Consider the following 56426-nt stretch of genomic DNA (forward strand, 5'->3'; position numbering starts at 1 on the left):
ACCGGCTCGCCGCCGGTCGCGAGGACCTGGGCGCCGTGTACCAGGCCGCGGCCGCGGAACGGACCATCGGCCGGCGCCGTCGTACCGGACGCCTGCTCGGCGCGCTGGGCGTCGACGTCCTGGACAAGGGCGCCGACGACCTTCCGGTCGCGCTGGCCGACCATTACCTCGAGCTGAAGGCGCGCGGCGTCCTGTGACCGAGGCCCTGCGCAGGTCGCCGCGTCTCGACAGGCTCGACGACCGACGATCAAGCCCCCTGACGCGCCCCTGATCAGCCCGCGGTGGCGACCCGGTCCTCCAGCAGGTGCTCGGGCACGTCGCCGGTGTAGCCGGCGCGGTAGGCCCGGCGACCGAGGACGAAGACGTAGGCGAAGAAGGCCACCTCGGCGACGACGCCGATCGCGATCCGGGCCCAGGTGGGCAGCCCGGACGGCGTCACGAAGCCCTCGATGATGCCGCTGATGAGCAGGACCACCGCGAGGCCGAGCACGACGCCGGCCGCCGACCGGCCCTCGGCGGCCAGCGACTGGGCGCGGGTCCGCGGGCCGGGGACCACCCAGGCCCACATCAGCCGCAGGCCGGTGCCGGCGGCGACGAAGACCGCCGTCAGCTCCAGCAGGCCGTGCGGTGTGATCAGGCCGAAGAAGAGGGACGCGCGGTCGTGCCGGATCATCAGCGAGGCGACCACGGCCAGGTTGAGCAGGTTCTGCCAGAGGATGTACAGGACCGGCAGGCCGAAGACCCCGAACGCGATGCAGAGCGCCGCCACCCAGGCGTTGTTCGTCCACACCTGCGCCGCGAAGTGCGAGGCCGCCGACTCGGAGTAGTAGTTCTCGAAGTCGCTCCCGACGAGCTGCTTCACCTGCTCGGGGTCCATCATCGAGGACTCCACCTGCGGGTGCTCGAGCAGCCAGACCGTGATCACGGCCGCGAGCGCGTAGCTGATCACCATCGTCCCGATCCACCACCGCCGGGTCCGGTAGAGCGCCGCCGGGAAGCGTCGTACGACGGCGTCGGCGAGCGCGGCGCGGGTCAGCACGCGGGCGCTCCCGGACCGGGTGCGCGCCTTCGCGAGGAGCGCGCTGAGGTAACCGATCACCCCGGCGTCCGGGGCACCGGAGCGGATCACGCTCAGGTGCGTGGCGACCTGCTGGTAGAGCTCGGTGAGCTCGTCGCTCTCGGCGCCGGAGAGCCGGTGCCGGCCGGCGAGGTCCTCGAGACGGGCCCACGTCGGCTGGTGCGCGACGACGAAGGCATCCAGGTCCACGGGGCCAGGGTAATCACCTACGCTGACCGCGTGGCCGATCTGTACGCCGAAGGCATCGACGAGCTCGTCACCGGCGAGGCCGTCACGCTCGACCTGCCGCCGGCGTCGCTGCCGCTGCACGTCGCCTCCGGGATGATCGACGTCGTCGTCGGCGCGCTGGTGATGATCGGCGGTTTCGTCGCCACCGCGGCGCTCGCGCCCGACGAGGCGCTCTTCTCGGTGGGCGCGATCCTCACCCTGGTCACCGGGATGCTCGTCGTCCCGACCGTGGTCGAGACAGCGAGCCGCGGCCGCTCGCTCGGGAAGCTCGTCACCGGCCTGCGCACGGTCCGCGACGACGCCGGCCCGATCTCTTTCCACCACTCCTTCATCCGGTCGCTGATCGGCGTCGTCGAGATCTGGATGCTCACCGGCGTGCCCGCGTTCTTCTCCGCGCTGATCAGCTCCAAGGGCAAGCGCATCGGCGACTACGCCGCCGGCACGTACGTCGTACGGAGCCGGGTCACGCTGAGCCTGGCGCCCCCGCCGCCGATGCCTCCGCAGCTCGCCGGGTGGGCGGCCGCGGCGGACATCGCGCCGCTCCCGGAGCGGCTGCTCCTGGCGGTCCGGCAGGTGCTCGGGCGTGCCGACGGCCTGGCCCCGGCGACCCGGGCGTCGCTGCTCCAGCGGCTCGCCGACCAGGTGTCGGTGTACGTCGCCCCGCCGCCGCCGCACGGCACCCCGGCAGACGCCTACCTGGCGGCGGTGATCGCCGAGCACCGCGAACGGGACCTCGCCCGGATGCGCCGCGAGGCGGTCATGATCGACCGGCTCACCGCGGCGGGACGCACCCAGCGACCGTTCTAGTCCCGGGTCCGGTAGCGGAGGTCGACGATCTCCCGGTCGACGGCGACGCCCTTGCGCTCGAACTTGGTGACCGGACGCGCCGCCCAGCGCTCGACCGGCCCACCCTCCAGCCCGGGCTCGGCGTCGAGCACCTCCTGCATCTGCTCGGCGTACTCGGCCCAGTCGGTCGCCAGCCGCCAGGTGCCGCCGGGACGGAGGCGCGAGACGACGAGCGCGGCGAAGGACGGGGTGATCAGGCGCCGCTTGTGGTGCTTCTTCTTCGGCCACGGATCGGGGAAGAACGTCCAGAGCTCCTCGAGGCCGCCCGGCTCGACCAGGTGCTCCATCGTCCAGACCGCGTCCACGCCGAGGAAGCGCACGTTCGTCGCGCCCGCGGCGGCGACCAGGCCGAGCCCGGTCGCGATCCCCGGCCGCCAGACCTCGAGCGCGAGCACGTTCACCTCGGGGCGGGCCGCCGCCAGCACGGCGGTCGCCTCGCCGATCCCGGGGCCGATCTCGACGACGAGCGGGGCCTCGCGCCCGAACCAGTCGCTGATCCGCGCCCCGGGCACGTCGGCCGCCTCGTCGGGGACGACCCACGCCTCGTGGTGGTCGTCCCAGGCCTGCTGCTGCTGCGGCGTGAAGCGGCTTCCGCGGCGCGCGTAGGTGAGCACCTCGCGCATCCGCCGCCCGTCCTCGGTGAACTTGTGGTGCGGACGCGCGGGCGGAAGCTTCTCGGACACCCCCGAAGGCTATGTCCGGCCGGCAGGGGACGATCAGCCGGGATCGCCGAATCGGCTGCGCGGACGGTGTCGGTGGGCGCACCATGCTGCCGTGGACCGAGGGGGCGGGCTCCGGATCTGGGTCGCGGTGTTCGCCGCGACCTGCGCCGCCGTGGCGCTCGGCGGGACGGTCCTCGGCAGCGCCGTGGCCGGCGACGCCGACCACGAGCGCTGCTCGCGGTTCCGGGAGCAGTCCGAGCACCGCGAACGGATCCGCACCGGCCACGGGGAGCGGATCGCCGTGCTCGGCGACTCCTGGTCCGCCGGTCTCGGCCTGGCCCGGCCCGAGAGCTCCTGGCCCGCCCGGCTGCCGGGACGCACGACCGTCTTCGGGTTCTCCGGCTCGGGCTTCGCCGCGCACGCCTCCCCCTGCGCGGGGGCAGCGTTCGGAACCCGGGTGGCCAGGACCGCGCGGGCTGCGGACGTGGTCGTGGTCGAGGGTGGCCTGAACGACGTCGACCAGCCGGACGCCGCGATCCGCGCCGGCGTACGCCGCGTCCTGCGCGTGCTGCACGGCCACCGCGTCGTGGTCGTCGGCCCCGCGGCCGCACCGGCGCGTGCGGACCGGGTCCCCCGGGTGGACGCGCTGCTCGCCGCGGAGTGCGCCCGGGCGGAGGTCACCTACGTGTCCACGAGCGGTCTGCGGCTGCCGTACCTGCCCGACGGCCTGCACCTCACCCCCGCCGGCCACCGGGCGTTCGGCGACTTCGTGGCGCGGGAGATGCAGAAAGGCCCCGGGCCGAAGCCCGGGGCCTTTCAGTGAAGCGTTAGATCACTTGTTGATCTTGGTGACGCGACCAGCACCCACGGTCCGGCCACCCTCACGGATGGCGAACTTGAGGCCGTCCTCCATGGCGATCGGCTGGATCAGCACGACCGACATGTCGGTGTTGTCGCCCGGCATGACCATGTCGCGACCCTCGGGGAGGGTGACGACGCCGGTCACGTCGGTCGTCCGGAAGTAGAACTGCGGACGGTAGTTGTTGAAGAACGGCGTGTGACGGCCACCCTCCTCCTTGGAGAGGATGTAGACCGACGCGTCGAACTCGGTGTGCGGGGTGGTGGTGCCCGGCTTGATCACGACCATGCCGCGCTCGACGTCCTCGCGCTTGGTGCCGCGGAGGAGCAGACCGACGTTCTCGCCCGCCTGGCCCTCGTCGAGCAGCTTGCGGAACATCTCGACGCCGGTGACCGTGGTCTTCTGCGAGGTCTCGCGGATGCCGATGATCTCGACCTCCTCGTTGACCTTGACCACGCCGCGCTCGATACGACCGGTGATGACGGTGCCACGACCGGTGATCGTGAAGACGTCCTCGACGGGCATCAGGAACGGCTTGTCGGTGTCGCGCTCCGGCTGCGGGATGTACTCGTCGACCGCGTTCATGAGCTCAAGGATCGACTCGCCCCACTTGGCGTCACCCTGCAGCGCCGGGAAGGCCGCCACGCGCACGACCGGAACGTCGTCGCCCGGGAACTCGTACTCGGAGAGGAGCTCGCGCACCTCCATCTCGACGAGCTCGATGAGCTCCTCGTCGTCGACCATGTCGCACTTGTTGAGCGCCACGACCAGGGCCGGCACGCCGACCTGGCGGGCGAGCAGCACGTGCTCGCGGGTCTGCGGCATCGGGCCGTCGGTGGCGGCAACCACGAGGATCGCGCCGTCCATCTGCGCGGCACCGGTGATCATGTTCTTGATGTAGTCCGCGTGACCCGGGCAGTCGACGTGCGCGTAGTGGCGCGCCTCGGTCTGGTACTCGACGTGCGCGATCGAGATGGTGATACCGCGCTGCCGCTCCTCCGGGGCCTTGTCGATCTGGTCGAAGGCCGAGGCCTCGTTCAGGTCGGGGTACTTGTCGTGCAGGACCTTGGTGATCGCCGCGGTCAGCGTCGTCTTGCCGTGGTCGATGTGACCGATGGTCCCGATGTTGACGTGCGGCTTGGTCCGCTCGAACTTCGCCTTAGCCACTTGTGGCTCCTCCTGGTTTGATTGCTTACTTGACTCGTGGGTACTGCTGTGGGTTGTGCTGCCGAGGGAACGCGGACTTACTCGCCACGGACCTTCTTGATGATCTCGTCGGCGACGTTCGTCGGAACCTCGGCGTACGAGTCAAACTCCATCGAGTACGAGGCCTGACCCGAGGTCTTCGACCGCAGGTCCCCAACGTACCCGAACATCTCCGACAGCGGCACCAGCGCCGAGACGACCATGTCGCCGTGACGCTCCTCCTGCGCGGAGATCTGACCGCGTCGGGAGTTGATGTCGCCGATGACCGTACCGAGGAAGCTCTCGGGGGTCACGACCTCGACCGCGAACATCGGCTCGAGGAGAACCGGCTTCGCCATCCGGGCGGCCTCCTTGAAGGCCTGCAGACCGGCGATCTTGAACGCGAGCTCGGAGGAGTCGACGTCGTGGTACGCGCCGTCCTCGAGCGTCACCTTCACGTCCACCATCGGGTAGCCGGCGAGGACGCCGAACTCCATGGCCTCCTGCGCGCCCTGGTCGACCGAGGGGATGTACTCGCGCGGAACGCGACCGCCGGAGACGGCGTTCACGAACTCGTAGCCCGCACCGGTGCCGGTCTCCGGGTCGATGTTCGGCTCGATGCTGATGAGCACCTTCGCGAACTGACCCGAACCACCGGTCTGCTTCTTGTGGGTGTACGAGTGCTTCTCGACCTTCTTGCGCAGCGTCTCGCGGTAGGCGACCTGCGGCTTGCCGACGGTGGCCTCGACGCGGAACTCGCGCTTCATCCGGTCGACGAGGATCTCCAGGTGGAGCTCGCCCATGCCGGCGATGATCGTCTGGCCGGTCTCTTCGTCCGCCTTGACGGTGAAGGTCGGGTCCTCGTCGGAGAGGCGCTGGATCGCGGTGCCCAGCTTCTCCTGGTCGCCCTTGGTCTTCGGCTCGATCGCGACCTCGATCACGGGGGCCGGGAATGTCATCGACTCCAGCACGACCTGGTTGCTCGGGTCGCACAGCGTGTGACCGGTCTTGGTGTCCTTGAGGCCCATGACCGCGACGATCTGACCGGCGCCGACCGACGCGATCTCCTCACGCTTGTTGGCGTGCATCTGGTAGACCTTGCCGATCCGCTCCTTGCGGCCGTTCACCGAGTTGACCACGGTGCTGCCGGCCTCGAGCTTGCCCGAGTACACCCGGACGTAGATCAGCTTGCCGAGGTGCGGGTCGGTGGCGATCTTGTACGCCAGGCCCGAGAACGGCTCCGAGTCGGAAGGCTGGCGGACGATCTCCTCGTCCTCCTTGCCCGGCGCGTGACCGACGATGCCGTCGATGTCCAGCGGCGAGGGCAGGAACTTCACGACGGCGTCGAGCAGGGGCTGGACGCCCTTGTTCTTGAACGCGGTGCCGCAGAGGACCGGGTTGAGCTTGTCGGCCAGGGTGGCGCGACGGATCGCGGCCTCGAGGGTGTCGACGTCGAAGACGTCGCCTTCCTCCAGGTAGACCTCCATGATCGCGTCGTCGGCCTCGGCCAGGGTCTCGACCAGCTTCTCGCGGTACTCCGCGGCCTGCTCGGCGAGGTCGGCCGGGATCTCCTCGACGGTGTAGTCCTCACCCATCGTGGTCTCGCCACGCCAGGTCAGGGCACGCATGCCGATGAGGTCGACGACACCGAGGAAGTCGGACTCGGCACCGATCGGGAGCTGCAGGACCAGCGGGGTGGAGTTGAGGCGCTCGACCATCATGTCGACGCAGCGCCAGAAGTCGGCACCGGTGCGGTCCAGCTTGTTGACGAAGCACATCCGGGGCACGGAGTACTTGTTCGCCTGGCGCCACACGGTCATCGTCTGCGGCTCGACACCGGCGACACCGTCGAAGACCGCGACGGCACCGTCGAGGACGCGGAGCGAACGCTCCACCTCGGCGGTGAAGTCGACGTGACCCGGGGTGTCGATGATGTTGATCTGGTGGTTCTTCCACCAGCAGGTCGTCGCGGCCGACGTGATCGTGATGCCGCGCTCCTGCTCCTGCTCCATCCAGTCCATCGTGGCCGCGCCCTCGTGGACCTCACCGATCTTGTAGGTGATGCCCGTGTAGAACAGGATGCGCTCGGTGGTGGTGGTCTTGCCGGCGTCGATGTGCGCCATGATGCCGATGTTGCGGACCTTGTTGAGATCCGTCGTGATGTCGACTGCCACTGAAAGTCAGTTCCTCAGAAGTTGGGGGATGCGGTGGGTGCGGAGGACGCCCTGTGGGGAGTCCCCCGCAACGATCACCAGCGGTAGTGGGCGAAGGCCTTGTTCGACTCGGCCATCTTGTGGGTGTCCTCGCGCTTCTTCACAGCGGCGCCGAGGCCGTTGCTCGCGTCGAGGATCTCGTTCATCAGGCGCTCGGCCATGGTCTTCTCGCGACGCTCCGCGGCGTAGCCGACGAGCCAGCGCAGCGCGAGCGTGGTGCCGCGGGTGCCCTTGACCTCGATCGGGACCTGGTAGGTCGCACCGCCGACGCGACGGCTCTTGACCTCGATGGCCGGCTTGACGTTGTCCAGCGCACGCTTGAGCGTGACCACCGGGTCGGTGCCGGTCTTCTCGCGGGTGCCCTCGAGAGCCGAGTACACGATGCGCTGCGCGACCTGCTTCTTGCCGTCCTGGAGGACCTTGGAGACGAGCTGGGTGACGACCGGCGAGCCGTAGACCGGGTCGACGACGATCGGGCGCTTGGGCGCGGGACCCTTACGAGGCATTAGCTCTTCTCCTTCTTCGCGCCGTAGCGGCTGCGCGCCTGCTTGCGGTTCTTCACGCCCTGGGTGTCGAGCGTGCCGCGGATGATCTTGTAGCGGACACCGGGAAGGTCCTTCACACGGCCGCCGCGGACGAGCACGATCGAGTGCTCCTGGAGGTTGTGGCCCACACCCGGGATGTAAGCGGTGACCTCGACGCCGCTGGACAGGCGCACACGGGCGACCTTGCGCAGAGCGGAGTTCGGCTTCTTCGGGGTGGTGGTGTAGACGCGGGTGCAGACGCCGCGTCGCTGGGGCGAACCCTTCAGGGCAGGCGTCTTGCTCTTGGACACCTTGTCCTGGCGGCCCTTGCGGACCAGCTGGTTAATGGTGGGCACCGGGTGGTTCCCTTTCGGTCGGCTATCAGTACCTGGCGCTCTGCCGGGTACGGAGGTGTTGCGATCTGTGGTGCATCGTGCCAACGAGGGCACACAGACAGTCTGGGACGGCCCAGACACAAGGATTGAGATTACCCGTCGCGCGGGGGCGGGTCAAAACGGCGCCGGCCGCGCACCGGGCCCGACGGCCGCCGTTCACCCGCCGTTGGCGCGCCCGTCCCCCGCAGCCGGGACCCTGGCGCCCGTGACGCACCGGTTCGTGGCCCTCGGCGACTCCTTCACCGAGGGTGTCGGCGACTGGGACGAGCGCTACCCCAACGGCGTCCGCGGCTGGGCCGACCGGGTCGCGCGCCAGCTCGCCAAGGACGACCCCGCCACCGAGTACGCCAACCTCGCGCTGCGCAGCCGGGTCCTCGACGACGTGGTCGAGCACCAGGTGGAGCGGGCGGTGGCGCTGGAGCCGACCCTGGTGTCGTTCTTCGCCGGGGGCAACGACATCCTCCAGGTCCGGACCTCGATGGAGGACCTGCTCGGCCGCTACGAGGCCGCCGTGGCCCGGCTCGCCGCGACCGGCGCCCGGGTGCTCCTTTTCACCAGCTACGACCTCCGGCTCTCCCCGCTGCTCGAACCGCTGCGGCTGCGGAACAACCAGTTCAACCGCCGGGTCCGGGAGGTCGCGCTCGCCCAGGGCGCGCTCCTCGTCGACCACGGGGCGATGCGCGCCTACCGGCACCCGCGGATGTGGGAGCCGGACCGGCTGCACATGTCGCGGCACGGGCACCGCTACCTGGCGGCCGCCGTGCTGCGCACCCTGGAGGTGGACCACACGATCACGCTGCGCGACCTGGGCGACGTGCCGGCCCGGTCCCGGTGGGAGGCGGTCGGCGACGAGTGGGACTGGTGGAACGGCTGGGTCGGGCCGATGCTGCTGCGCCGCTGGCGCCGTACGCCGCTCGGCCGGGACCTCACCCCCCGGTGGCCGGAGCCGATCCGGCCGGCCGACGGGATGAAGCGGCTGGCCCGCGAGCGGTCCCGGGAACGGCCACACGAAGGGTGACCGGGCCGGTCGCCGTGGGTGCACGGCGGCCGACCCGGTCCCGGATCTCAGTGCTGCTGCCTCACGAGGCGCACGGGTTCCCGGTGTAGCCGGCCCGGGCCTCCGCGACGACGACGTCGACCGCGGCGAGCAGACCGGCTCCGCTGACCTGGATGGCCCGCTGGGTGACTCCGTTGCCGGAGACGATGGTCCGGTTGAGCCAGACCTTCACCCCGACGAGCGTGCCGACGTTCAGGCTGATCTCGGCGGCACCGTTGACCAGGACGACCGGCGCGCCGTCGATCCGGGCGTTGACCAGGACCGTCGAGGCCGACAGCTTGGGCGTGCCGCCGAGCGGTGCCTGGCAGGAGGCCTCCGCGTGCGACCGCACGGCGTCCGCCGTGATGGTGTGGCCGCCGACGACGATCTTGACGAACGTCACCTCGCTGTCACCCTTGCCCTGGTCGCCGAGCGCCGGCTTGGTCGTCACCGCGTTGTCCGGCGTCGCGTCGGTCGCCGCGGTGATGACCTTGGCGTCGACGGTCACCAGCGTGCTGAGCCCCAGTGCGAGCAGGCTGCCCGTGGAGTCCATGCACGGCGAGTAGGCACCGTTGGCCAGGAACGTGCTCAGGCCGAGCAGCCGGAGACCGGTCGCCTGGCAGGAGAACGAGCCGTTGCGGTCGTCGTCGATGATCGTGACCACGGACTTGGTGCCCGGCGGGACGGTCGCGGGACCGGTCGGCGTACCGAGCGTGACCTCGAAGGTCTCGTTCGGCTCGTCGACGAGGTCGCCCTTGACGCAGACCGTGATCGTCTTGGACGTCTCCCCCGGCGCGAAGATGACCGTGCCACTGGCGGTGGTGTAGTCGGTCCCGGCCGTGGCGGTGCCGCCGCCGGTGGACCACGGCACCGTGATCGCCGCGGACGCCGGGTTGCTGAGCTTGATCGTCAGCGTCACGTTGGTGCAGCCGGCGTCGCCTTCCTTGACCGAGGTGTTCGGGCTGTCCGGGTTGCCGGGCGTCCCGACGATGGTCACCGTCGGCTTCTGGTCGTCGTCGACGATGGTCGCGACCCCGTGACCGTCGTCGATGATCAGGTTGCTGCTCGGCGAGGACAGGTTGAGGGCGAACTGCTCCGGACCCTCGAAGATGTTGTCCTGCAGCGTCTGGATCGACACCGTGGTCGAGCTCGAGCCCGGCGCGAACGTGGCCGTCCCCGACTTCGAGGTGTAGTCGTCACCGGCGGTCGCCGAGGACCCGGCGGTCGCGTAGCCGACGGTCGCACCCGAGGTGGTCGGGCCGGTCAGCGACAGCGTGAAGGTGGCGACGCCGCCCTCGTTCACCGAGATGTCGTTGACCGAGACCTTCCGGACCGGGTCGGGAACGACCACGTTGATGCAGTCGGTGGTCGATCCGTTGCCGCCGACGTCGAAGCCGTACGCGGTGGTGCAGAGCCGGTGCGTGCCCGGCGAGAGCGCCGCGACGTTCCACGAGTACGTCACCGAGGTCTGGTCCGGCGGCGTCGGCGGGTCGGTCATCAGGGTGACCGGCGCGCCGCCGTCGATCGTGCCCTTGACCGAGCTGATCTTCGGGGCCGCGATCGCGGCAACGATCGAGGGCAGCTGGCTCAGGTCGTTCACCGGGGTGCAGTTGCCCCGCCCGGCGGCGGCGATCTGGGCCAGGCTGCCGAGGCCGTTCGGGTTGCCGGTGCAGCTGGAGCCGGTGCCGACGGCGAACGTCTTGATCGTGACGGTCGACGGGCAGCTGCTCGCCGCGGCCACCGCGTTGCCGCCCTGGTTGGCCAGGCCGTCGGACATGAAGACGACGGTGGTGTTCGGGTTGCTCCCGGCCAGCGTGCAGGCCTTCTTGACGCCGTCCTCGAAGTTGGTGGCGTTGCCGTAGCGCAGCGCCTTGAGGTTGGTGGCGATGGACGGCGTGTTCGGCACGACCAGCGTCTGGATGACGGACGCGTTGGTGTCGAACTGGACCGCGCCGACCTTCGCGACGGAGCCGGAGGTGATCGCCTGCTGGTTCAGCGCCAGGGCGGCCGCGATCTCGCAGTCGAGGATGCGGTTGAGGTCGCCGTCGCCGTTCTGGTCACCGCCGCAGGTGCCGGCGGACTCGATGGTGCTGCCGGAGTTGTCGACGACGTAGATCAGGGTGGCGATCGGGTTGGCGGGAGTCGCGCCCACGTTGGCGTGGCCGGTGAGCGTGAAGGCGCCGGGCTGGGACGAGTTGTCCGCCGGCGTGTCGATGACGTTGGTCAGCGGGGTGTTCCCCGGCAGGTTGTTCGTGGCGGCCTGTGCTGTCGGTGGCAGCAGGCTCACCCCGGTCACCACGATCGCGAAGCTCGCGACCGCGGCGAGGAGATTCCGAGTTCGACGACTCATCGTCGGCCTCCAGTCTGGGAGAGGACGGCGACGCCTGCTGGCACCGCCGGATCCGGGTGCCGAGATGCACGAACGCAACAGGTCCGGTCACCCCCGAGACCGACATCCTCCCGGGAACGTAGCCACCGCCCGGAGAACGGCTCCATGACTCGAACGGGCTAGGGACACGCGGACGGACGGGCTAGCGGTCTGGGTCATCCCGGATCCGGTCTAGCGCATCGCCGCCCGACCTGTCCCCTTAGGCCTGAAACGAGTTCGTGACGACCCGGAGATAGCGGACGGATCCGGCACTGCGGCCGAAGTCACCCGGCCCGCCGCCCCGGGCCCGGGAGGACCGGGGAAGTTCCGAATCACGTCCTCCGGAGCCGCACTGGTGCAGACCGGTCAGCGCGGCGCAGCACCGCGCGCGAGCAGCTCCGCCAGGTGCAGCGCCCGTACGTCGGCCAGGTCGGCCAGCTGGGTGCGGCAGGAGAACCCGTCGGCGAGCACCGTCGCGTCCGGGCCGGCGGCGCGGATCGCCGGGAGCAGCGCGTTCTCGGCGACGGCGACCGAGACCTCGTAGTGACCCTTCTCCATCCCGAAGTTGCCGGCCATGCCGCAGCATCCGCCGAGCCGGGTGACGGTCGCGCCGGTCGCGCGCAGCAGCCGCTCGTCGGGGCCCCAGCCGAGCACCGCGTTGTGGTGGCAGTGCGGCTGCACGACCACCTCGGTGCCGGACAGGTCCGGCGGGGTGTAGCCGATCGCGTCCAGGTGCTCGGCGAACGTGCGCACCTGCGCGGTCCGGTCGACCAGCCAGTGCGCGTCGTCGCGCAGGACCGCCAGGCAGGACGGCTCCAGGAGCACGACCGGGACGTCGCGTCCGGTGATGCCGTCGATGTCGGCGAGCGCGGCGGTGAGCATCTTCCGGGCGTGGTCGAGCTGCCCGGTCGAGACCGAGGTGAGCCCGCAGCACTCGGACCCGGTCCGGACGGCGACCCGCTGCCCGGCCGACTCGAGCACGGCCACGGCGGCGTCGACCACGTCCGGGGAGAAGAAGTCGCTGAACGTGTCGGCCCAGATCACCACGTCCGGTGTCTCCGGGGCGGTCCGGTAGCGCTTCCGCGCCGGCACCCGGTCCAGGCGCGGCAACGAGCGGCGCTTGTCGACACCGGCGGCGGCCTTGGCGAGCGGACCGAGCGCGAGCCCGGCGTTGGCGAGCCGGGCGGGCACCTTGCGGACCAGCTCGGGGAGCCGGCCGAGTGCGTAGTGGCTGGCGGGGCGCCGCTTGCCGGCGTACCGGGCGTCGAGGACCTGGGCCTTGTAGGCCGCCATGTCCACGCCGGTCGGGCAGTCGCGGGCGCAGCCCTTGCAGGACAGGCAGAGGTCGAGCGCGTCGCCGACGGCCGGGTCGGTGACCGGGAGCAGGCCGGCGGTGACGTCCTGGAGCACCCGGGCGCGGCCGCGGGTGGAGTCCTTCTCCTCCCCCGTCGCCAGGTACGACGGGCACATCACGCCGCCCGACGCCGTGTTGTCCGCGGTGCACTTGCCGACGCCGGTGCAGCGGTGCACGTCGGCGCGGAGGGCGGCGAGCGGACCCGCCGCCGGGGCCGCGAGCCGGATCGCCGCGTCGGCCGGGTCGGGATCGACGAGCACGCCGGGGTTCATCAGGTTCCCGGGGTCGAGCGCGTGCTTGACCCGGCCCATCAGCGCGAGCGCCTCGGGCGAGTACATCCGGGACAGCAGCTCCGAGCGGGCGCGGCCGTCGCCGTGCTCGCCGCTCATCGACCCGCCGTAGGTGGCGACCAGGTCGGCACCCGCCTCGAGGAACCCGCGGAACCGGGCCCGGCCCGGGGCGTCGTCGAGCTCGAAGTCGATGCGGACGTGCACGCAGCCGTCGCCGAAGTGGCCGTAGGGCACGCCGTCGAGCCCGCTGTCGGTGAGCAGCGCGTCGAAGTCGCGCAGGTAGGCGCCGAGCTTGTCCGGCGGGACGGCGGCGTCCTCCCAGCCCGAGTGGGCCGGCCGGGAGAGCGAGCGCGCGGCCAGGCCGGCGCCGTCCTCGCGGATCCGCCAGAGCGCGGCCTGCTCGGCCGGGTCGGTGACCACCCGGGACGGCACGCCGGCGGTGGCGACGACCGCCTCGGCCGCCGCGCGGGCCTCCTCGGCGGACGCTCCGGTGACCTCGCAGAACAGCCAGCCGTCGCCGGCGGGCAGCTCGGGCGCCCCGACGACGAGCGAGGTGATCCGCCGGTCCAGGCCCTCGCAGGCGGTGAGCGGATGGGCGAGCAGGCCGGGTACCGCGTCGGCGGCATCGGCCATCGACCCGTAGCCGAGCAGGGCGAGCGCGCGGTACGGCGCGTCCTCGACGAGCCGGACCTGGGCCTCCAGCACGATCCCGAGGGTGCCCTCGGCACCGACGAGCAGCCGGTCGAAGCGCCGCCCGTTCTCCGCCAGCAGCGCTTCCAGCCCGTAGCCGGAGCCCTGGCGGGAGAAGGTGCCGAACTCGGTCCGGATCAGGGCGAGCTCGGCGTCGACGAGGGCCTGGACGGCCGCCGGGGTCGCGGCGCCGTGGTCGAGCACGGTGCCGTCGGCCAGGGCGATCCGCAGCGACTCGACGTTGTCCGAGGTGCGGCCGTAGGCCAGCGCCCGGGACCCGCAGGCGTTGTTGCCGATCATCCCGCCGATCGTGCAGCGGGTGTGCGTCGACGGGTCCGGGCCGAACCGGACGCCGTGCGGGGCGGCGCCGCGCTGCAGGGCGGCGTGCACGATCCCGGGCCGCACCCGGGCGCTGCGGCCCTCGACGGAGATGAGGTCGTTGAAGTACCGGCGCAGGTCGAGCACGATCCCGGGCCCGATCGCGTTGCCCGCGATCGAGGTGCCGGAGCCGCGCGCGGTCAGCGGGATCCCCGTCTCGCGCGCGACGGCGAGCGCGGCGAGCACCTCCTCCTCGGTGCGCGGGAAGGCGACCACCTGCGGCTCGATCCGGTACAGCGAGGCGTCGGAGGCGTACAGCGAGCGGGCGAGCGCGCTCGCGTCGGTCTCGAGCCCCGCGGAGCGCAGGGCGGCAGCGAGGTCGGTCACCAGAGCTCCAGCGATCGGGTCAGGATTCCGGCGGCGTCCTCCGCGGTGACCGGCCGCGGCGCGGTCGCGAGCAGGCGCTGCTGCTGCATCGTGCCGGTGACGAGGTCGTCGACGTCGGCCTCGCCGTACCCGATCTCGCCCAGGCCGTTCGGGATCGCGATGTCGCGCATCAGGTCGGCGAGGACCGACGGCAGCGCGTCCGGGCCGTCGTAGCGGTGATCCGGGTCGAGCAGGGACGCGGCCTTGAGGTGGCGCTCCGGGCTGGACGCGAAGGTCCACCGGAACGCCTCGGGCGCGGTCAGGGAGACCGCCATCCCGTGCGGGACCATCGCCTCGTCGCCCGGGTAGCCGGCCGGCCGGAAGTCGGGGCAGCGGTCGTGGACCCGGCCCGCGATCGGGTAGGCGTTGGCGTGCGGGATGTGCACGCCGGCGTTGCCGAAGCCCAGCCCGGCCATCGTCGCTGCGAGCGCCATCTGCTCGCGCGCCTCCGGGTCCTCTCCGTGGTGGACCGCCCGCCGGAACGACGTGGCGAGCAGCGACATCGCGTTCTCGGACCAGAGGTCGGAGATCGGGTTCGACCCGCAGTAGGGCACCCGCTGCTCGGGGGTCTTGCGGTCGTAGGAGGTGAACGAGCGCGCGGTGTAGGACTCCAGCGCGTGGCAGAGGATGTCCATCCCGGCGGCCGCGGTCACCCCGGCCGGCTGGCTCAGCGTCAGGGCCGGGTCGACGACCGCGAGGGTCGGGCGCAGCCGGGCGTGGCTGATCCCCGTCTTCACCTGGAGCGCCAGCACGTCCAGGACGCAGATCGTGGTCGACTCGGCGCCGGTGCCGGTGGTGGTCGGCACCGCGACGAGCGGCTTCAACGGGTTGCGCGGCGCCCGCGCCTTCCCCACCGGCGCGTTGATGTAGTCCAGGAGCTCGCCGTCGTTGGTGGTGAGCAGGTTGACCGCCTTCGCGGTGTCGATGCTCGAGCCGCCGCCGACCGCGACGAACGCGTCCCACGGGCCGGTCTCGCGGGCGTGCGCGATCGCGGCCGCCATGCTCGCGTCGGTCGGCTCGACGTGGACGCCGTCGTAGACCGCGGCCTCGATGCCGAACCGGTCCATCTGCTCGGCGACCCGCTGCGGGTGGCCGGTCGCGGCGACACCGGGGTCGGTGATGACCAGGACCCGCTTGACGGCGTACTGGCTGAGGTCGTAGCCGATCTCGTCGGAGGCACCGGTTCCGAACTTGAGGCCGGGCGCACCGTAGGTGAAGACCGTCTCGCTGCCCGTACCTCCACTGCCGTGCGTCATGGCGCAGACGCTAACGCGAATCGGACGACCGAGGTGACCTCGACGGATCCGTTCTCGATGGCGGACAGGTCCACCCAGGCGACGGCGTCGGTGGTACCGCCTTCCTCGGTGACCTCGGGCTGGACGTCGAGCGGTACGTCGACCGCGAAGACGAGGTTGACCGCGTGGAAGTCCTCGTGCCGGCCGTTCGGGGCGGTCCCGGTGAAGTGCACGTCGTGGACGCCGATCAGGGCGCCCACCTCGGCGGTCAGCCCGGTCTCCTCGAGCATCTCCCGGGCGAGCGCGCGCGCCGGCCGCTCGCCGTGGTCGACGCCTCCGCCGGGGAGCGTCCAGCGGCCGGGCCCGACGGCGGTCGGGCTGAGCCGGGCGAGCAGGACCTCCGACCCGCGACGGGCCAGCCCCTTCGCGGCGAGCCGCTGCACCTGCGAGACCGCGTGCTCGGTCAGCACGTCACGCACCCAGCCGACGACCGGCCAGCTGCCGTCGAGGACCGCGGCCAGCGGCACCCACCGGGCGTCGACGGTGGACCCGCCCACCTCGACCACGCGCGGCTCCGGGGCGTCGACGGGCGGCCACCCCTCGAAGACCATCCGCACCGCGTGCAGGTCGATCCCGGTCGCCACGCCGTCGGCCGGTGCCGCCGTCCGGTGCGCGGAGTCGATCCAGGCCCGGTCGCCGACCTGGACGTGCAGACCGGTCTCCTCGTGGACCTCCCGCACGACGGCGTCGCGGGGGTCCTCGCCGAAGTCGATCCCGCCGCCGGGCAGGGTCCAGCGCTCCTCGTCGACGAGGTACGGCGCCAGCCGGGAGAGCAGGATCTTCTCGTCGCGCAGCACGACCGCGTACGCCGCGACCCGTTGCCTGCGAGGCTCGTCACGGTTCACGGACGGATGAGTCACGGACTCATCGGGTACGTCGGACACATGGCGACTCTACGCAGCGCGAGCCTGCCCGGACGCACGACCCCGCACGCCTCGGGGCGGCCGGCCGCCTCGCCGGAGCGGCCGCGCCGGGATCCGTGGCTCGACAACGCCAAGATGACCCTGGTGACGCTCGTGGTCGTCGGGCACGCCTGGACGCTGCTGCCGCACTCCACCGGGACCGACTGGGCCTACGACTTCCTCTACGCCTGGCACATCCCGGCGTTCGTGCTGATCACCGGCTACCTGTCCCGCGGGTTCACCTGGACCGGCCCGCGGCTGCTCGCGCTGGTCCGTACCGTCGCGGTCCCCTACGTGCTCTTCGAGACCGCGCTCGCCGTCTTCCGCTACCAGGTCGGCGGGGTGCGGCTGCACGACCTGTTCCTCGATCCGCACTGGCCGATGTGGTACTTGGCCGCGCTGTTCTTCTGGCGGCTGCTGACGCCGGTCTTCACCGCGCTCCCCCGCGGGACCGCGCTCGGCCTCGCGGTACTGGTCAGCCTGGTCGCCGGGCTGCGCGCCGGCGACACCTTCGACATGGCGCGCATCCTCGGCCTGCTGCCGTTCTTCGTGCTCGGCCTGCACCTGCGCACCCCCGACTGGGACCGGCTGCGTCCGGCGCGCACGGCCTGGTTCGGGCTGCTCGGCCTCGCGACCGTGGCGGTCGTGACCCGGTTCACCGACGACTGGATCGCCACCGAGTGGTACTACTACCGCTCCCGCTACGACGCGTTGGAGCCCGACGACCTGCACGCGATGGCGATCCGGCTGGTCCTGCTCGGCATCGGCCTGCTCGGCGCGGTCTCCTTCCTCGCGCTCGTCCCCCGGGTCCGTGGCTGGTTCACCGCGCTCGGCGCCGCCACCCTGGTCGTCTACCTCTTCCACGGGTTCGTCGTGCTCTCCGCCCAGTACGCCGGCTACCCGGGCTGGACGGCGGCGCACCCGGTGCCGGCCTTCGTCCTCACCACGGTGGCGGCGGTGGCGGTGGCGCTCGTGCTCGCCGCTCCCCCGGTCGCGCACCGGCTCAACGTGGTGGTGGACCCGCTGGGCCGCTGGCACAGGTGGCACCAGCCCGCTGACCGGGCCCCCAGGTCGGACTGACGGCGTTCTTCGGCAGCACGTCGTGGCGCGCCGCGAGGTCGGTCGTCGGCGCGTGCCCGCCGAGATGGGCCGGGTACCAGGCGGCGTACTCACCGGGCCGCGGCCGGTGCTCGGGCATCCGCTGCAGCTCCTCGACCATCGCGGTCAGCCGGTGCCCGAGCTCGGTGGTGACCGCGGTCAGGTCCTCGTCGGGCCCGACCCGGAACGGCGTGCCGAACCGGACGTCGACCCGGCGGCCGCGGGTCAGCTCCGGCGACGGCTCCGGTACGCCGACCGACCAGATCCGCTGGGAGCCCCAGATCGCGACCGGGACCACCGGTGCACCGGTCTCGCGGGCCAGCGCGGCCACGCCGGGCATCAGTGCCCGGACCGTGAAGGAGTAGCTGATCCCGGCCTCCGGGAAGATGCCGACCGCCTCCCCCTCGCCGAGCAGCCGGCGGGCGGTCAGGTAGGCGGCGGCGGGGGCCTGCCGGTCCACGGGCACGTGCCGCATCCGGGTGAGGAACCAGGCCGGCGGGCCCGGCACCCAGGCGTCGTACCGGGTGAGGAAGCGGACGTAGCGTCCGCGCCGGACGGCGCCCTTCTCGACGAACACGAAGTCCGGGTAGGCGACGTGGTTGGCCGCGAGGATCACCGGGCCCGCGGTCGGGAGGTTCGCCTCGCCGGAGACGTGCACCCGCGCACCGAGCGCGCCCAGCAGCGCCCGGCCCAGGCCGTTGGTGAACCGGTAGGCGAGCTCCACGTCGGCGATCAGGAGAAGGGCGGGCGGTCGTCGATCTTCACCGACTGCCGGCCGGCCCAGCGCCACACCCTGGCCGCGCGGTCGCGGTCGGCCTCGTCGACCAGGTTGCCCATCCAGCGCAGCGCCAGCGTCATCAGCCAGTCCGAGCGCATGCCCGCGGGACCGAGCGCCGGCAGCAGCCGCGGCACGGTCACCAGCCCGGCCAGCCGGCGGGCGATCGAGAACGCCTCGCCGTAGTGCTCGCGCAGCAGCGCCGGCCAGACCTGCTCCAGGTCCGCCCCCGGTGTCGCGGTGAGGACGTCCACGACCAGCCGTCCGGTCTCCAGGCCGTAGTCGATGCCCTCCCCGTTGAGCGGGTTGACGCAGGCGGCCGCGTCGCCGATCAGCGCCCAGTTGGGGCCGGCCACGTTCGAGACCGCACCGCCCATCGGGAGCAGCGCCGAGGTCGGCATCCGCAGGTCGCCGGAGAGCTGGAAGTCCTCGCGGCGCTGCTCGGCGTAGTGCCGCATCAGCGGGCGAAGCGCCACCTCGGCGGGCCGCTTGGCGGTGGCGAGGGTGCCGACACCGAGGTTCACCGAGCCGTCGCCGAGCGGGAAGATCCAGCCGTAGCCGGAGAGGATCTCGCCCTGCTCGCCGCGCAGCTCCAGGTGCGAGCTGATCCACGGGTCGTCGGACATCGCCGAGTCGACGTACGAGCGGCCGGCGACGCCGTACACGGTGTCGCGGTGCCACTCCCGGCCGAGCACCTTGCCGAGGCCGGAGCGGACGCCGTCGGCGACGACGAGCCGGTCGCACTCGATCTCGAAGCGCTCGTGCCCCTGGCTCTCGAAGACGACCGCCGCCACCCGGGCGCCGTCGCGGCGCACGTCGACCGCGCGGATGCCGTCGATGGCCAGTGCCCCGGCCTTGATCGCCGTGGTGCGGAGGTGGTCGTCGAGCTCGGTGCGCGCCACCGCCGACCCGTACGACGGCAGGTTGCCGCCGGGCCACGGGAGCAGCAGCGTCTGGCCGAACCCGTGGGCGCGGAGGCCGTGGTTGACCGTGTGCGCCCTGATCCAGTCGCCGAGGCCGAGCCGCTCGAGCTCGCCGATCGCGCGCGGCGTGAGCCCGTCGCCGCAGGTCTTGTCGCGCGGGAAGACGGCGGCGTCGGCGAGGACGACCTCGCGGCCGGCGCGCGCAGCCCAGGCGGCCGCCGACGAGCCGGCCGGTCCGGCACCGACGACGAGGACATCGGTGCGGAAGGGCCCCGGGAAGGCAGCAGCTGGCGTGGTCACCCGCGCATTCTCCCAGTGCGGGCACCGGCGCGCGAACCGGGACCGGCCGTTCGGTTCAGACCCGGATCGCGGCCGGGATCCCGTCGCCGAAGACCTCGGGCTCGGCCGGCAGCGACTCGCTGCGTCCCTGGCTGTGCCGGACCGCCGACCAGGCGGCGGCGCACGCGTCGAGGAGGTCGTCCTCGGCGAAGCCGGATCCGCGGAACCAGGGCGGGACGACGAGGCCCGCGGTGTCGAGCGCGGCCCGCCGCTCGGCGACCCCGTCCGGGTCCTTCTTGCGGGCGAGCACCGGCGCTCCGGCCATCCGGGCGAAGCTGAGCTCGGGGTGCACCTCGATCACCTCGACCCCGGGGCGGGCCCGCACCCAGGCGTCGACCTCGAGGATCTTGCCGCCGAGCGCGTAGGCCTGGGCGCTCGCACTGGTGCCGCCGGTGGCGGCCACGTTCGCCTCGCGCGCCTCCGCGTAGGTCTCCGCCTGGTAGGCGGCCCGGGTCAGCGTGGTGAACACCGAGGACCCCTTGCCGGGCAGCTCCTTGCGCGCCAGCGCGTCGGCCCGGCGGCTGCCGGTGTCCGGCAGCCCGATCGGGATGTCGACCGCGACCACCTGGACCGGCCCCGTCATCCGGGCCAGATCGACGAGCGCGGCCACGGTGGCGCCGACCAGCACCGCGGGTGGCAGGTCCGGCCGCAGGCAGACGCCGACCCAGCCCGCGGAGCAGGCGTCGACGCCCAGCACGGGGACGGTCACCTCGAAGGCCGCAGCCCGTTCGGGCTCAGGCTCGGTGGCCGCCGGCGCCTTCGGTCCCGCGGTCACGGCGCCGCTCGGCTCCTTCGCGACCCGGGTCGCCTCGGCGGCCAGCGCCGCGGCCACCTTCGCCGCCCGGTGCTCGCGCAGCCCCTGGCTCACCAGGTCCTGGAGCGCGGCGCGCCACTCGCGGTAGTCCATGCGCACATCCTCGTGGTCGCGGGTTCGGGCCCTGCGCGACTCACCGGGTTTCGAGACGGCGAAGGCCCCGCGAGCGAGCTCGCGGGGCCTTCGTCTCCTCAACCTTCACGGCTGGTCCTGAGCCCGCGCAAGCGCGGGCTCAGGGCCGCTCAGTTCTGGTACGAGCCGAAGTCGAAGTCGTCCAGCGCGACCGTCTGCGCTCCGGCGGTGCCGAAGTCGTAGCTGCCGTAGGAGTCGTACCCGGTGACGGAGTACGCCGCGGCGCGGGCCTCCTCGGTCGGCTCCACCCGGATGTTGCGGTACCGCTCGAGGCCGGTACCCGCCGGGATCAGCTTTCCGATGATCACGTTCTCCTTCAGGCCGCGCAGCGAGTCGGACTTGCCGTTGATCGCCGCGTCGGTGAGCACCCGGGTGGTCTCCTGGAAGGAGGCCGCCGAGAGCCACGACTCGGTCGCGAGCGAGGCCTTGGTGATACCCATCAGCTCCGCACGACCCGAGGCCGGCTTGCCGCCCTCGGTGACCACGCGCCGGTTCTCCTCTTCGTAGAGGACCCGGTCGACCAGGTCGGACGGGAGCAGCTTGGTGTCGCCGGACTCGATCACGGTCACCCGGCGCAGCATCTGCCGGACGATGATCTCGATGTGCTTGTCGTGGATCGACACGCCCTGGCTGCGGTACACCTGCTGGACCTCGGCCACCAGGTGCTCCTGGGCCTTGCGGACACCGAGGATGCGCAGCACCTCCTTCGGGTCCGGCGTGCCCTGCACGAGCTGCTGACCGACCTCGACGTGGTCACCGTCCGCGACCAGCAGGCGCGCACGCTTGCTGACCGGGTACTCGACCGGGTCGCTGCCGTCGTCCGGGGTGACGATCAGCTTGCGGGCCTTGTCGGTGTCCTCGATCTCCATCCGGCCGGAGGCCTCGGAGATCGGGGCACGACCCTTGGGCTGGCGCGCCTCGAACAGCTCGACGACGCGGGGCAGACCCTGCGTGATGTCGTCGGCCGACGCCACACCACCGGTGTGGAAGGTACGCATCGTCAGCTGCGTGCCGGGCTCACCGATGGACTGCGCGGCGATGATGCCGACCGCCTCACCGATGTCGACCAGCTTGCCGGTGGCCAGCGAGCGGCCGTAGCACTTGGCGCAGGTACCGGTGCGGGCGTCGCAGGTCAGGACCGAGCGGACCTTGACCTGCTCGACACCGGACTCGACGAGGGCGTCGATCTGGACGTCGCCCAGGTCGTCACCGGCACCGACGAGGACCTCGCCGCTGGTCGGGTGCAGGATGTCGACGGCCGCGTTGCGGGCGTACGCCGAGGTCTCGGCGTTCGCGTCCTTGCGGACCACGCCGTCCTCGCCCCGCACGCCGATCACCTTCGGCATGCCGCGCTCGGTGCCGCAGTCGTCCTCGCGGATGATGACGTCCTGCGAGACGTCCACCAGACGACGGGTCAGGTAACCCGAGTCGGCGGTACGCAGCGCGGTGTCGGCCAGACCCTTGCGAGCACCGTGGGTGGAGATGAAGTACTCCAGGACCGAGAGGCCCTCACGGAAGTTCGACTTGATCGGACGCGGGATGATGTCGCCCTTCGGGTTGGCCACGAGGCCACGCATCGCCGCGATCTGACGGACCTGCATCCAGTTACCACGGGCGCCCGAGTTCACCATCATGAAGATCGGGTTGTCGCGGTCGAAGTTGACCTCCATGGCCTTGGCGACCTCGTTCGACGCCTGGGTCCAGATCTCGATGAGCTCCTGACGGCGCTCGTCGTCGGTGATCAGACCGCGCTCGAACTGCTTCTGCACCTTGGCGGCCTGGTCGTCGTACTTCTCCAGGATGGTGGCCTTGGACTGCGGCGAGACGACGTCCTCGATGGAGACCGTCACACCGGAGCGGGTCGCCCAGGTGAAGCCGGTGTCCTTGAGGGCGTCCAGCGAGTTCGCGACCTGGACCTTGGTGTAGCGCTCGGCCAGGTCGTTGACGATCTTGCCGAGCTCGCTCTTGCCGACCTGGTAGTCGACGTACTCGTAGTCGGCCGGCAGCGCCTCGTTGAACAGCGCCAGACCCAGGGTGGTGTCGAGGATGACGGTGTCACCCTCCTCCCAGCCCTCCGGGCGGAGCCGCTCGGGCAGGTTGACCCCGCTCAGGCGGAGCTTCACCTTCGACTGCAGCGAGATCTCGCCACGGTCGAACGCCATGATCGCCTCGCCGGTGGACGAGAAGGCACGGCCCTCGCCGGGCTCGCCGTCGCGGTCCAGGGTGAGGAAGTAGATGCCGATGATCATGTCCTGGGTCGGCATGGTCACGGGGCGACCGTCCGACGGCTTCAGGATGTTGTTCGTCGACAGCATCAGGATCCGGGCCTCGGCCTGCGCCTCCGCGGAGAGCGGCAGGTGGACGGCCATCTGGTCACCGTCGAAGTCGGCGTTGAAGGCCGAGCAGACGAGCGGGTGGATCTGGATGGCCTTGCCCTCGATCAGCTGCGGCTCGAAGGCCTGGATGCCGAGGCGGTGCAGCGTGGGCGCACGGTTCAGCAGGACCGGGTGCTCCGCGATGACCTCCTCCAGCACGTCCCAGACCTCGGGGCGCACGGCGCGCTCGACCATCCGCTTGGCGGACTTGATGTTCTGCGCGTGCGACAGGTCGACGAGGCGCTTCATCACGAACGGCTTGAACAGCTCGATCGCCATGTACTTCGGCAGACCGCACTGGTGCAGCTTGAGCTGCGGGCCGACGACGATGACCGAACGGCCCGAGTAGTCGACGCGCTTGCCGAGCAGGTTCTGCCGGAAGCGACCCTGCTTGCCCTTGAGCATGTCGGACAGCGACTTCAGCGGCCGGTTGCCCGGGCCGGTGACCGGACGACCACGACGGCCGTTGTCGAACAGCGAGTCGACGGCCTCCTGGAGCATCCGCTTCTCGTTGTTGACGATGATCTCCGGGGCGCCCAGGTCGAGCAGGCGCTTGAGCCGGTTGTTCCGGTTGATGACGCGGCGGTAGAGGTCGTTCAGGTCGGAGGTSGCRAAGCGGCCACCGTCGAGCTGGACCATCGGGCGCAGGTCCGGCGGGATGACCGGGACGGCGTCCAGGACCATGCCCATCGGGCTGTTGCCGGTCTTGCGGAACGCGTCGACGACCTTGAGCCGCTTCAGGGCCCGGACCTTGCGCTGGCCCTTGCCGGTCGCGATGGTCTCGCGCAGGTTCTCGACCTCGCCCTCGATCGAGAACGTCTCCAGGCGCTTCTGGATCGCCGTGGCGCCCATGTAGCCCTCGAAGTACTTCCCGAACCAGTTCTTCATCTCCCGGTAGAGGAGCTCGTCGCCCATGAGGTCCTGGACCTTCAGCGTCTTGAAGGTGTTCCAGACCTCGTCGAGCCGGTCCAGCTCGCGCTGGGCCCGGTCGCGGACCTGCTTCATCTCGCGCTCGGCACCGTCCTTGACCTTGCGGCGCGCGTCGGCCTTGGCACCCTCGGCCTCGAGGGTGGCCAGGTCGGCCTCGAGCTTCTTCGCGCGGTCGTCGAGGGACACGTCGCGACGGTTCTCGATGCTCTTGCGCTGCAGGCCGATCTTGCCCTCGAGCTCGGCGAGGTCGCGGTGACGCGCGTCCTCGTCCACCGAGGTGATCATGTACGCCGCGAAGTAGATGACCTTCTCCAGGTCCTTCGGGGCGAGGTCGAGCAGGTAGCCGAGCCGGCTCGGCACACCCTTGAAGTACCAGATGTGCGTGACCGGGGCGGCCAGCTCGATGTGGCCCATCCGCTCGCGGCGGACCTTGGAGCGGGTCACCTCGACGCCGCAGCGCTCGCAGATGATGCCCTTGAAGCGCACGCGCTTGTACTTGCCGCAGTAGCACTCCCAGTCCCGGGTGGGACCGAAGATCTTCTCGCAGAAGAGGCCGTCACGCTCCGGCTTGAGCGTGCGGTAGTTGATGGTTTCCGGCTTCTTGACCTCGCCGTGGCTCCAGGTGCGGATGTCGTCCGCGGTAGCCAGGCCGATCTGAAGCTGGTCGAAGAAATTCACGTCGAGCACGGTGGCTGTCGTCCTTCGTTAGTTCTGGAAAATCTGGAGGGGGCGGAGGCGGCGCCCGGTCAGCCGTTCAGCGGACCGGGCACCGCGTCTCACACCTCTTCGACCGAGCTGGGCTCGCGGCGGGACAGGTCGATGCCGAGCTCCTCGGCGGCGCGGAAGACGTCTTCCTCCGCGTCGCGCATCTCGATCGTGGAGCCGTCCTGGGACAGCACCTCGACGTTGAGGCAGAGCGACTGCATCTCCTTGATGAGAACCTTGAACGACTCCGGGATGCCCGAGTCGGGGATGTTCTCACCCTTCACGATCGCCTCGTAGACCTTGACGCGACCGGGCACGTCGTCGGACTTGATCGTGAGCAGCTCCTGGAGCGCGTAGGCAGCGCCGTACGCCTCCATCGCCCAGACCTCCATCTCACCGAAGCGCTGGCCACCGAACTGGGCCTTACCGCCGAGCGGCTGCTGGGTGATCATCGAGTACGGGCCGGTCGAGCGCGCGTGGATCTTGTCGTCGACCAGGTGGTGGAGCTTGAGGATGTACATGTAGCCCACGGAGACCGGGTCCGGGAACGGCTCGCCGGAGCGACCGTCGAAGAGCCGGGCCTTGCCGTTGCCACCGATCAGGCGGACACCGTCGCGGGTCGGGAGCGTCGAGCCCAGCAGGCCGACGATCTCGTCCTCGCGGGCACCGTCGAAGACCGGGGTCGCGACGTTGGTCCGCGGCTCGGCCTTGTCGGCACCGATCTTGCGCAGCCGCTCGGCCCACTCCTCCTTGACGGAGTCCTCGACGTGCCAGCCGTTGGCGGCGAGCCAGCCGAGGTGGATCTCCAGGATCTGACCGATGTTCATGCGGCCCGGCACACCCAGCGGGTTGAGGACCACGTCGACCGGCGTGCCGTCCTCGAGGAACGGCATGTCCTCGACCGGCAGGATCTTGGAGATGACGCCCTTGTTGCCGTGACGGCCGGCGAGCTTGTCACCCACGGAGATCTTGCGCTTCTGGGCCACGTAGACGCGGACCAGCTGGTTGACGCCCGGGGGCAGCTCGTCGCCGTCCTCGCGGTTGAACTCGCGGACGCCGATGACCGTGCCGGACTCGCCGTGCGGGACCTTCATCGAGGTGTCGCGCACCTCGCGCGCCTTCTCACCGAAGATCGCGCGGAGCAGGCGCTCCTCGGGGGTCAGCTCGGTCTCGCCCTTCGGGGTCACCTTGCCGACGAGGATGTCACCGGGGGTGACCTCCGCGCCGACCCGGATGATGCCGCGCTCGTCGAGGTCGGCGAGCAGCTCGTCGCCGACGTTCGGGATGTCCCGGGTGATCTCCTCGGGACCGAGCTTGGTGTCACGGGCGTCGACCTCGTGCTCCTCGATGTGGATCGAGGTGAGGACGTCCTCCTGCACGAGGCGCTGCGACAGGATGATCGCGTCCTCGTAGTTGTGACCCTGCCACGGCATGAACGCGACCAGCAGGTTCGTGCCGAGGGCCATCTCGCCCTCGTCGGTGCACGGACCGTCGGCGATCGGCGAGCCGATCTCGACCCGGTCTCCCTCGGAGACCAGCGGGCGCTGGTTGATGCAGGTGCCCTGGTTGGACCGGGTGAACTTGGCGAGCCGGACGGACTTGTTGCCGCCCTCGTCGTCCATGATCACGATCTCGTCGGCCGAGACCTCCTTGACGACACCGGCCACGTCGGAGGTGACCACGTCGCCGGCGTCGACCGCGGCACGGAACTCCATGCCGGTGCCGACCAGCGGCGCGTCGCTCTTGATGAGCGGCACGGCCTGGCGCTGCATGTTGGCGCCCATGAGCGCGCGGTTGGCGTCGTCGTGCTCGAGGAACGGGATCAGCGCGGTCGCGACCGACACCATCTGGCGCGGCGAGACGTCCATGAACTCGACCTCGTCGCGCGGGATGTCGACGGTCTCACCGCCACGGGTGCGGACCAGGACGCGATCGGTGACGAAGTTGCCCTTGTCGTCGAGCTCGGCGTTCGCCTGCGCGATGACCTTCGAGTCCTCCTCGTCGGCGGTCAGGTAGGCGATCTCGTCGGTGACGCGACCCTTCTTGACCACCCGGTACGGCGTCTCGACGAAGCCGAACGGGTTGATCCGACCGAACGACGCGAGCGAGCCGATCAGCCCGATGTTCGGGCCTTCCGGCGTCTCGATCGGGCACATCCGGCCGTAGTGCGAGGAGTGCACGTCGCGGACGTCCATCTGCGCGCGGTCGCGGGAGATACCACCCGGGCCGAGCGCGGACAGGCGGCGCTTGTGGGTCAGACCGGCGATCGGGTTGGTCTGGTCCATGAACTGCGAGAGCTGCGAGGTGCCGAAGAACTCCTTCAGCGCCGCGACCACGGGACGGATGTTGATCAGGGACTGCGGCGTGATCGCCTCGACGTCCTGGGTCGTCATCCGCTCGCGGACCACGCGCTCCATGCGGGCCAGGCCGGTCCGGAGCTGGTTCTGGATCAGCTCGCCGACGGTCCGCATACGGCGGTTGCCGAAGTGGTCGATGTCGTCCGGGCGGACCTCGATCGCCTCCCCGTGCGGGTCCTTGATCTCGTTGTTCGCCGCGTCGACCAGGTTGTCCTTGCCGGCGTGCAGCTGCACGATGAAGCGGATGGTCGCCACGATGTCGTCGACGGTCAGCGTCTGCTGGTCGAAGGCCTCGTGCGTGCCGAGCTTCTTGTTGATCTTGTAGCGGCCGACCTTCGCGAGGTCGTAGCGCTTGGGGTTGAAGTAGTAGTTCTGCAGCAGCGTCTGCGCAGCCTCGCGCGTGGGCGGCTCGCCCGGACGCAGCTTGCGGTAGATGTCGAGCAGCGCCTCGTCCTGGGTGGTGGTGTGGTCCTTCTCCAGGGTGAGCCGGATCGACTCGTACTCGCCGAACTCCTCGAGGATCTGCTCGTTGGTCCAACCGAGGGCCTTGAGCAGCACGGTGACGTTCTGCTTGCGCTTGCGGTCGAGGCGGACGCCGACCATGTCGCGCTTGTCGATCTCGAACTCCAGCCAGGCGCCGCGCGAGGGGATGACCTTCGCGGTGAAGATGTCCTTGTCGGACGTCTTGTCGGCGGTGCGCTCGAAGTACACGCCCGGGGAACGGACGAGCTGGGAGACGACGACACGCTCGGTGCCGTTGATGATGAAGGTGCCCTTGCGGGTCATCATCGGGAAGTCGCCCATGAAGACCGTCTGGCCCTTGATCTCACCGGTCTCGCCGTTGGTGAACTCGGCGGAGACGTAGAGGGGGCGGGAGTAGGTGAAGTCCTTCTCCTTGCACTCCTCCTCGGTGTACTTCGGGTCGAGGAAGACGGGGTTCTCGAACGAGAGCGACATCGTCTCGGAGAAGTCTTCGATCGGGGAGATCTCCTCGAAGATCTCGTGGAGTCCCGACTTCGTCGAGCGCTCCTCGCCGTTCGCGTTCGCCTCTTCGACGCGCGCCTGCCACTTCGGGTCACCGATCAGCCAGTCGAAGCTTTCGGTCTGAAGCGCAAGGAGCTGCGGAACCTCGAGAGGTTCGGAGATCTTGGCGAAGGAGATGCGGCGGGGACTCTGGGTCTTACTGTTCTTGCTGCGCGAGGCGGCCAAGAGTGGTCCTTCCGAGGCACATGTGTGACGTCGTCAGCCCACCACAAACCGGCCACCGGACAGGCGGAATGCATTTGAGGGCAGACGCAAAGAAGGAGCGTACCCGATGGGCGCGCGAAAACACAACAACCAAATTCGGGCGGAACGGCTGCCGACCGGCTGTTGATGGCGAAAGCATGAACGCCGCTCCCCCTCAGGTCAAGCACATTGGCCAAACCTGTGAGGTGTGCCTCGTCCGTGAGCCGGACGTGAGCCAGGCGCGAGCCGGAGCCGGGCTCAGTAGCTCTGGACGCCGTCCAGCAGCCAGCGGTCGCCGTCCTTGACCATCGTCGCGACGACCCGGTTCTGGAAGATCGCCGGGTTCGCGTCCCCCTTCACCGAGGACTGGTTGACGAAGACGACGACCCGGACCTTGTCCTTCTCCGCGTCCACCACGCCCGTGCCGAGCACGTCCGAGGTGACCACGGTCTTCGTCTTCACCGCCGGCCCCGGCTGGCCGTCCGCGCCCTTGGTGAGCAGCCCGAAGGTCTTCAGGTACTCCTTGCGGTAGTCCGGGGTCATGAACTTCGCCGCCCGGTCCCGGTCGGCGTCCATGTGCCGGTAGTCGTAGGCCAGCACCGAGGTGAGGGCCCGGGAGGCGGCCGCGGAGGCCTCCGGCCCGGCGTCGGCGACGTCGGTGCGCGACTTGATGTTCCCGGCCAGCACCAGGACCGCGGCCAGGGACGCGAGCGCGACCACGACCAGCACGGCGAGGACGAGGTTGCTGACCCTGCCCAACCGGCCCACGAGGCCGCTGGACTCCCCGGCGGGCTCCTCGGCGGGGATCTCGTCGGCCGCGACCGCCTCGACAGCCCCGTCAGCCCCGACGGGCTCGTCGGAGTCCTCGTCGTCGGCCGCGGGCGCCGCGGGGGTCTCGGTCTTCGCCAGGTCGACCGCACCGGCCGTCGTGCCGCCGGCCAGCTCCGCGTCGTACCGGTTGCGCTTGACCGGGTCCAGCAGCACGTCGGCGGCCTCGTTGAACAGCCGGAACTGCGAGGTGCCGGAGCCGGGCTCGAACTTGTCGGTGGCGTGCCGCCAGGCGGCCTTGATCTCGTCGGGGGTCGCGTCGGGCGCGACACCGAGGAGGTCGTACCAGGTCGGGCCCGGGTTCGGGGTGGTCGTCATCGTCGTCGCCTCACGTCACCGGGGAGAAGTCGTCCACGAGCCACTTGCCGTCGACCTTCCGCAGCGTCACGGTCCAGCGGTAGTGCCGCTGCGTGGTGCCGTCGGAGGCCTTCACGGTGCTGTCGTGGGCCACGAGCACGGTGGCGCTGTCGTCGTCCATGTCGGCGAGGCCGCTGGCCAGGATCGTGCCCGTGCCCTGCAGCCCCTTCTGCACGCCGAGCTTCTGGAAGTCGGCGAATTCCTGGGTGAACTTGGCCTTCTGCTTCGTGGTGAGCAGCTCGCCGACCTTCTTGACGTAGCCGTCCGGGTCGTCGCCGGAGACACCGTCCATGCGCAGCGAGAACTGCTCGGCGACCGCGACCACCTTGTGGCGTTCGGCGTCGGTCGGGATCGGTCGGCCACCGTTGCTCAGCGAGAACGGCTCGTCGGTCAGGTTGCGCTGGTGGAGGAACAGCAGGCCGGCGGCCAGCAGCGCGAGCACCGTCACGAGGACGAGTGCGAGCGCGACGTAACCCCGGGCTGCCCCGGAACGTGCTCCGCTCAAGCGATCACATCGCAGGCCGGAGGAGCAAGGACTGCCATGCGTTCTCCCCGTACAACCGGGCTGCCCCACCGTCGTACACGACGTTGGCGCGCGACGACTGGTCCGTCCAGGTCGCCTCACCCGTGCCCAGATCGTACGTGGCGACTGGTTGCCCGGTCCCGGTCCGGTACGCCGTCCCGGTGCGCGGGGCATACTTCGAGCCGCGCGGAACGACGTTCTTCGACGGGTCGGTGCACTGGGCGTTCATGTCCATCGCCTTGTCGCCCGTCGCGAGCGGCGTACGCCTCTCGCTGACGTTGTAGCCCTTCGCGCAGGTGGCGGGGCTCTGGGTCAGCACCAGGCCGAAGCGGGCGTTGTAACCGTCCGGGTTCTTCGCCGCGACGGTGTAGCCGCCCGCGACCATGTACGGGTAGAGCACCAGGATCTGGCGGACGCCGGCGAGGTGCTTGACGACGACCTCGCCGGTGGTGACCAGGTTGTTGATCAGGCCGCCGAGGTCGACCTTGTTGCGCTCCAGGAAGGTGCGCAGCTCGGTCGCGGTCGCGGAGCCGTTCTCGATCAGCGAGCGCAGCGAGGTGTCGTTGTCGGCGAGCACCCCGGAGAAGAGCGCCAGGTCCTGGCTGAACGCCCGGATCGCGGAGCCCTTGTCGGCCTGCGTGCGCAGGACCGTGTTGCCGTCCTTGATCAGCGCCGTGGTGACGTCGAAGTTGTCGTTCGCCGCCGCGATGAAGTCGTTGGAGGTGTCGATGATCGTACCCAGGTCGTCACCGGTGTCCTTGAACGCGGCACCGAGCTCGGAGACCGTCGTACGGAGCTGGTCCTGCGGGACCGACTGCACCAGGCCGTCGAGGTTGGTGAGGATCTCGGTGGTGGACACCGGGACGGCGGTGTCGTTCGGCGCGATCACCGAGCCGTCCTTCAGGTACGGCGCCTTGTCGGTCCTCGGCTCCAGGTCGACGTACTGCTCGCCGACGGCCGACTTGTTGCCGACCAGCGCGATGGTGTCCGCGGGGATCTCGTCCTGGCCCTTGTCGATGCTGAGCACGACGTTGACGCCGTCGTCGGTGAGCTCCATGTCCGTGACCTGGCCGACCCCGACACCGCGGTAGGTGACCGCGGCGCCGGTGAAGATGCCGCCGGACTGCTTGAAGTGCGCGTTGACCTGGTACGACGAGTCGTAGACCAGCCGGTCCAGCCGCGCGTAGCGGGCCCCGACGAACGACACCCCGACCAGCGTGATGAACACGAAGACCAGGAGCTGCTTCTTGGTGCGCGACGTGATCATCGCTGAACCACCCCCTGCATCAGGAGCGTGCCGATCCCCGGGTCGTAGCCCGTCCCGGAGAGCAGGTAGGGGTCGCGGGCCTCGGCTCCGTCGTACGCCGCACCGGTGGCGGTCCGGCCCTTGCCGCCGAGCAGCCCGCCGAGCAGCCCGCCGAGCGTGCCCGAGCCGCTGCTGGTGCCGCCGCCGGTGGAGGTGCTGGACTTCGTGCCGCCGGTACCGGTCAGCCCGCCGAGACCACCGAGCGGATTCGGCTGGCCGCCGCCGCCCTGGGCGTTGGTGCCGTTGCAGAGCGCCGCGAGCAGGCCGCAGAGCGACTTCAGCGCGGTCGGCGAGAGCAGGCTCCGGACCGTGTTGCAGACCGCCGCCAACGGCGACTTGCTGCAGGTCTGCAGCACGTCCGCGAGGCTGGTCCCGGGCGCCAGGCCCGGGATGTTCGGCAGGTTGAACAGGTCGAGCGTGAGGTTGATCGACAGGTTCGTGAAGTCACCCATGTGCAGGTTGCGAGCGACCTCGGGGTCGCGACCGACGGCCTCGTCGATGAACGGGTAGGTCAGCGCCACCTGCAGCGACTTCGGCAGGTTCTGGTCGGCCGCGGCGAACGCCTCGAGCACCGGCGCGAGGTTCTTCAGGCTGTCGATCGTCGACTCCTTCGACGCCTGGATCACCCGGACCCCGACCGAGCTCAGGTTCGACAGCGCCTGGAGCATCTTGACGAGGTCCTTGCGCTGGCCGTTGACCGACTGGATCGCCGGCGGCAGCTCGTCGAGCGCGGCCTTGATCGTGCCGTCCTGGCGGCGCAGCTCCAGCGAGAGCCGGTTGACGTTCTCGAGCGCGGTGATGATCGAGGTCTTGTTCGCGTCCAGCTGGCTCATGAAGCTGCTGACCTGCGTGATGATCGAGCGGACCGACTCCTCGCGACCGCCGAACGCGGTGTTCAGCTCCTGGGAGATGGTCTTCAGCTGGGCCACGCCGCCGCCGTTGAGCACCAGGGCGAGCGCACCGAAGACCTCTTCGATCTCCGGGTTGCGGCCGGAGTCGTCGAGCCCGATGGTGTCGCCGTTGCCGAGGTGGCCGGTCGGGTCGGCCGGCTTGCTCAGCGACACGAACTTCTCGCCGAGCAGCGAGGTCTGCCGGATCTCGGCCCGGGCGTTGTCCGGCAGGTCGACGGTCTTCGGCAGCTGCACCGTGACGTCGGCGGTGTAGCCCTCGAGCTTGATCGCGGTGACCTTGCCGATCGTGACGTCGTCGACCTTGACGGTCGACTGCGGCACCAGGTCGAGCACGTCACGGAACTTGATGTGCACCTTGATCGGGTCGCTGCCGGTGTCGGCACCGCCGGGGAGCGGCAGGTCGTACACCGAGCAGCTGCTCAGCACGAGCGCGCCGGCGACACCGGCGACGACCGCCAGGGCGCGGCGGGAGCGGGACACGATCCTCATCGGGCCACCACCAATCCGGCGAGGGTCGGGTCAACGGGTTCCACGACGCGGACCGGTGCCGACGCACCCGGCGCCGGGCGGCCGAGGCCGAGGACCTTGAGCACCGAGGTGAGCGGGCCGCAGGCGTCGGGCAGCAGGCCGCAGAGGACGACGCTCGGCTTCGAGGTCAGCTGGTTGGCGACCTCGCCGATGTTCGCGCGGGTGTCGAGCGTGCCGGCGGTCTCGTTGTAGGCCAGCGCCAGGTTGTTCAGCGCGACCGGCGCGTCCTTGAGCGACTCGTCGAGCGCCGCCCGGTTCTTCACCAGGACCTTCGAGATCTGGTTCAGGCCCTGGATGTTCGTCGACAGGATGTCCTTGTTCTCCACCACGAAGCCGCGCACCTCGGTCAGCGCGACCGACAGGTTCTGCAGCACGGCGGCGAAGTCCGCGCGCTCGTCGGCGAGCAGGTTCGCCCCCTGGGCGAGCGAGTCGTTGAACTGGCGCACGGTGGTGTCGTTCGCGGCCAGGGTCTGGGTGAACTTCTCCACCTCGCTGACCGTGCCGAAGAGGTCGTCCTTGTTGTCGGCGAGGGTCTTGGTCAGCCGGCTCAGGTTGTGCAGGGTCTGGTTGAACTGGACGCCCTGGCCGCCGAAGTTGCGGGCCGTCGAGTCCAGCAGCCGGGTCAGTGCTCCGGTGCCGGAGGCGTCCGGCTTGTTCGCGCCCTCCGGCCCGAGGGCCTTGGTGAGGTCGTTGATCGAGCCGAAGATCTCGTCGAGCTCGAGCGGGGTCGCGGTCCGGTCGAGACCGAGGTGCGCGTCGTCGGCGAGGACCGCGCCCTTCGTGTAGACCGGGGTCAGCTGGATGAACCGGTCCCCCACGATCGACGGCGAGATGACCGCGGCCTTGGCGTCGGCCGGGATCTTGTACTTGCTGTCGTAGTGGAACTTGACGACGACCTTGGTGCCGGCCGGGGTGACCTCGTCGACCTGGCCGACCTGGACGCCGAGGATCCGGACGCTGGAGCCCTTGTAGACCGAGATCGCGCGCGGGAACTCGGCGGTGACGGTCTTGCTGCTGTCGCCGTTGAACGCGAGCACGAGCGCGACCAGGAGGAGCAGGAGGAGGCCGACGACCGCGATCGTCGCCTTCCCCGAACGCAGGTTGTTCACGGTAGCCATCACTGACCCACCCCCAGCGAAGGCGTCGGCGGCAGGTTGGAGATCCAGGTGTCGAACCACGGACCGCTGCCGAGGGTGTTGGTGAACACCCGGTAGAACGGCGCCAGCAGGCGCAGCGAGTTGTCCAGGTTCGACTGGTTCTTGCGCAGGACGTCGACCACCGACTTCAGGTTGGTCAGGGCCGGCTTGAGGTCGGCACGGGTGTCGCGCACCAGGCCGGTCAGCTGGGTGGAGAGCTGGTTGGTCGAGACCAGCAGCGTGTGCACCGCCTCGCGGCGGGCGACGACGGCCCGGAGCAGGGTGTCGCTGTCCTTCATCAGCGCGACGATGTCCTGGTCACGCGCGGAGAGCACCCCGGACACCTTCCGCAGGTTGCCGAGCAGCGCGTTGACCTGCTCGTCGCGGGCCGCCACGTTCGCCGACAGCGCGGACAGGCCCTTGAGGGTGCTCTGCAGCTCCTCGGGGGTGTTCGCCGTCGCGGCCGAGAGCGTGTTCAGCGCCGTGGTGAGCTGCGGCAGGTTGATCTTCTCGGCACGCTCGGCCAGGCCGGAGAACGCGTCGACGACGTCGTACGCCGAGCGCGTGCGCGACAGCGGGATGGTCGCGCCCTTCTCCAGCTGGCCGGAGCCGGCCGGCTCGAGCGAGAGGTACATCGCGCCGAGGAGGGTCTTCACCTTGATCTCGGCGCCGCTGGTGGTGCCGAAGTCGGAGCTGGTGTTGATCTTGAACGTGACCTTCACCTTGTCGCCGTCGAGGTCGACGGTGTTGACCTTCCCGACGCGGACACCGGCGATCCGGACCTCGTCGTTCGGCTTGAGGCCGCTGGCGTCGCTGAAGTCGGCGTAGTAGGTGTCACCGCCACCGATCAGCGGCAGCGAGTCGGCCTTGAAGGCGACCAGGATCATCGCCACGATGACGGCCAGGCTGGCCGCACCGATCTTGACGGGGTCCATCTCCCGGAACGGTCTGCTCATGAGAGGTTGCACCTCCCCTTGCCGGCCACGTCGGTGCGGTAGGGGACGTTGATGCTGCCGGTCGGCAGGACCACCTTCGCCTGGAACTCGCAGAGGTAGAAGTTGAAGAAGGAGCCGTAGATCGCGGTACGTCCGATCTTCTCGAGCTTGATCGGGAGGATCTGCAGCGCGCGGTCGATCTCGCCACGTCCCTTGTTCAGGTTGGTCGCCACCTTGCGGAGGCCCTTGACGCTCTGCTGCAGACCGGGACGGATCCCGGTGGTGAGCTCGGCGGTCTGCTGGGAGAGTGCGGAGACCGAGTCGAGCGCGTTCAGGATCGAGTCCTTGTCCTGGTTCAGGCCGCCGACGAAGGCACGCAGCTGCACGATGAGCGCCGAGAGCTCCTTGTCCCGGTCGCCCACCGTCTCCAGGACGGCGTTCAGGTTGGTGATCACGTCACCGATGAGCTGGTCGCGCTCGGCGAGGGTCGTGGTCACCGACCCGGTGCTGCGCAGCAGGCCCTCGATGTTGCCGCCCTCGCCCTGGAAGACCTGGACGATCTCGTAGCTGAGCTTGTTGACGTCCGCCGGGCTGAGCGCGGCGAACAGCGGCTTGAAACCGTTGAACAGCGTCGTCAGGTCGAGTGCCGGAACGGTGCGGCTCATCGGGATGGTGCTCCCGGCCGCCATCGCGGCCGTGTCGCCGACGCCCTGGGTCACCGAGATGTAGCGCTGGCCGACCAGGTTGCGGTAGCGGATCGTCGCCGTCGAGCTCTGCGTCACCGGGGTGGCCTGGCGGACGGTGAAGGTCACCTGCGCGTGGTCGCGGTCGACGATCTCGACCTTCTTCACGCTGCCGACCTTCACGCCCGCGATACGGATGTCGTCGCCCTTCACCACGCCGGTGGCGTCGGTGAAGATCGCCTTGTACTCGTTCGTCTTCTCGAAGTTGAGGTTGCCGATGAGCACCACCAGCACGCCGGTGGCCAGCGCGGTCACGACCATGAAGACGACCAGCTTGACGAGGTCGCCGCGGGTCCTCCTGTCGAGGATCTTCATCGCACGCTCACCTCCGTCCCGGCAGCGAGCGGTCCGAAGAGCAGCGTGGTCAGGTCGGGGACCTCGTCGGCGGGTACGCCGAGCACCGGCGCGGTCAGCGCACCGAAGAGCGCCTTCTCGGCGGCACCGGCGGCGGCGTTCGAGGAAGACACGTCGATCTTCGGCGCGGTGCGCTGGTTGTCACCGCGCTGGAGGCCGTTGACGCCGTCCACGAAGTTCGGGGCGCCGCTGAACGGGATCTTCGGGCGCGGCAGGCCAAGGCAGGCAGGGCCGTTGTCGGCTCCGAACACCGGTGCGTCCTTCGCGGTGTAGCCGCGCGGCTGGCGCGGCAGGGTGATCAGGTCGATGTGGAACACGAAGCCGCGGAAGGTGCTGGCCAGCAGCGGCGCCTGGTCCACGAGGCCCGAGAGCAGGCAGGGGAACTCGGGCGCGTAGCGCTTGAGCAGCTCGGTCTGCGGCTGGCTCAGCTGGCCCAGTCGGACGATGTTGCTGCCGTTGTCGTCCAGGAACGACTTGGTCGTGTTCGAGAACGAGGTCACCTCGGTCAGGAACGCGTTCAGCTTGGCCTGCCGGGTCAGCAGCGTGTTGCCGGTCTTCGTCGTGTTGCGCAGCGTCGCGGCGATCTGCGGGGCGACGTCGGCGTACGTGCCGGTGACCTTGGAGAGCAGCCGGAGGTCCTCGACCAGCGCCGGCACCTGCGGGTTGATCCGCTTCAGGTACGAGTCGAGGGTCTCGATGTTCTCGCCGATCTCGTCGCCGCGGCCCTCGAGCGCGCCGGCGATCGCGTTCAGCGTGTAGTTCAGCTCGGCCGGCTGCACCGTGCGCAGCAGCGGGTAGATGTCGTTGAGGACCTTCTCGACCTCGATCGGCAGCTGCGTCTGGGTGATGGTGTCGCCCGCGGCCAGCGGGCTCTTCGCCGCCTCCTGGGGGATCACCAGCTCGACGTACTTCTCGCCGAAGAGCGTCTTCGGGAGGATCGAGGCGGTCACGTTCTCCGGGACCTCGTCGATCTTGTCCGGAGAGATGCCCAGGGTCAGCACGGCACCGTCGGGGCCCGTCTGGGCGTCGGTGACCTGGCCGATGATCACGCCACGGATCTTGACGTCGGCGCGCGCCGGCAGCTGCAGACCGATCGTGTCGGTGTTGAGCTTGACCTCGTCGTAGCTCACGAACTTCTGCGTGAAGACGGCGTTCACGAGCCAGACGCCGAGCACCAGCAGCCCGATGAAGAGGACGCCGAGAACCTTGTTGTTGAAGATCTTGGCCATGGCTAACCCGCCAGCCTGACCGTGGTCGTGGAGCCCCAGATCGCCATCGACAGGAACAGGTCGATCACGTTGATCGCCACGATCGACGTCCGGACCGCGCGGCCGACCGCGACGCCCACGCCCGCGGGCCCGCCGCTGGCGGTGTACCCGTGGTAGCAGTGGATGAGCACGACGACCACGGCGAAGACGAGCACCTTGCCGAAGGACCAGAGCACGTCACCGGGTGGGAGGAACTGGGTGAAGTAGTGGTCGTAGGTACCGGCGCTCTGGCCGAAGAACCGGGTCACCACGAGCCGCGTCGCGAAGTACGACGACAGCAGGCCGACGACGTACAGCGGGATGATCGCGATCAGGCCGGCGACGATCCGGGTGGTGACCAGGAACGGCATCGACGGGATCGCCATCACCTCGAGGGCGTCGACCTCCTCGGAGATCCGCATCGCGCCGAGCTGGGCGGTGAAGCCGCAGCCGACGGTCGCGGCGAGCGCGATGCCGGCGATCAGCGGCGAGATCTCGCGGGTGTTGAAGTACGCCGACACGAAGCCGGAGAACGCCGCGGTACCGATCTGGTTGAGCGAGGCGTAGCCCTGGAGGCCGACCTCGGTACCGGTGAAGAACGCCATCGCGGTGATGACGCCGACGGTGCCGCCGATGACGGCGAGGGCGCCGCTGCCCAGGGTCACCTCGGCGAGCAGCCGGAGGATCTCCTTGGGGTAGCGGGTGACCGACCGCGGGGTCGCGATCAGCGCCTTGATGTAGAAGTTGAGCTCCTCGCCCATCTTGTCGAGGAAGCTCAGCGGCTTCTGGTACGTCTGCTTCAGGTCGGGCATCGCGTCATCCCGTCTTCGGCGGGACGAGCTGGAAGTAGATCGCGCTCATCACGAAGTTGACGACGAACAGGAGCATGAAGGTGATGACGACGGACTCGTTGACCGCGTCGCCGACGCCCTTCGGGCCACCGCCCGCGTTCATGCCCTTGTACGCCGCGACGATGGCGGCGATCAGGCCGAACACGAGTGCCTTGGCCATGCCTTGCCAGAGGTCCGGCAGCTGGGCGAGCGCGGTGAAGCTCGCCAGGTAGGCGCCGGGGGTGCCGTCCTGGAGGACGACGTTGAAGAAGTAGCCGCCGATCACGCCGACGACGCTGACCAGGCCGTTGAGGAAGACCGCCACGAGCATGCAGGCCAGGACCCGGGGCACGACCAGGCGCTGGATCGGGTCGATGCCCAGCACCATCATCGCGTCGAGCTCCTCGCGGATCTTGCGCGCCCCGAGGTCGGCCGCGATGGCCGAGCCGCCGGCGCCGGCGATGAGCAGCGAGGTGGCGATCGGTCCTGCCTCGCGGACGACCGCGAGGACCGAGGCCGAACCGGTGAACGACTGCGCGCCGAACTGCTTGATCAGGCCACCGACCTGCAGCGCGATCACCGCACCGAACGGGATCGCGACCAGCGCGGTCGGGATGATCGTCACCGAGGCGATGAACCACGCCTGCTGGATGAACTCGCGCGTCTGGAACGGACGACGGAACAACGAGCGTCCGACGTCCAGACCGAAGGCGAAAAGCTTGCCGGCCGTTCCGATTGGTGCCAGAACCCGGTCAGCGGTCACGGAGGACATGCCTGGTCAGGCCCCCGTCGCCATGGTCATGTTCTCCGCGAACGACCCCGGAGGCGGCGTGATGCCGTTCTCGCGGCACCACTCGCCGGCCGGACGCTGGCTGCGGCGCGGGATGCCCGAGGACGGCTCCTGCTGCAGCGGGATCGGCGGCAGCGGGGGCAGCTCCTGGTCCTTCTCGGCCTCCAGCTCGTCGGCGTCCTTCTCCTCCGACATGCCGATCGGGCCGACGCGCTGGGCGTTCAGGAACTGCCGGACCACCGGCTCCTCGGAGCTCAGCAGCATCTCGCGCGGACCGAACATCGCCAGGTGCTTGTGGTAGAGCAGGCCGATGTTGTCCGGCACCGTGCGGGCGGTGTTGATGTCGTGGGTCACGATCAGGAACGTCGCGTCGATCTGCGCGTTCAGGTCGATGATCAGCTGGTTCAGGAACGCCGTACGCACCGGGTCCAGGCCCGAGTCCGGCTCGTCGAAGAGGACGATCTCCGGGTCCAGCACGAGCGCGCGGGCCAGGCCGGCGCGCTTGCGCATGCCGCCGGAGATCTCACCGGGGAGCTTGTCCTCGGCACCGAGGAGACCGACCAGGTCCATCTTCTCCATGACGATGTTGCGGATCTCCGACTCGGACTTCTTGGTGTGCTCGCGCAGCGGGAAGGCGACGTTGTCGTAGAGGTTCATCGAGCCGAACATGGCGCCGTCCTGGAACAGCACGCCGAACAGCTTGCGGATCTCGTAGAGCTCCTTCTCCGGGCACGAGGCGATGTCGACGCCCTCGATGATCACCTTGCCGGTGTCGGGCTTCAGCAGGCCGATGATCGTCTTGAGGAGCACGGACTTGCCGGTACCCGACGGACCCAGCATCACGCAGATCTCACCGGCCGGGACCGTGAGGGTCACGTCTTTCCAGATCAGCGACTTGCCGAACGACTTCGTCAGGTGCTCGATCTTGATCTCGACGCCCATGGAGCAATCTCCCTCTCAAAAAGAATCACCGGCGAGTGTGACTCCCACGACACTCTCGCCTCGGGTAACCAACGAGTAACCCCGGGCAAAGTTACGCAAACATTGCAGCGGTGTCCGCATGTCAGCCCGGTGTCTCAGATTTCGAGGTCCCGCGCGGTCTATCGGCCAGGGCGCCGGTTTCCTGAACGTTTCGGGTCGGGAGGTTCCCGTTTCCCGGGAACGCCGACGAGCGGCCGTCCCGGGTGGGGACGACCGCTCGTGCGGGTGGTGCGTGGAGCTACCGGATCACTTGAGCGAGATCGTGGCGCCGGCGGCCTCGAGGGCCTCCTTCGCCTTCTCGGCGGTCTCCTTGTTGACCTTCTCGAGGATGGCCTTCGGGGCCGCCTCGACGAGCTCCTTGGCCTCCTTCAGGCCGAGGGAGGTCAGCGCGCGGACCTCCTTGATGACGTTGATCTTCTTGTCGCCGGCGGCGTCGAGGACCACGTCGAACTCGTCCTGCTCGCCAGCGTCGTCACCAGCGGCAGCGGCGCCACCGGCGGCCGGGGCAGCGGCAACGGCGACCGGAGCGGCGGCGGTGACGCCGAAGGTCTCTTCGAACTGCTTCACGAACTCGCTGAGCTCCAGGAGGGTCATCTCCTTGAAAGCGTCGAGCAGCTCGTCGGTGCTGAGCTTCGCCATGATGGCGTTCCTTCCATTCGTCGGCGGCACGGGATCCCGCGCGCGCCAGGTTTACCTACGGGTGGTTCCGCCAGTTACTCGGCGGGGGCTTCCTCGGCCTCGGCGACGGGAGCCTCGGCGGCCTCCGCCTCCGGAGCGTCGGCGGTCTCGGCCTCGGGCTCCGCAGCGGGAGCCTCCTCGGCCGGGGCCTCCTCCGCAGCAGCGGCGACGGGCTCGCCCGCACCACCCTGGAGGATCGAGGGGTCCTGCTCGGCCTTGGCCTGGAGCGCGCCGGCGAGCCGGGCGGCCTGGGCGATCGGGGCGTTGAGCAGGTAGACGGCCTGGCTGAGCGAAGCGAGCATCGCGCCCGCCAGCTTGCCCAGGAGAACCTCGCGGGACTCGAGATCGGCCATCTTGGCGATCTCGCTGGCGTCCATCGCGGCACCGTCGATGAAACCGCCCTTGATGACGAGGGCGGGGTTTGCCTTGGCGAAGTCACGCAGACCCTTGGCCGCCTCGACCACGTCGCCGTTGATGAAGGCGATGGCGGTCGGGCCGTTGAGGAGGTCGTCGAAACCCTCGACTCCGGCCTCGGTGGCGGCAAGCTTGGTCAGCGTGTTCTTGACCACGGCGTAGTTGGCGTTCTCGCCGAGGGAGCGCCGCAGTTCCTGCAGCTGCTTCACGGTGAGCCCGCGGTACTCGGTCAGCACAGCGCCAGCGGAGTCGTTGAACTGCTCGACGATCTCCGCGACGGCTGCTGCCTTGTCTGGCCGCGCCATGGGACTCCTTCCAACTGTGCACGGGTTGTGCGAACCGAACCCGGCCGTTGAAAAGCAAAACGCCCTGGTGCAGACATCCAGGGCGTGGCACGACGCTGCGTGCTGTTCCGTGGCGCCTGCGCAGGTCGTCCGTTCTCACGGACCTTCGCACTCCGGGGAGTGGACCGGCGGTCTTCGGTTCCGGTGCAGGAGTCTACGGGTCGTCCGCTGATGTGCAAAATCGAGACAGGCCCGGCACCCTCGCGGGTACCGGGCCTGTCGTACGACGGGGCGAAGCAGGCTCAGGCCTCGTCCTCGACCGCGACGTTGCGGGTGCGGTTCGGGTCGACCTGGACACCGGGGCCCATGGTGGTCGACACGGTGACCTTCTTCAGGTACCGGCCCTTGGAGCTGGACGGCTTGAGCCGCAGCACCTCCTCGAGCGCCGCGGCGTAGTTCTCCGCGAGCTGGACCTCGGAGAACGAGGCCTTGCCGATGATGAAGTGCAGGTTCGCGTGCCGGTCGACACGGAACTCGATCTTGCCGCCCTTGATGTCGTTGACGGCCTTCGCGACGTCCGGCGTCACGGTGCCCGTCTTCGGGTTCGGCATCAGGCCACGCGGGCCGAGGACGCGACCGAGGCGGCCGACCTTGCCCATCATGTCCGGGGTCGCGACGACGGCGTCGAAGTCCGTCCAGCCGCCGTTGACCTTCTCGATCAGCTCGTCGCCACCGACGATGTCGGCGCCGGCCTCACGGGCGGCCTCGGCCTTGTCCGCGTTCGCGAACACGAGGACGCGGGCGGTCTTGCCGGTGCCGTGCGGGAGGATGACGGTGCCGCGGACCATCTGGTCGGCCTTGCGCGGGTCGACGCCCAGTCGCATGACGACGTCGACGGTCTCGTCGAACTTCTTCTTCGACGCGGTCTTGGCGATCTTGATCGCCGACAGCGGGGCGTAGAGCTCGTCCTTGTCGAACGTCTCGGCGGCCGCGCGGTAAGTCTTGCTGCGCTGCATGGTGTTTCCTACTTTCGGAAGATGTGGTGAGCGGACCAGCGCGGTCCTTCCACGGGGTGATCAGTCGGTGGTGACGCCCATCGAGCGGGCAGTGCCCTCGACGATCTTCATGGCCGCCTCGATGTCGTTCGCGTTGAGGTCGGGCATCTTGGTCTCGGCGATCTCGCGCACCTGGTCCTTGGTCAGCTTGCCGACCTTGTCCTTCTGCGGGACGCCCGACCCCTTGGCGATACCGGCGACCTTCTTGATCAGCTCGGCGGCCGGCGGGGTCTTCGTGATGAAGGTGAACGACCGGTCCTCGTAGATCGTGATCTCGACCGGGATGACGTTGCCGCGCATGGCTTCGGTCTGGGCGTTGTACGCCTTGCAGAAGTCCATGATGTTGACGCCGTGCGGACCGAGCGCGGTACCGACCGGCGGGGCCGGCGTCGCGGCACCGGCCTGGAGCTGCACCTTGACCAGTGCGGCGATCTTCTTCTTCGGAGGCATGCTCTCTCTACTTTCTTCTCGTGGTCATGACGAGGCCGTCGGCCTCTGCCACCGGGTGTTGCGTGCTGAGCGGGCGGTCAGACCCGTTCGATCTGACTGAAGCTCAGCTCGACCGGGGTCTCCCGGCCGAAGATCTCGACGAGGGCCTTGACCCTCTGTGCCTCGGCGTTGATCTCGGTGATCGTCGCGTGCAGCGTGGCGAACGGGCCGTCCACGACCATGACCGAGTCGCTGACCTCGAAGTCGGCCACGGTGACCGGCTTGCGGGTGGCGGTCCGCGCGGCGGGCTGACCGGCGGCCGTCTCCGCGGCCACGGCGGCGGCCTCGGCCTCGGCCTGGACTGCCGGAGCGAGCATGTTCTCGACCTCGTCGAGGCTCAGCGGCACCGGCTGGTGGCTGTGGCCGACGAAACCGGTCACCGACGGGGTGTGCCGGACGGCGGCCCACGACTCGTCGGTCAGGTCCATCCGGACCAGGACGTAGCCGGGGAGGACGGTGCGCTTGACGAGCTTGCGCTGACCGTTCTTGATCTCCGCGACCTCCTCGGTCGGGACGATCACCTCGTGGATGTAGTCCTCCATGTTGAGGGAGGTGATCCGGTTCTCGAGGTTGGCCTTGACCCGGTTCTCCATGCCCGAGTAGGTGTGCACGACGAACCAGTCGCCGACCTTCTCGCGCAGGGCCGCGCGGAACTCCTCCAGCGGGTCCGCCGCGGGGGCGTCGACCGGGGTCTCGTCGACCTCGGCCTCGTTGACCTCGGCCTCGTTGACCTCGGCCTCGTCGGCCTCGGCCTCGTCGGTCTCACCGGCCTCGTCGGTCGCGTCGCTCTCGTCGGCGTCGACGTCCGCGGCGGTCTCCTCGGGAGACTCCTCGGGGGTCTCCTCGAGGGAGTCACCGGCGGGCGCGTCCGTCACGAGGTCGTCCACGACCTCTTCGGTCTCGCCGGCCAGGTTCTCCTGGGCCTCGTCGTACTGCTCCGACACGATTTCTCCGTAATGCTCGTCTTGTGGTGGTGAACGGGTGCTGCCCTGCTGCTACTTGCCGCCGGACTTGCTGTCGCCGAAGACGGCGAACACCGCCTTGCCGAACGCCAGGTCGAGGACCGACACCAGCGCGATCATGACGAGGACGAACACCATCACCACGAGGAAGTAGGTCACCAGCTGCTGCTGCGTGGGCCAGACGACCTTGCGCAGCTCGGCGACGACCTGGCGGTAGAACGTGACCGGGCTCGTGCGCTCGGACTTGGCCGAACGCGTCGAGGGGGTGTCCGTCACGGCTTCCTCTTCCTCTCATCGATTGCTTGTTCGCAGGGCACGAGGGACTTGAACCCCCAACCTTCGGTTTTGGAGACCGATGCTCTGCCAGTTGAGCTAGTGCCCTTCGGCAAGCCCCGGGCATGCAAAAGCATTGCCCGAAGACACCAAGCAAGGAGTCTACGGGGCCGCGGTGGGCAAAGTCGAACCGGGACCCTCCCGGCGGCGTCCGGAGTCGGAACCGCCTCGCGGACACGCCGGTGGCTCTGGAACGATGTGCCCCGTGAGCGAGTCGACGCAGCCCCTGTCCGAACGGTCCCCTGACGAGCTGGCCGCCTTCCTGGCCGCCCAGGAGGCGGCGTACGCCGACCTCAAGGCGCAGGGCCTCAAGCTCGACCTGACCCGGGGCAAGCCCGCGTCCAGCCAGCTCGACCTCTCCGACGCGCTCCTCGCCCTGCCGACCAGCGCCACCGACGCCCACGGCGTGGACACCCGCAACTACGGCGGGCTCGAGGGCATCCGCCAGCTGCGCGAGATGTTCGCCGAGCTGCTCGCGGTCGAGACCGAGCAGCTCGTCGCAGGCGGCAACTCCAGCCTGGTGATGATGCGCGAGGTGCTCACCGACCTCTGGCTCAAGGGCGGCGTCGACAGCGAGCGCCCCTGGGGCCAGGAGGAGAAGGTCACCTTCATCTGCCCGGTCCCCGGCTACGACCGGCACTTCACGCTGCTGGACTGGTTCGGCATCGACACCGTGACCGTGCCGATGAACGACGACGGCCCGGACGCCGAGGCGGTCGCCCGGCTGGCGGCCTCGGACCCGTCGATCAAGGGCATGTGGATCGTGCCGACGTACGCGAACCCGACCGGGTCCGTCTGCTCCCAGGAGGTCGCCGAGCGGCTCGCCTCGATGCCGACCGCGGCGCCGGACTTCAAGATCCTCTGGGACAACGCCTACGCGTTCCACCACCTGACCGCCGCGGAGGCCAAGAGCGCCGACATCCTGAGCCTCGCCTCGGCCGCGGGCAACCCGCACCGGCCGATCGTGTTCGCGTCGACCTCGAAGATCACCTACGCCGGCGCCGGCGTCGCGTTCCTGGCCGGGTCGGTCGAGACCGTGCAGTGGTACACCAGCCACCTCGGCAAGGGCGCGATCGGGCCGGACAAGCTCAACCAGCTGCGGCACGCGGAGTTCTTCGGCTCGGCCCAGGGCGTGCGCGACCACATGGTCAAGCACCGCGAGATCATCGCGCCGAAGTTCGCCGAGGTCGACCGGATCCTGACCGAGCGCCTCGGCGGCCTCGGCGTCGCCACCTGGACCAAGCCCACCGGCGGCTACTTCGTCAGCCTCGACGTCCTCGACGGGACCGCGGCGCGCGTGGTCGCCCTGGCCAAGGAGGCGGGCGTCGCGCTCACCCCGGCCGGCGCCTCCTTCCCGCGCGGCGAGGACCCCGACGACCGCAACATCCGGCTCGCGCCGACCTTCCCGTCGCCGGCCGACGTCACCGGCGCGATGGAAGCGGTCACGACCTGCGTGCTGCTGGCGGCGGCGGAGAAGCTGACCGCCTGACGTGGTGACACCCGGGTCCGACCGCAACCAGGACGAGCGCGAAGCGCGAGGGGTGGGGCTTGGGCGCAGGGAGCTCGCGACCTTGCCCAAGGCCCACCTGCACCTTCACTTCACGGGGTCGATGCGGCACGGCACGCTGCTCGAGCTCGCCGAGCGTGACGGGATCCACCTGCCGGACGCGCTGGTCGAGGACTGGCCGCCGCAGCTCTCCGCGGCGGACGAGAAGGGCTGGTTCCGCTTCCAGCGGCTCTACGACGTGGCCCGTTCGGTGCTGCGGACCGAGGACGACGTACGCCGGCTGGTCCGCGAGGCCGCCGAGGACGACCACCGCGACGGCGGGCGGTGGCTGGAGATCCAGGTCGACCCCTCCGGGTACGCCGCCCGCTTCGGCGGGATCACCGAGTTCACCGACCTGGTCCTGGACGCGGTGGCCGACGCCTCCGCCACGGTCGGCATCGGGATGGCGGTCGTGATCGCCGCCAACCGCACCCGGCACCCGCTCGACGCCCGCACGCTGGCCCGCCTGGCCGCCCAGTACGCCGACCGCGGCGTGGTCGGCTTCGGACTGTCCAACGACGAGCGCCGCGGCACCACCGCCGACTTCGCGCCGGCCTTCCGGATCGCCGAGCGCGCCGGTCTGCTGCTGGTGCCGCACGGCGGCGAGCTGCTCGGGCCGGACTCGGTCCGGGTCTGCGTCGACCAGCTGCACGCGGGCCGGCTCGGTCACGGGGTGCGCAGCGTCGAGGACCCGGCGCTGCTGGACCGGATCGTCGAGCAGGGGGTCGCGCTCGAGGTCTGCCCGGTCTCCAACGTCGCTCTCGGCGTCTACTCCGACCTGACCTCGGTGCCGCTTCCCGAGCTCCTCGCCGCCGGCGCCCAGGTCGCCCTCGGCGCGGACGACCCGCTGCTCTTCGGCTCCCAGCTGGCCGCGCAGTACGCGACCATGCGGGCGGCCCACGACCTCACCGACGAGCAGCTCGCCACCCTGGCGCGCTCCTCGATCACGGCCTCCCGCGCCGACGACGCGCGCAAGGCCGCACTGCTCGGCGAGGTGGACGCCTGGTTGGGCACAATGCCCTCATGAGCGACAACGTGCCCCCGCCCCCCGGTCCGCCCGCCGACGAGCCCGGCTTCTGGGAGCGCAAGGCCGCCGAGGACGCGGCCCGGAACCAGCCGCCGCAGCAGCCGGACCCGGCGCCGGAGTACCCGCAGGCGTACCCGCCGCCCGCGCCGTACGGCCAGCAGCAGTACCCGCCGCAGTACCAGTACCCCCAGCAGTACCCCCAGGGCTATCCCCAGGGCTACCCGCAGCAGTACCCCCAGGGCTACGCCCAGCCGTACTCCTACGGCGTCCAGGACCTGCCGCAGGCCACCACCGCCCTGGTGCTCGGGCTGATCGCCCTCGCCGGCGGCTTCATGTGCGGCCTGCCGCTCCTCGTCGGCCCGTTCGCCTGGGCGGCCGGCGTCCGAGCCCGGCGGGCGATCCGGCAGTCCGGCGGCGCCTACGGCGGCGACGGCAAGGCGACCGCGGGCATGGTGCTCGGCATCATCTCCACGGTGCTGCTGGTGCTCGGGCTGATCGCGATCGCGATCGTCGTCGTGGTGGCGCTCAACGACGCGAGCTCGTACGACGGGACGTCGAACGTCTGAGGCCCCTCAGAGCGCGCAGCCGATGAGCACCGGCTCGTTGACCAGGGTGATCCCGAACCGCTCCCGGACGCCGTCACGGACCTCGGCGGCCAGCGCCAGCAGGTCGGCCGAGGACGCGCCGCCGCGGTTGGTGAGCGCGAGCGTGTGCTTCCCCGACAGGGCCGCGCGGTCGTTGCCGTAGCCGCGCCCGAAGCCGGCCTGCTCGATCAGCCACGCCGCGCTGGTCTTGGCGGTCCCGTCCGGCTGGGGCCACGCGGGCGCCCCGTCCGGCACCAGGTCGGGCGCGACCACCGGGTTGGTGAAGAACGACCCCGCGCTCCAGGTGTCGTGGTCGGCCGCGTCGAGGACCATCCCCTTGCCGCGGCGCAGCGCGAGCACGGCCTCGCGGACGTCCCGTGCCGGTGCCCGGCCGCCCGGCTCGACACCGAGGCGGGCGGCCAGCTCGGCGTACTTCACCGGGGCGCCGACGTCCCCGAGCCGGAACTGGAAGACGACCTCGAGGACCACCCAGCGCTGCGGCTCCGACTTGAACCGGCTGCTCCGGTAGCCGAACCGGCAGTCCCGGTTGAAGAGGGTCCGGACGGCCCCGGCCTCGCGGTCCCAGCAGCGCACCGAGGCGATCGACTCGGCGACCTCCTGGCCGTAGGCGCCGACGTTCTGGATCGGGGTGGCCCCGACCAGGCCGGGGATGCCGGCCAGCGCCTCGGCGCCGATCCAGCCCTCCTCGACCGCGCGCTCGGCGAGCCCGTCCCAGGACTCCCCGGCGGCGACCCGGACCACCGCTCCCCCGCAGGCGTCGGCGTCGGCGCTGATCCCGGTGGTGCGGACCGCGACCACGCGACCGTCGAAGCCGGCGTCGTCGACGAGCAGGTTGCTGCCGCCGCCGACGACGAGCACGGGCGTGCCGTCCGCGTCGGCCGCGCGGACCGCGTCGACCAGGTCGGTCTCGGTGCCGGCGGTGACGAACTCGGCCGCCGGGCCGCCGACGCGCAGGGTGGTGTGGTCGGCCAGGCGGACTCCCGTGAGCAGGTCAGGCACGCAGCACCGCTCGCGGGTTGCCGAGCACCTTGTCGTCGCCACAGGTGACGGTGAGGGCGACGGTCTCGACGCCGTCGCGCACCTCGGCCACGCCGGCGACGGTCACCTCGGTGCCCTCGTCCCCGGCGGGGACGACGACCGGCTTGGTGAACTTGGCGCCGAGCTCGGCGATCCTGCCCGGCTCGCCCGTCCACTCGTCGACGTACCGGGCGGCCAGCGCGAGGGTGTACATGCCGTGCGCGATCACGCCGGGCAGCCCGACGGCGGTGGCGACGGCCTCGTCCTGGTGGATCGGGTTCTGGTCGCCGCTGGCGGCGGCGTACGCGACCAGGTCGGCGCGGGTGACGCGGTAGGTGCGCGGCTCCAGGGTGGTCTTCTGCTCGGCCATCAGGCACCGGCCTTGTGGACGAGGGTGGCCTTCGCGGTGCACACCAGGGCGCCGCCGGCGTCGGTGATCGCGCTGCTCGTCGCGATGATGTCGGCGCCGCCGATCTGGCGCAGCGAGTCGACGGTCAGCTCGGCGCTCAGCCGGTCGCCGGCGACGACCGGCCGGGCGTGCGCGAACCGCTGCTCGCCGTGGACCACGTGGTGCAGCTCGATGCCGACGCTCGGGTCGACCATCAGCTCCTGCATCGCCGCGAACGCCACCACGATCGGGTACGTCGCGGGCGCCGGGCCACCGGCCGTGTACGGCGTACCGGTGGCGGCCGCGAAGGCGGCGAGCCCGTCCTCGGTCACGTCCAGCGGGGCCGTCGGGGGGAAGGTCCGTCCCACCAGGGACTCGTCAACAGGCACGAGTCGAGGTTACCGAGTGCCCGAGTTTGCTCGAGGCCGAGTGGCCGAGAACTCGTTGAGGAGCGAAGCGACGATCACGAGTCGAGGTTACCGAGTGCCCGAGCTTGCTCGAGTCGAGGTTACCGAGTGCCCGAGCTTGCTCGAGGCCGAGTGGCCGAGAACTCGTTGAGGAGCGAAGCGACGATCACGAGTCGAGGTTACCGAGTGCCCGAGCTTGCTCGAGGCCGCGGTCCGGAAAGCAGCAGGAGCGGCACCCCGTGCGGGGCGCCGCTCCTGCGGAAACTCTGGTGACCGAACCTCAGCGGGTCTCGCGGTGGTCGGTGTGGGTCCGGCAACGCGGGCAGAACTTCTTGAGCTCCATCCGGTCAGGATCGTTGCGGCGGTTCTTCTTGGTGATGTAGTTGCGTTCCTTGCAGTCCACGCAAGCCAAGGTGATCTTGGGGCGGATGTCGGAGCTCTTGCTGGCCACGGTGTGCCTTCTTCCCTTGCTTAAACCTGGTGCTGCGGATGCCGGTAGCGGGGGCGGGGCTCGATCCCGCGACCTCACGATTATGAGTCGTGCGCTCTAACCAGCTGAGCTACCCCGCCTCGGGAAACGAACCGCGTACCGCGGTCATTCCCAGAGCCCCTTTACGGAATCGAACCGTAGACCTTCTCCTTACCATGGAGACGCTCTGCCGACTGAGCTAAAGGGGCCTGCCTCTTCGACCTGGTTCGTACCAGCGCTTCAAGGCCGACAGGAAGAATACACACGCACCGGGCCACTTGCGAAATCGGGGCCCGGGGCGGGTAGGTGACCTGCGACTCTCCCCGGACCGTGGTCCCGTTCAGTCGGTGATCCGGGCGAACGGCCGGGCTTCCTCCAGCTCGTAGGCGAGCTCCAGGAGGCGGGCCTCCTGGCCGGCTCCGGCGGCGATCTGCACCCCGATCGGCATGCCGTTGCTGCCCGTTCCCAGCGGCAGCGAGATGCCCGGGTCGCCGGTCGCGTTCTGCAGCGGCGTGAAGCTCGCCAGCTGGATCAGCCGGTCGATCACGACCTCGTAGGGCTGCGACGGGTCGAGCCAGCCGAGCTCCGGGGTCGGCTTCGCCAGCACCGGCGTGAGGACGGCGTCGTAGTTGCGGAAGAACCTGGCCGAGACGTGCTTCGACGCGCCCAGCCGGCCGAGGGTGAGCGGCAGCTTCCAGGACCGCCGCAGGCCGTGCTTGGCCAGGCCTTTGCTGAGGTTGTCCGTGAGTCCCCGGTCGAAGTCCGGGCCGAGCGAGCGCTTGCCGGTGGCGAGCATGAAGCTGGCCAGCAGGCTCCAGTAGGCGAGGAAGTCGTCGAGGAAGAAGTCCGGCACCGGGACGTCGATCTCCTCGACGTGGTGGCCGAGAGCCTCGAGCTGCTTGGCGGTCGCACGGACCGCGTCGGCGACCTCGGGGTCGGTCTTCAGGTCACCGATCGAGTCGATGACGAAGGCGATCCGGAGCCGCTCGGTTCCCGGCCCGCGGACGTCCCCGACCGGCGGCAGCGCGAGCACACGGTGCTGGCGCTCGATCTCGCGGAGGAAGGCGGCGGTGTCGCGGACCGAGCGGGTGACCACGCCGTCGGCGACGATCCGGACCGGCATCTCCCGGATCAGCTTGTCCTGCGGGACCCGGCCGCGGGTCGGCTTGAGGCCGACCAGGCCGTTGCACCCGGCCGGGATCCGGATCGAGCCACCGCCGTCGTTGGCGTGCGCGAGCGGGACCGCCCCGCTGGCCACGAACGCGGCGGCGCCGGCCGACGACGCACCCGAGGAGTAGCCGGTGTTCCACGGGTTGCGGACCGGGTCCGCGTTCCAGAACTCGGCACTGGCACTGAACCCGAACTCGGAGAGCTGGGACTTGCCGAGGCTGATCAGGCCCTGGGCGTGGAAGGCCCGGGCGAAGTCGCCGTCGACGGCGGCCCGCGGCCCGGTGTACGCCGAGCAGCCCTGCTGGGTGGGCAGGCCGGCGACGTCGGAGTTGTCCTTGACCAGCGACGGCACCCCGGCGAAGAACCCGGTGCGGGCCGGTCCGGCCGCGCGCTCGCGGGCCCGCTCGAAGTCCGCGCAGGCGAGCCCGTTGAGCTCGGGGTTCACCGCCTCGATGCGGGCGATCGCGGCGTCGACGGCCTCGGTGGCGGAGACTCGTCCGGCGCGGATCTCCTCGGCCAGACCGACCGCGTCGTGGTCGGCGAGGGCGTCGTCACGGAAGGCGTGCACGCGTGCGGATTTCACGGGAGGGGTCTTCGTCATGGCGGCAACCTAGCCCGCGGCGACCGGCGCGGGAATCCTTCTGGGGTCGGATCCCGCCCGGCCCGGCCGCGTCAGACGACGAGGACGAGCAGCGGCACCAGCACGCTGGTGACGAGCGCGCTGAGCGCCATCGCGAGTGCGCTGAACGCGCCCTCGGTCCGGCTCTCGTGCAGGGCGCGCGCGGTGCTGATCCCGTGTCCGACGGTGCCCATCGCGACGCCGCGGGCACGCAGGTCGGTGACGCCGAGCCGGTCGAGCAGCCACGGCCCGACGAGGGCACCGGTGATCCCGGCCAGGATGGTGAGCACCGCGGTCAGTGCGGGGATCCCGCCGATCTCGGTCGAGAGCGCCAGCGAGACCGGCGTGGTCGCCGCCTTCGGAGCCATCGTCAGCTGGAGCTCGCGGCTGCCCCCGGCGAGCTCGGTCGCCCAGATCGCCGCGAACACCGAGACCAGCGCGCCGCTGAGCACGCCGGCGAAGATCGGCAGTGCGGCGCGGCGTACGAGGTGCCACTCCTGGTGCAGCGGGAGGGCGAGCGCCACCGTGGCCGGCCCGAGCCAGAACAGGATGTAGCGGCCACCGGCCAGGTACTGGTCGTAGTCGACGTCGAGGACGAGCAGCACGGTCGAGACCAGCACGATCGCCACCACGACGGGCTGGAAGAGCGGGTGCCCGGTACGTCGGTGCGCCCACCGCCCCACTCCGTACGCCGCCAGGGTGAGCGTCACGCCGAAGAGCGGCGAGGAGACCAGCCAGTCCCAGGTCTCCTGCCCGTGGAGGCTCATCGCCCGCTCCGGTGGGTGAGCCGCAGCAGCAGCGCGACCACCAGCGCGGTGACCGTGAAGCCGACCAGCCAGGAGACCCAGAGGCCGGCCGCGAGCGGGAGAGCCTGGTCGCGGAGGGTGTCGAGGTAGACCACGATGCCGACGCCGACGGGCACGAACAGGAGCTGGAGGTGCCGGAGCAGGAAGGCCGGCGCCTGCACGACCGACGCGTTCTCCGCGGGGCGGAGCCGCTGCAGGACGAGGAAGAAGAGCGCCATCCCGACGACCGGCCCGGGGATGTCGACCCCGGTCAGCCGGACCGCGACCTCGCCGACGACCTGGAGGCCCAGCAGGGCGACGATTCCGCGAAGCACGGGAGAAGGATGCCACCCGCCCCGGGGTACTTGTTGCGAACTGTTTGCAATAGAGTCGGGCCATGCACGTGCCCGACGGCTTCCTCGACGCCCCGACCTCGGTCGCGACCGGCGCCGTCGCCGTCGTCGGGGTCGGCCTCGCCCTCCGCGGCGCCCGTCGCGAGCTGGACGACCGGACCGCCCCGCTGGCCGGGCTGGTCGCGGCGTTCGTGTTCGCGACCCAGATGATCAACTTCCCCGTCGGCGCCGGCACCAGCGGCCACCTCCTCGGCGGCGCGCTGGCCGCGGTGCTCGTCGGACCGTGGACCGCGGTGCTCTGCCTGAGCACGGTGCTCGGAGTCCAGTGCCTGCTCTTCGCCGACGGCGGCATCACCGCGATCGGCACGAACATCACCCTGATGGGGCTGGTCGGCGTCGGCACCGGCTGGCTGGTGTTCTGCATCGCCCGCCGGCTGCTCCCCCGGAAGCTCGCCCTGGTCCCGGTCGCCGCCGCGCTCGGCGCCCTCGTCTCGGTCCCGACGGCCGCGCTCGCCTTCACGCTGCTCTACGCGGTCGGCGGCGAGGCCCCGATCCCGCTCGACACCCTGGCCACGGCGATGATCGGCTGGCACACCCTGATCGGTATCGGCGAGGCCCTGATCACCTTCGTCGTGGCCAGCGCCGTGATCGCCGTACGGCCGGATCTGGTGCACGGCGCCCGGCCGCTGCTGGAGGCGCGCGAGCTGGAGATCCGGACCGTGGAGGCGGACGCATGAGCGCCACGTCGACCCGCCGGGTCTCGACCCGCACCCTCGTCATCGCCGGGCTGCTCGTCGCGGTCGTGATCGCGGGGTTCGTCAGCCACTACGCGTCCAGCCACCCCGACGGACTGATGTACGTCGCCGGCGAGAAGGGCTTCGCGAAGACCGAGTCCCGGCACGGCACCGCCGACGGCCCGATGGCCGGCTACGCGACCCAGGGCGTCCACGACGACCGGCTCTCCGGAGGCATCGCCGGCGTCACCGGCGTGGTCGTCGTCCTGCTGCTCGCCGGCGGCCTGGCCTTCGTCCTACGCCGCCGCGGCACCGACCCGTCCTGAACCGGGGACGGACACGAGCATGGGTGGCGCGCACGGGCACAAGCTGCACTTCCACGGGCACTCCCCGGTCCACCGCGCGCCGGCGCACCTGAAGATCCTCGCGCTGCTCACGTTCATGGTCGTGGTGGTGGCCACCCCGGCGACCTGGTACCCGGCGTTCGCCGTCTACCTCGGCCTGCTGCTCGTGGTCGTCGTGGTGTCGCGGGTCCCGTTCGGCTACCTGCTCCCCCGGATGGTGATCGAGCTCCCGTTCGTGGTCTTCGCGGTCCTGATGCCGTTCCTCGCCACCGGGCCGCAGACCGAGGTCCTCGGCCTCACGGTCAGCCAGCACGGCCTGGACGCCGCGATCTCGCTGTTGATGAAGGGCACCCTCGGCGTGCTGGCCAGCCTGACCCTGGCGGCCACCACCGAGCCGCACGAGCTGCTGGCCGGCCTGACCCGGCTGCGGCTGCCGCACCAGCTGGTGCAGATCATGTCGTTCATGATCCGCTACCTCGACGTCGTCACCGACGAGCTGCGCCGGATGCGGGTCGCCCGGGATTCGCGCGGCTTCCGGGCCAGCTCGCCGCGGCACTGGGGCGTCCTGGGCCGAGCCGCCTCGGCGCTGTTCATCCGCTCCTACGAGCGCGGCGAGCGCGTCCACCTGGCGATGCTGTCGCGCGGCTACGACCCGAACGACCAGGGAGCCACGCGATGAGCACGCCGGTCCTCGACGTCCGCGGGCTCGCCTACGCCTACCCGGACGGGCACCAGGCGCTCTTCGGCGTCGACCTGCACGTGCACCGGGGCGAGCGGGTGGCGCTGCTCGGCCCGAACGGCGCCGGCAAGACCACGCTGGTGCTGCACCTCAACGGGATCCTCGCCGCGGGCGCCGGAAGCGTGGCCGTCTCCGGCCTGCCGGTGACGAGGAAGAACCTCCGCGAGATCCGGCGCCGGGTCGGCATCGTCTTCCAGGATCCGGACGACCAGCTTTTCTCCGCGACGGTCCGCGACGACGTGGCCTTCGGCCCGCACAACCTCGGGCTCCGCGGCGCCGAGCTCGACGCCCGGGTCCGCTCCGCGCTGGAGAAGGTCGGCATGGCCGGGTACGCCGACCGGCCACCGCACCACCTGTCGTTCGGCCAGCGCCGCCGCGTCGCCGTCGCCACCGTGCTCGCGATGGAGCCCGAGATCCTGGTCCTCGACGAGCCGTCCTCGAACCTGGACCCGGCGTCGCGCCGCGAGCTCGCGGACATCCTGCGCTCCCTGGACGTCACCGTCCTGATGGTCACCCACGACCTGCCCTACGCGCTCGAGCTCTGCCCGCGCTCGGTGGTGCTCTCCGACGGCGTGATCGTCGCCGACGGGGAGACCAGGGCGCTCCTCACCGACGAGGACCTGATGCGCGCGCACCGGCTGGAGCTTCCCTATGCCCTGGATCCGAGTCTGCTCAGCGACCCGCGGACGGTGCCGGCGCCGCCGGTCACCTCCGGCTCGGCCTAGCCGGGGAACCGACCCGAGATCCCGCGGAGGTGGCAGCCGACCAGGTGCGTGTCGACGTACCCGACGGCCTCCATCAGCGCGAACATCGTGGTCGGGCCGACGAACCCGAAGCCCCTCTTCTTGAGGGCTTTCGAGAGCGCCAGCGACTCCGCCGAGGTGGTCGGCAGCTCGCCGGCGGTCCGCGGTCGCGGCGTGGCGTCCGGGACGAACTGCTCGACGAAGCCGACCAGGCCGCCGTCGGTGCGCAGGTCGACCGCGGCCCGGGCGTTCTTCCGGACCGACTCGACCTTGGCACGGTTGCGGACGATGCCGGCGTCGGCGAGCGCGGCCTCCAGGTCGGCGTCGGTGAGGGCGGCGCAGGCGTCGACGTCGAAGTCCGCGAACACCCGGCGGTAGCCGGCGCGCTTGTTGAGGATGGTCAGCCAGGAGAGCCCGGCCTGGGCGCCCTCCAGGCAGAGCCGCTCGAAGAGCGCACTCTCGCCGACGACGGGTCTCCCCCACTCCTGGTCGTGGTAGTCGCGCAGCACCGGCACGCTGCTCCCCCAGGGACAGCGGGCGATGCCGTCGTCCCCGGTGACCGCCCCGCTCATCGCCAGCGCCTCATCCGACCAGCCTCATCCGCGCCGCACCATGCGGGCGTTGGGCAGCACCGGCGCCGGCAGCGGCGGCAGCGGGTCGTCGGCCGGCAGCGAGAACCGGTCGTCCTCGCCGGTCTCGAGCAAGCGCTGCCACTGGGCCCGGTAGCCGGCGACCTCGTCGTGCTCGCGGCCGATGAAGTTCCACCACATCACGATCTGCTCGCCGAACGGGGTGCCGCCGAGGAGGAGCAGCAGCACGTCCTCGGTCGCCTCCAGCTCGATCGCACCGGCACCGGCCGGCAGGTAGGCGAGCTCGTGCGGCGAGAGCGGCTTGCCCTCGACGAGCAGGCCGCCGGAGTCGAGCAGCACGCCGTGCTCGAACGCCGGGTCGACCGCGACGCTCAGGCTGGTGCCCGCGCGCAGCCGGATCTCGGCGCCGAGCAGCGGGCTGTAGGTGCGCACCGGCGAGGTGCTGCCCAGCAGCGAACCGAGGAAGACCCGCGCCTCCCACCCCGGGCCGTCGACCGGTTCGGGCGCGTAGTGCTCGAAGTCCGGGTCGACCTGGCGGTCACCGTCGGGCAGGGCCAGCCAGAGCTGGGCACCGTGCAGCAGCGTCGTACCGGGCGTGGAGTACTCCGAATGGCTGATGCCGCGACCGGCGGTCATCAGGTTCACCTCGCCCGGCCGCACCCTCGCGTGGTGGCCGGCCGAGTCCCGGTGCTCGATCTCGCCGGTGAACAGCCAGCTCACCGTCTGCAGCCCCGTGTGCGGGTGCGGCGGCACGACCATGCCGCCCTCACGCTCCACCGGGTCCGGCCCGTAGTGGTCGACGAAGCACCACGCACCGATCAGGGTGCGCTGCCGCTGAGGCAGCGTCCGACGCACGGTCATC

At 70.4% G+C, this 56426-nt stretch carries 53 protein-coding genes and 3 tRNA genes (2 of these 56 cut by a window edge); 12 read left to right on the top strand and 44 right to left on the bottom strand.

The window, feature by feature from the left end:
* A protein-coding gene (locus AB4Y76_RS06565; RefSeq protein WP_441923369.1) for a DUF58 domain-containing protein crosses the window boundary here: on the top strand, positions 1-197 show its end. Its footprint begins 1096 nt before the window's first position; 197 of the gene's 1293 nt are visible here — the last part of the coding sequence; the start codon falls outside the window, past its left edge; it ends in the stop codon at positions 195-197.
* 74 nt (positions 198-271) lie between these two features.
* Here AB4Y76_RS06565 and AB4Y76_RS06570 read toward each other — a convergent pair whose 3' ends face one another.
* Positions 272-1267 carry a stage II sporulation protein M gene (locus AB4Y76_RS06570; protein WP_441923371.1) on the bottom strand — a complete coding sequence of 332 codons (996 nt, stop codon included), beginning with the start codon at positions 1265-1267 and terminating at the stop codon, positions 272-274.
* Between the two features lie 30 nt (positions 1268-1297).
* Here AB4Y76_RS06570 and AB4Y76_RS06575 point away from each other — a divergent pair, with 30 nt between their 5' ends.
* A complete protein-coding gene (locus AB4Y76_RS06575) occupies positions 1298-2113 on the top strand; it encodes an RDD family protein (protein WP_441923373.1) in 816 nt (271 codons plus the stop codon).
* Here AB4Y76_RS06575 and trmB read toward each other — a convergent pair.
* Complete coding sequence (gene trmB / locus AB4Y76_RS06580; RefSeq protein WP_441923375.1) at positions 2110-2835, bottom strand: tRNA (guanosine(46)-N7)-methyltransferase TrmB; 726 nt, start codon at positions 2833-2835, stop codon at positions 2110-2112. The genes AB4Y76_RS06575 and trmB overlap by 4 nt on opposite strands.
* A 91-nt stretch (positions 2836-2926) precedes the next feature.
* Between trmB and AB4Y76_RS06585 the strand changes: the two genes are divergently transcribed.
* Positions 2927-3637 carry an SGNH/GDSL hydrolase family protein gene (locus AB4Y76_RS06585; RefSeq protein WP_441923377.1) on the top strand — a complete coding sequence of 237 codons (711 nt, stop codon included), beginning with the start codon at positions 2927-2929 and terminating at the stop codon, positions 3635-3637.
* Between the two features lie 9 nt (positions 3638-3646).
* Here AB4Y76_RS06585 and tuf read toward each other — a convergent pair whose 3' ends face one another.
* The 4 genes from tuf to rpsL all read right to left on the bottom strand — a co-directional run bounded on the left by tuf (position 3647) and on the right by rpsL (position 7951).
* Positions 3647-4840: an elongation factor Tu gene (gene tuf / locus AB4Y76_RS06590; RefSeq protein WP_441923379.1), complete on the bottom strand. Its 1194-nt coding sequence runs from the start codon at positions 4838-4840 to the stop codon at positions 3647-3649.
* 77 nt (positions 4841-4917) lie between these two features.
* Entirely contained in the window at positions 4918-6981 is a 2064-nt protein-coding gene (gene fusA, locus AB4Y76_RS06595; RefSeq protein ID WP_441923492.1) for an elongation factor G, read from the bottom strand.
* A 125-nt stretch (positions 6982-7106) separates the two neighbouring features.
* Positions 7107-7577, bottom strand: a complete 471-nt coding sequence (gene rpsG, locus AB4Y76_RS06600) for a 30S ribosomal protein S7 (protein ID WP_441923381.1) — start codon at positions 7575-7577, stop codon at positions 7107-7109.
* Positions 7577-7951: a 30S ribosomal protein S12 gene (gene rpsL, locus AB4Y76_RS06605; protein ID WP_028644777.1), complete on the bottom strand. Its 375-nt coding sequence runs from the start codon at positions 7949-7951 to the stop codon at positions 7577-7579. The genes rpsG and rpsL overlap by 1 nt, the downstream gene beginning before the upstream one ends.
* 244 nt (positions 7952-8195) lie before the next feature.
* Here rpsL and AB4Y76_RS06610 point away from each other — a divergent pair, with 244 nt between their 5' ends.
* Positions 8196-9008 (top strand): SGNH/GDSL hydrolase family protein, encoded by an 813-nt coding sequence (locus AB4Y76_RS06610; protein ID WP_441923383.1) that lies wholly within the window; start codon positions 8196-8198, stop codon positions 9006-9008.
* A gap of 61 nt (positions 9009-9069) precedes the next feature.
* On the opposite strand, the gene AB4Y76_RS06615 is transcribed toward AB4Y76_RS06610, so the two are convergent.
* The 4 genes from AB4Y76_RS06615 to AB4Y76_RS06630 form a co-directional block, all read right to left on the bottom strand.
* The gene (locus AB4Y76_RS06615; protein WP_441923385.1) at positions 9070-11376 is read right to left on the bottom strand and encodes a Calx-beta domain-containing protein; all 2307 of its coding nucleotides are present in this window, start codon (positions 11374-11376) and stop codon (positions 9070-9072) included.
* A gap of 384 nt (positions 11377-11760) precedes the next feature.
* Complete coding sequence (locus AB4Y76_RS06620; RefSeq protein ID WP_441923386.1) at positions 11761-14433, bottom strand: FAD-binding and (Fe-S)-binding domain-containing protein; 2673 nt, start codon at positions 14431-14433, stop codon at positions 11761-11763.
* A complete protein-coding gene (locus AB4Y76_RS06625) occupies positions 14430-15728 on the bottom strand; it encodes a hydroxyacid-oxoacid transhydrogenase (RefSeq protein WP_441923388.1) in 1299 nt (432 codons plus the stop codon). The genes AB4Y76_RS06620 and AB4Y76_RS06625 overlap by 4 nt, the downstream gene beginning before the upstream one ends.
* Positions 15725-16612, bottom strand: a complete 888-nt coding sequence (locus AB4Y76_RS06630; RefSeq protein ID WP_441923390.1) for an NUDIX domain-containing protein — start codon at positions 16610-16612, stop codon at positions 15725-15727. Before AB4Y76_RS06630 ends, AB4Y76_RS06625 begins: the two co-directional genes overlap by 4 nt.
* 39 nt (positions 16613-16651) lie before the next feature.
* On the opposite strand from AB4Y76_RS06630, the gene AB4Y76_RS06635 reads away from it, so the two are divergent.
* Positions 16652-17749, top strand: a complete 1098-nt coding sequence (locus AB4Y76_RS06635; RefSeq protein ID WP_441923392.1) for an acyltransferase family protein — start codon at positions 16652-16654, stop codon at positions 17747-17749.
* On the opposite strand, the gene AB4Y76_RS06640 is transcribed toward AB4Y76_RS06635, so the two are convergent.
* From AB4Y76_RS06640 to AB4Y76_RS06750, 23 genes are all read right to left on the bottom strand, one after another.
* Positions 17673-18491, bottom strand: a complete 819-nt coding sequence (locus AB4Y76_RS06640; protein ID WP_441923394.1) for a lysophospholipid acyltransferase family protein — start codon at positions 18489-18491, stop codon at positions 17673-17675. The two genes, AB4Y76_RS06635 and AB4Y76_RS06640, sit on opposite strands and share 77 nt — an antisense overlap.
* Before the next feature lie 8 nt (positions 18492-18499).
* Positions 18500-19765 (bottom strand): geranylgeranyl reductase family protein, encoded by a 1266-nt coding sequence (locus AB4Y76_RS06645; RefSeq protein ID WP_441923396.1) that lies wholly within the window; start codon positions 19763-19765, stop codon positions 18500-18502.
* 55 nt (positions 19766-19820) lie between these two features.
* Positions 19821-20711 (bottom strand): DUF429 domain-containing protein, encoded by an 891-nt coding sequence (locus AB4Y76_RS06650; RefSeq protein WP_441923398.1) that lies wholly within the window; start codon positions 20709-20711, stop codon positions 19821-19823.
* Positions 20712-20860: 149 nt separating this feature from the next.
* Positions 20861-24742 (bottom strand): DNA-directed RNA polymerase subunit beta', encoded by a 3882-nt coding sequence (locus AB4Y76_RS06655; RefSeq protein WP_441923400.1) that lies wholly within the window; start codon positions 24740-24742, stop codon positions 20861-20863.
* Between the two features lie 89 nt (positions 24743-24831).
* Positions 24832-28326, bottom strand: a complete 3495-nt coding sequence (gene rpoB / locus AB4Y76_RS06660; protein WP_441923402.1) for a DNA-directed RNA polymerase subunit beta — start codon at positions 28324-28326, stop codon at positions 24832-24834.
* Between the two features lie 276 nt (positions 28327-28602).
* Entirely contained in the window at positions 28603-29490 is an 888-nt protein-coding gene (locus AB4Y76_RS06665; protein WP_441923404.1) for a J domain-containing protein, read from the bottom strand.
* Between the two features lie 10 nt (positions 29491-29500).
* Positions 29501-30034: a hypothetical protein gene (locus AB4Y76_RS06670; RefSeq protein WP_441923406.1), complete on the bottom strand. Its 534-nt coding sequence runs from the start codon at positions 30032-30034 to the stop codon at positions 29501-29503.
* Between the two features lie 4 nt (positions 30035-30038).
* On the bottom strand, positions 30039-31319 hold the full coding sequence (locus AB4Y76_RS06675; RefSeq protein WP_441923408.1) for an MCE family protein: 1281 nt from the start codon (positions 31317-31319) through the stop codon (positions 30039-30041).
* Positions 31316-32758 (bottom strand): MCE family protein, encoded by a 1443-nt coding sequence (locus AB4Y76_RS06680; RefSeq protein ID WP_441923410.1) that lies wholly within the window; start codon positions 32756-32758, stop codon positions 31316-31318. Before AB4Y76_RS06680 ends, AB4Y76_RS06675 begins: the two co-directional genes overlap by 4 nt.
* Positions 32755-33915 (bottom strand): MCE family protein, encoded by a 1161-nt coding sequence (locus AB4Y76_RS06685; protein WP_441923412.1) that lies wholly within the window; start codon positions 33913-33915, stop codon positions 32755-32757. The genes AB4Y76_RS06680 and AB4Y76_RS06685 overlap by 4 nt, the downstream gene beginning before the upstream one ends.
* Positions 33915-34889, bottom strand: coding sequence for an MCE family protein (locus AB4Y76_RS06690; RefSeq protein WP_441923414.1), 975 nt, complete (start codon positions 34887-34889; stop codon positions 33915-33917). Before AB4Y76_RS06690 ends, AB4Y76_RS06685 begins: the two co-directional genes overlap by 1 nt.
* Complete coding sequence (locus AB4Y76_RS06695) at positions 34886-35926, bottom strand: MCE family protein (RefSeq protein WP_441923416.1); 1041 nt, start codon at positions 35924-35926, stop codon at positions 34886-34888. Before AB4Y76_RS06695 ends, AB4Y76_RS06690 begins: the two co-directional genes overlap by 4 nt.
* Entirely contained in the window at positions 35923-37194 is a 1272-nt protein-coding gene (locus tag AB4Y76_RS06700) for an MCE family protein (RefSeq protein ID WP_441923418.1), read from the bottom strand. Before AB4Y76_RS06700 ends, AB4Y76_RS06695 begins: the two co-directional genes overlap by 4 nt.
* Positions 37195-37196: 2 nt before the next feature.
* Positions 37197-38024, bottom strand: coding sequence for an MlaE family ABC transporter permease (locus tag AB4Y76_RS06705; RefSeq protein WP_441923420.1), 828 nt, complete (start codon positions 38022-38024; stop codon positions 37197-37199).
* A gap of 4 nt (positions 38025-38028) precedes the next feature.
* Positions 38029-38814: an MlaE family ABC transporter permease gene (locus AB4Y76_RS06710; RefSeq protein WP_441923422.1), complete on the bottom strand. Its 786-nt coding sequence runs from the start codon at positions 38812-38814 to the stop codon at positions 38029-38031.
* A gap of 6 nt (positions 38815-38820) precedes the next feature.
* Positions 38821-39774: an ABC transporter ATP-binding protein gene (locus AB4Y76_RS06715; RefSeq protein WP_441923424.1), complete on the bottom strand. Its 954-nt coding sequence runs from the start codon at positions 39772-39774 to the stop codon at positions 38821-38823.
* Between the two features lie 285 nt (positions 39775-40059).
* Complete coding sequence (rplL, locus tag AB4Y76_RS06720; RefSeq protein WP_441923426.1) at positions 40060-40452, bottom strand: 50S ribosomal protein L7/L12; 393 nt, start codon at positions 40450-40452, stop codon at positions 40060-40062.
* 74 nt (positions 40453-40526) lie between these two features.
* Positions 40527-41210 (bottom strand): 50S ribosomal protein L10, encoded by a 684-nt coding sequence (gene rplJ / locus AB4Y76_RS06725; RefSeq protein ID WP_441923428.1) that lies wholly within the window; start codon positions 41208-41210, stop codon positions 40527-40529.
* Between the two features lie 281 nt (positions 41211-41491).
* The gene (rplA, locus tag AB4Y76_RS06730; RefSeq protein ID WP_441923430.1) at positions 41492-42205 is read right to left on the bottom strand and encodes a 50S ribosomal protein L1; all 714 of its coding nucleotides are present in this window, start codon (positions 42203-42205) and stop codon (positions 41492-41494) included.
* Positions 42206-42265: 60 nt separating this feature from the next.
* Positions 42266-42694 carry a 50S ribosomal protein L11 gene (gene rplK / locus AB4Y76_RS06735; RefSeq protein WP_441923432.1) on the bottom strand — a complete coding sequence of 143 codons (429 nt, stop codon included), beginning with the start codon at positions 42692-42694 and terminating at the stop codon, positions 42266-42268.
* 77 nt (positions 42695-42771) lie between these two features.
* Entirely contained in the window at positions 42772-43677 is a 906-nt protein-coding gene (locus tag AB4Y76_RS06740; protein WP_441923434.1) for a transcription termination/antitermination NusG family protein, read from the bottom strand.
* Between the two features lie 51 nt (positions 43678-43728).
* Positions 43729-43971: a preprotein translocase subunit SecE gene (gene secE / locus AB4Y76_RS06745; RefSeq protein ID WP_441923436.1), complete on the bottom strand. Its 243-nt coding sequence runs from the start codon at positions 43969-43971 to the stop codon at positions 43729-43731.
* Positions 43972-44004: 33 nt separating this feature from the next.
* Positions 44005-44077 (bottom strand) — tRNA-Trp (locus AB4Y76_RS06750).
* Between the two features lie 156 nt (positions 44078-44233).
* Here AB4Y76_RS06750 and AB4Y76_RS06755 point away from each other — a divergent pair.
* The 3 genes from AB4Y76_RS06755 to AB4Y76_RS06765 are packed head-to-tail and all read left to right on the top strand — an operon-like array spanning position 44234 to position 47167.
* Positions 44234-45517, top strand: coding sequence for an aminotransferase (locus tag AB4Y76_RS06755; protein ID WP_441923438.1), 1284 nt, complete (start codon positions 44234-44236; stop codon positions 45515-45517).
* 52 nt (positions 45518-45569) lie between these two features.
* Positions 45570-46601, top strand: coding sequence for an adenosine deaminase (locus AB4Y76_RS06760; RefSeq protein WP_441923440.1), 1032 nt, complete (start codon positions 45570-45572; stop codon positions 46599-46601).
* Positions 46598-47167, top strand: a complete 570-nt coding sequence (locus AB4Y76_RS06765; RefSeq protein ID WP_441923442.1) for a DUF4190 domain-containing protein — start codon at positions 46598-46600, stop codon at positions 47165-47167. Before AB4Y76_RS06760 ends, AB4Y76_RS06765 begins: the two co-directional genes overlap by 4 nt.
* A gap of 6 nt (positions 47168-47173) precedes the next feature.
* Here the strand turns inward: AB4Y76_RS06765 and AB4Y76_RS06770 are convergent, their stop codons facing one another.
* From AB4Y76_RS06770 to AB4Y76_RS06810, 9 genes are all read right to left on the bottom strand, one after another.
* On the bottom strand, positions 47174-48205 hold the full coding sequence (locus AB4Y76_RS06770) for a UDP-N-acetylmuramate dehydrogenase (RefSeq protein WP_441923444.1): 1032 nt from the start codon (positions 48203-48205) through the stop codon (positions 47174-47176).
* Positions 48198-48593 carry a MaoC/PaaZ C-terminal domain-containing protein gene (locus AB4Y76_RS06775; RefSeq protein ID WP_441923446.1) on the bottom strand — a complete coding sequence of 132 codons (396 nt, stop codon included), beginning with the start codon at positions 48591-48593 and terminating at the stop codon, positions 48198-48200. The genes AB4Y76_RS06770 and AB4Y76_RS06775 overlap by 8 nt, the downstream gene beginning before the upstream one ends.
* Complete coding sequence (locus AB4Y76_RS06780; RefSeq protein WP_441923448.1) at positions 48593-49000, bottom strand: FAS1-like dehydratase domain-containing protein; 408 nt, start codon at positions 48998-49000, stop codon at positions 48593-48595. Before AB4Y76_RS06780 ends, AB4Y76_RS06775 begins: the two co-directional genes overlap by 1 nt.
* Before the next feature lie 298 nt (positions 49001-49298).
* Entirely contained in the window at positions 49299-49469 is a 171-nt protein-coding gene (gene rpmG, locus AB4Y76_RS06785) for a 50S ribosomal protein L33 (RefSeq protein WP_441923450.1), read from the bottom strand.
* A 45-nt stretch (positions 49470-49514) separates the two neighbouring features.
* Positions 49515-49588 (bottom strand) — tRNA-Met (locus tag AB4Y76_RS06790).
* A gap of 35 nt (positions 49589-49623) precedes the next feature.
* Positions 49624-49696, bottom strand: a tRNA-Thr gene (locus AB4Y76_RS06795).
* Between the two features lie 131 nt (positions 49697-49827).
* Positions 49828-51258, bottom strand: a complete 1431-nt coding sequence (locus AB4Y76_RS06800; RefSeq protein ID WP_441923452.1) for an amidase — start codon at positions 51256-51258, stop codon at positions 49828-49830.
* Between the two features lie 71 nt (positions 51259-51329).
* Positions 51330-52043, bottom strand: coding sequence for an LrgB family protein (locus AB4Y76_RS06805; RefSeq protein WP_441923454.1), 714 nt, complete (start codon positions 52041-52043; stop codon positions 51330-51332).
* Complete coding sequence (locus AB4Y76_RS06810) at positions 52040-52396, bottom strand: CidA/LrgA family protein (protein WP_441923456.1); 357 nt, start codon at positions 52394-52396, stop codon at positions 52040-52042. Before AB4Y76_RS06810 ends, AB4Y76_RS06805 begins: the two co-directional genes overlap by 4 nt.
* Positions 52397-52458: 62 nt before the next feature.
* Between AB4Y76_RS06810 and AB4Y76_RS06815 the strand changes: the two genes are divergently transcribed.
* Genes AB4Y76_RS06815 through AB4Y76_RS06830 form a run of 4 tightly spaced genes read left to right on the top strand, consistent with a single transcriptional unit; the run spans position 52459 to position 54956 of the window.
* Positions 52459-53151 (top strand): energy-coupling factor ABC transporter permease, encoded by a 693-nt coding sequence (locus tag AB4Y76_RS06815; RefSeq protein ID WP_441923458.1) that lies wholly within the window; start codon positions 52459-52461, stop codon positions 53149-53151.
* A complete protein-coding gene (locus AB4Y76_RS06820) occupies positions 53148-53474 on the top strand; it encodes a PDGLE domain-containing protein (RefSeq protein WP_441923460.1) in 327 nt (108 codons plus the stop codon). The genes AB4Y76_RS06815 and AB4Y76_RS06820 overlap by 4 nt, the downstream gene beginning before the upstream one ends.
* 19 nt (positions 53475-53493) lie before the next feature.
* Positions 53494-54171: a cobalt ECF transporter T component CbiQ gene (gene cbiQ / locus AB4Y76_RS06825; protein WP_441923462.1), complete on the top strand. Its 678-nt coding sequence runs from the start codon at positions 53494-53496 to the stop codon at positions 54169-54171.
* The gene (locus tag AB4Y76_RS06830; protein ID WP_441923464.1) at positions 54168-54956 is read left to right on the top strand and encodes an energy-coupling factor ABC transporter ATP-binding protein; all 789 of its coding nucleotides are present in this window, start codon (positions 54168-54170) and stop codon (positions 54954-54956) included. Before cbiQ ends, AB4Y76_RS06830 begins: the two co-directional genes overlap by 4 nt.
* On the opposite strand, the gene AB4Y76_RS06835 is transcribed toward AB4Y76_RS06830, so the two are convergent.
* On the bottom strand, positions 54953-55546 hold the full coding sequence (locus AB4Y76_RS06835) for a DNA-3-methyladenine glycosylase I (RefSeq protein WP_441923466.1): 594 nt from the start codon (positions 55544-55546) through the stop codon (positions 54953-54955). The genes AB4Y76_RS06830 and AB4Y76_RS06835 overlap by 4 nt on opposite strands.
* 24 nt (positions 55547-55570) lie before the next feature.
* A protein-coding gene (locus AB4Y76_RS06840) for a pirin family protein (protein ID WP_441923468.1) crosses the window boundary here: on the bottom strand, positions 55571-56426 show its 3' portion. It continues 59 nt past the right edge of the window; 856 of the gene's 915 nt are visible here — the last part of the coding sequence; its start codon lies beyond the right edge, outside the window; the stop codon is at positions 55571-55573.

Source organism: Marmoricola sp. RAF53, from assembly GCF_052114005.1.
In the GTDB taxonomy this organism is placed as follows: Bacteria; Actinomycetota; Actinomycetes; order Propionibacteriales; family Nocardioidaceae; genus Marmoricola.

Coding starts and splice junctions, on each gene's coding strand:
- fusA (WP_441923492.1), bottom strand. CDS start 6,981: ATGGCGCACATCGACGCCGGCAAGACCACCACCACCGAGCGCATCCTG.
- rpsG (WP_441923381.1), bottom strand. CDS start 7,577: ATGCCTCGTAAGGGTCCCGCGCCCAAGCGCCCGATCGTCGTCGACCCG.
- AB4Y76_RS06615 (WP_441923385.1), bottom strand. CDS start 11,376: ATGAGTCGTCGAACTCGGAATCTCCTCGCCGCGGTCGCGAGCTTCGCG.
- AB4Y76_RS06625 (WP_441923388.1), bottom strand. CDS start 15,728: ATGACGCACGGCAGTGGAGGTACGGGCAGCGAGACGGTCTTCACCTAC.
- AB4Y76_RS06635 (WP_441923392.1), top strand. CDS start 16,652: ATGGCGACTCTACGCAGCGCGAGCCTGCCCGGACGCACGACCCCGCAC.
- AB4Y76_RS06650 (WP_441923398.1), bottom strand. CDS start 20,711: ATGGACTACCGCGAGTGGCGCGCCGCGCTCCAGGACCTGGTGAGCCAG.
- AB4Y76_RS06665 (WP_441923404.1), bottom strand. CDS start 29,490: ATGACGACCACCCCGAACCCGGGCCCGACCTGGTACGACCTCCTCGGT.
- AB4Y76_RS06675 (WP_441923408.1), bottom strand. CDS start 31,319: ATGATCACGTCGCGCACCAAGAAGCAGCTCCTGGTCTTCGTGTTCATC.
- AB4Y76_RS06680 (WP_441923410.1), bottom strand. CDS start 32,758: ATGAGGATCGTGTCCCGCTCCCGCCGCGCCCTGGCGGTCGTCGCCGGT.
- AB4Y76_RS06685 (WP_441923412.1), bottom strand. CDS start 33,915: ATGGCTACCGTGAACAACCTGCGTTCGGGGAAGGCGACGATCGCGGTC.
- AB4Y76_RS06690 (WP_441923414.1), bottom strand. CDS start 34,889: ATGAGCAGACCGTTCCGGGAGATGGACCCCGTCAAGATCGGTGCGGCC.
- AB4Y76_RS06695 (WP_441923416.1), bottom strand. CDS start 35,926: ATGAAGATCCTCGACAGGAGGACCCGCGGCGACCTCGTCAAGCTGGTC.
- AB4Y76_RS06700 (WP_441923418.1), bottom strand. CDS start 37,194: ATGGCCAAGATCTTCAACAACAAGGTTCTCGGCGTCCTCTTCATCGGG.
- AB4Y76_RS06705 (WP_441923420.1), bottom strand. CDS start 38,024: ATGCCCGACCTGAAGCAGACGTACCAGAAGCCGCTGAGCTTCCTCGAC.
- AB4Y76_RS06710 (WP_441923422.1), bottom strand. CDS start 38,814: ATGTCCTCCGTGACCGCTGACCGGGTTCTGGCACCAATCGGAACGGCC.
- AB4Y76_RS06715 (WP_441923424.1), bottom strand. CDS start 39,774: ATGGGCGTCGAGATCAAGATCGAGCACCTGACGAAGTCGTTCGGCAAG.
- rplL (WP_441923426.1), bottom strand. CDS start 40,452: ATGGCGAAGCTCAGCACCGACGAGCTGCTCGACGCTTTCAAGGAGATG.
- rplJ (WP_441923428.1), bottom strand. CDS start 41,210: ATGGCGCGGCCAGACAAGGCAGCAGCCGTCGCGGAGATCGTCGAGCAG.
- rplA (WP_441923430.1), bottom strand. CDS start 42,205: ATGCAGCGCAGCAAGACTTACCGCGCGGCCGCCGAGACGTTCGACAAG.
- rplK (WP_441923432.1), bottom strand. CDS start 42,694: ATGCCTCCGAAGAAGAAGATCGCCGCACTGGTCAAGGTGCAGCTCCAG.
- AB4Y76_RS06765 (WP_441923442.1), top strand. CDS start 46,598: ATGAGCGACAACGTGCCCCCGCCCCCCGGTCCGCCCGCCGACGAGCCC.
- AB4Y76_RS06775 (WP_441923446.1), bottom strand. CDS start 48,593: ATGGCCGAGCAGAAGACCACCCTGGAGCCGCGCACCTACCGCGTCACC.
- AB4Y76_RS06800 (WP_441923452.1), bottom strand. CDS start 51,258: ATGACGAAGACCCCTCCCGTGAAATCCGCACGCGTGCACGCCTTCCGT.
- AB4Y76_RS06805 (WP_441923454.1), bottom strand. CDS start 52,043: ATGAGCCTCCACGGGCAGGAGACCTGGGACTGGCTGGTCTCCTCGCCG.
- AB4Y76_RS06815 (WP_441923458.1), top strand. CDS start 52,459: ATGCACGTGCCCGACGGCTTCCTCGACGCCCCGACCTCGGTCGCGACC.
- AB4Y76_RS06820 (WP_441923460.1), top strand. CDS start 53,148: ATGAGCGCCACGTCGACCCGCCGGGTCTCGACCCGCACCCTCGTCATC.
- cbiQ (WP_441923462.1), top strand. CDS start 53,494: ATGGGTGGCGCGCACGGGCACAAGCTGCACTTCCACGGGCACTCCCCG.
- AB4Y76_RS06830 (WP_441923464.1), top strand. CDS start 54,168: ATGAGCACGCCGGTCCTCGACGTCCGCGGGCTCGCCTACGCCTACCCG.
- AB4Y76_RS06835 (WP_441923466.1), bottom strand. CDS start 55,546: ATGAGCGGGGCGGTCACCGGGGACGACGGCATCGCCCGCTGTCCCTGG.